Raw genomic sequence first — 57,671 nt, 5'->3', positions numbered from 1 at the left:
CGACGAGCGCGTTGACTTCCGACAACTCATTAAAGATCTCGCAAGTGCTTTCCATGTGCGCATTGAAATGAAACAAATCGGTGCACGACAAGAGGCTGGACGCATTGGCGGTACAGGCCCGTGTGGACGTGAACTCTGCTGTGCCACATGGATGAAGAACTTTGTTAGTGTCAGCACGAATGCTGCTCGATTCCAAGATATATCGCTAAACCCTCAGAAACTTGCAGGCATGTGCGCCAAACTTAAATGCTGTTTGAACTATGAAGTAGATGATTATGTTGAAGCAGGGAAACGCATTCCGCCTCATGATATCGTTCTACAGACACAGGACAGTGACTATTATCAGTTCAAAACTGATATCCTTGCTGGTCTCATTACCTATTCAACGGACAAACATCTTGCCGCAAATTTAGAGACTATTTCGGCACAACGCGCACAGCAAATCATTGCGATGAACCGACGTGGAGAAAAGCCCCTTTCACTGCTTGAAGATGATAAAAGCAAGACGCCTAACAAGCCAAAAGACCTCCTTGAGGATGATATTAACCGCTTTGACAAGGCTAAACATAAGAAGAAAAAACGCCCTACTGGACGTAATAACAAAGAAACAGACACTCCAAACAATGCTACTCCTGGGGCAGAGAACGAGCGTCGACCTCGTCAGGCCAATGACAACGAGGCACCACGCGATAACAATCAGCCACGCAACAATAATAATGTGCGTCGCAACAATCGTGGAAACAGAAACGAACAACGCCAACAAAATGGCGAAAAACGCAATGATAGTCAGCGTCAACCACGTCAAAATGAGGCGCAACCAAAAGACAATCCAGAGGCAAAAGCATGAAGATAAAAGGGGTATTCATCGTCATTCTGACAGCAATGCTGTTGACTTCGTGTAACAAACAAAAGGTATACGACAGCTATCAGCATACTCCTGTGGCAGGATGGGAACGCAATGATACGCTTAAATTCGATGATATTGAGCGTTTCAAAGCGGCAGGTGACTACGCAACCTACTTGGGATTGCGCATCAATGGCTATTATCCTTTTATGGGCTTGACCCTGATTATCGACAAGACTACATTGCCTTCACACACCGTTGATAGTGATACGATTAACTGCAAGCTATTGGATCGTCACGGAAACAGCCAGGGAATAGGCGGAATCAGTTATTATCAATACAATATGAAGCTTAAGAATATCCGCGTAGCAAAGGGAGATAGCATCGTGGTTAGTGTCAGACATAACATGAAACGCGAGATACTTCCTGGCATAAGTGATATTGGTTTTATGTTGGTTAAAGTGAAATAAGGCCTTTGGTAGGCTGGACTATGCCTTCAAAACGCCTCAGAATGGTATTTATTAACAAGCAAAACAAATCTTCAATAGCTGTGAAAAGGAAGATGTGTTAATACTTATCAAAAGGCTTTACAAAAGAGATTACTATACGCGCGTATTCTAAACGAGACACCTTCTTGTTCTGAATACGCGCTATTTTTTGTCCTTTCGCATCACAGTGACTATCAAAAGGTTAAAGCGTTAACCTCGAAATATTATTGAAAATGATGATAAAAAAATCACAATTTGCGGCATTTAACACCATAAAAGCTATGCTTTCACAGGATAAAACAAGGCAAATAGTTCTATGAAATGAGGCAAACGGCGACTTGATTGCAATGAAAACAAGGCTCAAATCTTCTAAAAAGGAGAAATAATGGCTGATTTTCCAAATGCTATTTTCTATTTACTCACCCTATGAAATGTTAAAAAATGGCCAATAAGCTTTACAAAGTCACATTACAAATCATGCACAAATGCAACGCAATATAAGCCATTCTCGCTCCCCAATCGACTAATCCATGCGCACAAGATTACGGCCGGCATCAATTCGAAGGAAGATAAACAGCAGCAGTGTAAAGCCCCATAACGACGAACCTCCATAGCTAAAGAAAGGTAACGGGATTCCAATTACCGGCGTAAGTCCAAGTACCATGCCAACATTGATAAACACATGGAATAGGAAGATGCTTAAAACACAATAGCCATAAATGCGTCCAAACGCGAAGGGTTGCCGCTCGGCAAGATGAATTAAGCGTAAAATTAACAGCAGAAACAATAGGAGTACGCCTGCAGAACCCAAGAAACCTTCTTCCTCTCCAACAGTACAGAAAATGAAATCTGTGTCTTGTTCGGGGACAAACTTTAGCTTAGTTTGCGTTCCATTGAGGAAACCTTTTCCCTGAAGTCCGCCAGATCCAATTGCAATCTCACTCTGATGCACATTATATCCCGCTCCACTGAGGTCGTCATCTAAGCCTAAAAGCACGTTGATACGCACACGCTGGTGAGGTTCAAGCACATTGTTGAGCACATAATCAGCCGAATAGAAGAAGGCAATTGAACCGATAGTAAAGGCCAAAATGAAGAAATAGTTGGAAAAACGCGTGCGTAACCATTCCACCAAAAGATAGACAATAATCACCGCAGTGATGATAAGTTGCACCCAAACAATGTTGAACGGGAGTACATAAAGCGAGAAAAGAAGCGCTAAAAGCGTTCCACCAAAGCTGCCTCCCAACATGTAATACATCAGTTTTTTGTTGCGACAATAGACGTTAACCATTACAGATGAGAATGTCTGGATAAGCAAAATAACAATGAAAACACCGAGAGATGTTGGCGTATGTAATAATGAAACACTTTCAAATTTGATGCCCACGACGAAATAAACAATCATGGCTACTCCTGTGAACAGAATGCTTCCCGGCATTCCTTCACGATAGAACATCAAGAAGAAAGACAGGTATACCAAGGCCGATCCCGTTTCTTTCTGAGCCACAATGAATAACATTGGCAGCAAAACAACTCCACATGCAGCGGCGAAGTCTTTCCAACGATGGATGTTAAAGCCGTAAGAGCCCATCAATTTGGCTATAGCAAGGGCAGTAGCGAACTTTGCAAACTCGGCAGGTTGTAGGCGAAGAGGACCCAATACGAGCCAAGAACGCGAACCTTTAATCTCATGTGGATTGAAGATTGTTAGGAAAAGCAGGAGCAAAAGGATGCCATAAATGACATAAGAGAACGTGTCATAGAAGCGATCATCAAGCAAAAGCAACACTAATCCGAGAAACAATGAAGTGCCAATCCACACAATTTGCATTCCCGAACGTGTAGAAAGACTGAAAATATCGGTATCCCCATAGGTGTAACTTGCCCCACAAACGCTCACCCATCCAAAGATAAGGAGTGCTATGTAGATGGCAACCGTCCACCAATCAAGCGAACGAAGCACACTGGGTTGTTTATCTGTTATGCGAACCATAAGCTATTCTGCGATTCTGTAAGGCCTCGGCCATGCGCTCAGCCGACGGCGAAAGTTTCCCTGTTAAATATTGTTCGAAGAGCACTCCAGCAATAGGCACGGCAAAATCTGCACCGAATCCACCATTTTCTACATAGACTGCAATGGCTATTTTAGGGTTATTCATCGGCGCAAATCCCATAAACACCGAGTGGTCTTGACCTCGGTTTTGCGCTGTTCCCGTCTTACCGCAGACTGTAAATGGCAGATGTCCGAGTGCCTTACACGTGCCTTTGAGTGCTGACGAGCGCATACCTGCAACGACAGCACTGTATGCTCGTTCGCTGGCCATCGTGCGATGACGATGCGTAAAAGCAGTATCAAGTGGTAGCCCCTGTACTTTTCTCACAACATGAGGCGTATAATAGTAACCTCGATTGGCTATCGTTGCTCCAAGATTAGCAATCTGCAACGGCGTGAGGTTAACCTCTCCCTGACCTATAGAGATACTAATGACGGTCAAACCATTCCAAGATTTATGGTAAGCGCGGTCATAGAACGATGCGTTTGGAATGAGTCCACGCTTCTCTCCAGGTAAGTCTATCCCAAGTTTATAGCCAAATCCCATACTCACCATATAGTCGCGCCATCGATTCATGGCCTCCTGCACGTCATGATATTTGCGTCGGTTGCCCATCATATAATAGAGTCCCCAACAGAAATAGGCATTACAAGACGTACTAATGGCTTCGATGAGGTTCAAAGGTGACATATGTCCGTGACAGCCTACATGCAAACCACGATATGAGAACCCATGATGGCAGGTGAACATCGTATTGGGTGTGATAATTCCTTCAGTTAGATAGGTCAGTGCCTGCGTTGTTTTGAACGTCGAACCCGGTGGATATTGTCCCATGATAGAACGATTGAGCAGTGGCTTCCACACATTCTTTGATAGGGCAACATGCACCTTGCTGCGTTGTCTTCCAACAAGCGCTCGTGGGTCGTATGTAGGAGATGAAGCCATGGCAAGCACCTCTCCCGTGGCAGGTTCAATGGCAACGACACTTCCAATCTTGCCTTGAAGCATGCGTTCGGCAAGCGCTTGGAGTTTCACATCAAGGCTCAACGTGAGATCACGACCTGCAACAGGGCGTCTGTCAAACTTTCCATGACGATAACTTCCCTGTATTCTTCCGTGGGCATCACGTAGCATTATCTGCACACCTTTTTCCCCTCGGAGTTCTTTTTCATAATATTTCTCAACACCAAGTTTACCGATATAGTCACCAGGTTGATAGTAATCATCCTCTTCTATATTAGCCGGAGAGACCTCACCAATATCTCCAAGCACATGTGCTGCATAAGGATAGGTGTATTGACGGATGCTTCTTTTCTGGACATAAAAGCCTGGAAAGCGAAACATTTTCTCGCGAAAGACACTGAATTCTTTATCAGAAAGCTGCGTCATAAAGAGCTGTTCTGTGAACCGACTATAACCAGGATTCTTCGTACGATCCTTGATATCATCCATTCGTTTGATGAAAAACTCCTTACTGATTCCTAAGGCTTTGCACAACTCGAGCGTGTCAATATGGTCTTTTGCCTCGTTCATGACCACCATAATATCATAAGATGGTTGGTTATATACCATCAGTTTGCCATTCCGATCATAAATAGCGCCACGAGAAGGATAATCGATTTTCTTGAGGAAAGCATTACTATCGGCATTCTTTTTGAAGTCATCGCTAAGCAATTGAATCGTGAAGAGCCGAATGATATAGACCAACACTATCGCCAAAGCTACACCACCTATAACATAACGCCTATTTTCAAGAGTATAATCTTTCACTTAATGAAACCAATATTTATAACTGATTGAATGACAATATCACGTTCCTTACAGCTAACGTGAACGGAAATTCGCAAGTGTTAGGATAAGGATTATTGTAATGATTGAACTTCCTACGATGCTTTCTAACCACTGAATCCAATTGAAAAAGTTAAAAGTTTCGAGAGTAAAGAACAGCAGGCAATAAACAAACACCATCAAAATGGTGTAATAAACGAAACGCCCTATACCCAAAGTACGCATTGATGGTTTCATGTCATCAGCGCTATCGTGCTGCAGGAAGAGTTTCAACACGAGCGGTTGGATAAGTCCGAGAAATGTCAATGAAGCCATAGAGACTCCTGGAGTATTGGAAAATATGTCGACAAGTAAGCCCATAACAAAGCATGATATCAATGCACCCCATCGGGGAGTATTGCGAGGAAACAACAACGCGACATAGATATAAAGCAATGGTGTAGCACAATTGAACAGATGGATATGGTTGAACACCAGCACCTGTACAAGCAACAGCACAACAAAAATCAATGCTTCTCTTAATGATTCTATATTCATGTATCGTGTCTCCTTATATCATTCTTAGTTAGCTTTGCCTGATTCTTTCGTACGAATTGAATCTTGTGCAGCACGAAGAATATCGATTTGTTCAGACAAAGCAGAGTTATCAACAACACAAACGTCACGCAATTTGCCAAAATCGGTAGACAGTTTGACCCGCAAACGATAAGACATTTGGTCGGCGGAATTATAGACATGTAAAATCTTTCCAACGATAATGCCTGCAGGAAAGACAGAAGAATAACCACTGGTAACCACATTATCATAGAGACGGAAATGCGCATGACGAGGTACATCGTCTACATACGCTTGAGAAACATCCCCACCTGTCCAATGTAAATAACCGAAATAGCCTCGTCCTTGGATAACACAGCTGATGTTAGACTGCGAGTTTAAGATTGGAATTACAATGGAATAATGTTTTGAAGTGAGGTAAACAATACCCACAACTCCCGTTCCACAGACCACTCCCATGTCTTTTTTTATGCCGTCAACTTCGCCCTTATTAATCGTAATGAGATTGTCAAGACGACCCACTGTCATACTAATGACCTTGGCAGGGATTAGTCGATAGGGCTGCAAACTCTTCACTAACAGACTCTTTTCCATCGTTGAATCTGCAGCAGAGTCACCTATTTGTTTCTCTAATTTGTGGAGTCTTTGTTCTAAATAGAGGTTGCGTTGGGTCAGTTCTGAATTGATTTTAGATAATTGGAAATAAGATTCTATCTCAGAACTTGTCTCATAAAGTTTTCCTGTTACAGCGTTGGCAGACGAAAACCACACGCTCCCTTGATAACTGTTGAATTGAAACAGCAATACGAAACTGACTGCTTCCAAAAATAAAAACAGGAACCAATAATTATATTTAACAAGAAAATCTAAGAGATTACGCATAACCAGACCTTATCATGAAATATTAAGTGTTAGCAAAGAACTTTTTACTTGCCAACACTTAACATTTGTTTTATCGCATCAAGAATGAGAAACGATCTATATTCTTGAGAGCAATTCCTGCACCCTTTGCCACACTATGCAATGGATCTTCAGCAATGTGGAAAGGTATATTAATCTTATCTGTCAGTCGTTTATCAAGACCACGCAGCAAAGCTCCACCTCCACTGAGATATATTCCGTTTCGAACGATATCAGCATAAAGTTCAGGCGGTGTATTTTCTAATGCTGAAAGAACAGCATTTTCAATCTTTGCCACAGTCTTATCTAAGCAATGTGCTATCTCTTGATAGCACACAGGAACTTCCATTGGCAAGGCCGTTATGCGGTTAGGTCCATGGACAATGAAATCTTCAGGAGCCTCATCACCAAGATCAGACAATGCAGAACCTACATGAATCTTAATTCGTTCAGCCATACGTTCACTCACTTTGACGTTGTGTTGACGGCTCATATACTCTTGAATATCTGCAGTTAAGTCATCACCTGCTGTGCGAATAGAGTTGTTACTAACGATACCACCGAGTGAGATGACTGCAATCTCAGTGCTTCCACCACCGATATCAACAATCATGTTACCCTCTGGAGCTTCCACATCAATTCCAATTCCGATAGCAGCAGCCATCGGTTCGAAAATCAAATAAACGTCACGACCATCTGCATGCTCAGCACTGTCACGCACAGCACGTAGTTCTACCTCGGTAGAACCAGATGGAACACCAATTACCATGCGTAAAGATGGAGACCAAAGACGTCTGCCTGAATGCACCATCTTTATCAATCCACGCATCATCTGCTCACAAGCGGTGAAGTCAGCAATAACTCCATCGTGCAAAGGTCGAATGGTTTTGATGTTTTCGTGAGTCTTTTCGTACATCATTTTTGCCTTGGCTCCCACTGCAATCATCTTGTCAGTGCGTCGGTCAAGGGCTACAACAGAAGGTTCATCGACTACAATCTTATCATCACTGATAATGATTGTGTTCGCTGTACCAAGGTCCATTGCTATCTCTTGAATAAAAGAAAAAAATCCCATATTTAATTAATTATTTTACAAACCAATTATGAATAGCTGTATCGTAATGGCTACTTACACCGAATGCACGTTCTGCAAACAACTTACGATCTTCGATTTCAGTTTGTGCACCATTGCGCTTCAGCAAATCAAGCAACACACTATATTCCGCTTTACTTGGCACAATAACTACATCTTTGAAGTTTTTTGCACTGGCACGGATAAGTGAAATACCACCTATATCAATCTTTTCTATAATGTCTGCTTCGTCAGCTCCGCTTGCAACTGTTTGCTCAAAAGGATAAAGATCAACAATAACGAGATCAATAGATGGAATTTCATATTCTTCTATTTGAGCCAAATCATCTTTATTTTCACGTCGAGCCAAGATACCACCAAATACTTTCGGATGCAACGTCTTTACGCGACCACCGAGAATAGAGGGATAAGTTGTAACACTTTCTACTGTTTGACATTCGTATCCCAAAGACTCTATAAACTTATGAGTACCACCTGTTGATAGGAGCTTTACCCCCTCTTCATGTAGTTTTGCGAGTAATTCCTCTAAACCATCTTTGTGAAAGACCGAAATCAACGCGGTCTTAATTTTTTTTGTTTCAGCCATTATAATTTCGAAATATATAATATATTTGGGAGCAAAGTTACTAAAAACTGCTGATAGAATCCACTAAAACAACAAAAAATTGTATTTTATTTGTCCACTGAATGCTGTTCTTCAACTTTTTTAGCAGCTTCAAGTAACTTAATCGCATCTACATATTGTGCGATACCTTGTGCCACATCTTTAGCCGCTTTCATAGCCAAAACAACTGTCTGAGGACGATGAACTACATCACCTCCTGCAAACACTCCACGACGTGTTGTCATGCCAAAAGGGAAGTCAACTACTTTCACATAGCCTTTCTCATCAACTTCAATCCCCTCTGTAGTACTTACAATTCTGTTAGCTGGACGACTACCAATAGCGAGATATATGCGGTCAAAAGGTTCTATAGTTTCGCCTTTAGGGGTATTCAAACGGCATGCTGATAAACGACCGTTTTCACCTGCAATAAACTCTGTTACAGAGGTATTCCATCTGAATTCTACACCTTCATTAACAGCTTGTTCATATTCCGCCTTGATAGCAGGCATATCTTCTTGGGTGCGACGATAAAGCACTGTAACATCCGCTCCAAGGCGAATAGCAGTGCGAGCTGCATCCATTGCGACATTACCTCCACCGATAATACCTACTTTTTCACCATCTTTCAAAGGCACCATATCACGTCCTATAGCGCCCTCATTGTAACTATTTACATTATGAAGGAAGTAAGTACTCTGACTAACACCACGTAATTGTGCACCAGGAGTACTATTCATATCTTGAGGTATTGCAGTTCCTGTACCCATAAAAATAGCATCGAATCCTTGACGAAACAAGCTATCAACTGTTACACCATCCTCCCCAACAAGCACATTACATATAAAGTTTACGCCTAAAGCTTCTATTTTTTCAATCTCTGCTCGCACCACTTTTTTGGGCAATCGGTATTCGGGAATACCATACATCAGTACACCTCCTGGCTCACTTTGCCCTTCATATATAGTTACACTGAAACCTTTACGGGCAAGATCACCAGCAACTGTCAAACCAGCGGGCCCCGAACCAATAACAGCTATCTTACCTCTATCCTTCTGAGGAAGCTTTTCACGCGTCAGCTTCATCTTGGTATCAAAGTCTGCAATAAACTGTTCTATCTTCCCAATCTGTATTGGTTGTCCTTTCTTATTCATCACACAATGCCCTTGACACTGCTTTTCATGCGGACAAACTCGGCCGCAAATAGCAGGAAGATTACTCTTTTCATTGATAATGCGCATAGCATCTCCCATATTACCCATACTCAATGCATGGATAAAATTAGGAATTTCGTTCTCTATCGGGCAGCCTTTCCGACACTGTGGGACCTTGCATTGCAAACATTTTTGAGCCTCAGCAATAGCCTCGCGCATGCTAAATCCTTCGTCAACTGCTTGAAATGAATTGATTTCTTCAACACTCATACTATCTTTCTTACTCGCTAACATATCAATTTTGTAATGTTGAGTTTGCAAAACTAAGCATTTAATTACAAATTAAGGACAAAAGAACAAGGCTTAGAAAACATATTAACATTAATTAAATATAAAGCAAACTGAATCAAACCTGATATGCTTTTATTTCTCCATTCAAATGTACATACAACAGCGTTAAAACATTCTTGACTGATATTCTAATCCAATTGCTTAACAAATAAAAAAGAGAGACCGAAGCCTCTCTTATTATCTTTTCATCTAAAGCCGATGTTTTAACCCAAATATTTCATCAAAATCTTTGCATAACCACTATCACGAAGTTTTGCAATACTCTTTTCACGAATCTGTCGAACGCGTTCACGAGTTAGACCAAGTTGGTCTCCAATCTCTTCAAGTCCTTTCTCATGACAACCTATTCCAAAGCATTCGCGTATGATAGTAATCTCGCGTTCCTTCAAAACTTTACGCAAAACAGACTCCAACTCAAGTGCCATTGATTCGTGATCTACCTGTTTATCCGTGCGACTATCGTCACCTCCAGCCATCACATCCACCATACTATTGTCTTCACCCTCTTGAAAAGGTGCATCAATACTCACATGATGACTGTCAGCCATTAAGCTTTGATCAATTTTTTCCTCTTCAATCTTCGTAGCATGTGACAACTCTGACAACGAAGGTTTACGCTGATATTCTTGTTCAAACTTATTAATCTCGCGGTTAATCTTATTCAATGAGCCAACCTGATTAAGCGGAAGACGCACTATACGACTCTGTTCGGCTATTGCTTGAAGTATACTTTGCCGAATCCACCATACAGCATATGAGATAAACTTAAAGCCACGGGTCTCATCAAACTTCTCCGCTGCTTTGACAAGTCCTATATTTCCCTCGTCAATTAAGTCGGTCAGAGAGAGTCCCTGGTGCTGATATTGCTTGGCAACTGATACAACAAATCGAAGATTGGCAGTGACTAATTTTTCCTTTGCACGCTCACCATCACGACCACCCTTTTTGATCTTTTGCGCCAACTCAATTTCTTCGTCAATTGAAATCAATGGAGCACGACCAATTTCTACAAGGTACTTGTCCAAGGCTTCACTCGAACGGTTCGTAATACTCTTCTGAATTTTTAGCTGTCTCATCCTTCTTACCTTATTCTTTCTTTATAACCTGATAACCAACTCTATACGCATTACCTCATTATAAAAGGCTTGCAAAGGTACACATTATTAAAATACAAAACAAGTAATACTTTGAATTATTATTGTTTTTTATGAAATTCACAAAGCTATTTTGTGTTATTTAAGATTTCACTCATACTGAAACTTAACTCAAAAACAATGAGAAAACTTTCTGCACAAGATGAAATCATTTAGAATTGGAAATAGATAAATGGTTGAATCGTTGAGCTCTTTACCTGAATAACAATGTAAATCACGGCCGTAATCAGTACAGCATAAACCACAACATTACTTCGTTTTAGAGCTCCAACGATAGCCTCTTGCCAACGATCAGGCAAGAAATGCGTCACAAAACCAAACACCATAAAGGCCAATACATATTTATATCCATTGACAAATTGCAGTAACAATTCGGGATGGAAATTCATAAATATTTGTCTAATCATAGTCCATCCTGCAGCAAATGTATTCTGTCGGAAGAAAATCCAGGTGAAACAAACGAAATGGAACGTGAGCACGACAGCCAAAACCTTCTTGATTCCACGCGACACATAATTACGATCATGATGCATAATATGTTGACTAAAGAACTTATGAACAGCTAAAGCCAAGCCGTGCATACCTCCCCAAGCCACAAAATTGAGGCTCGCACCATGCCAAAGACCTCCCAACAGCATCGTGATAATCAGGTTTATATACTGCCGAACCTTTCCTTTTCTGTTGCCACCCAACGAGATATAGATGTAATCGCGTATCCAAGTGGACAGAGAAATGTGCCAACGCCTCCAAAAATCTGTTATACTTATCGACCTATATGGTGCGTTAAAGTTCTGTGGAAAGTGGAATCCGAGCAACAAAGCAATACCGATTGCCATATCACTATAACCGCTAAAGTCACAATATATCTGTAGCGCGTAGCCATAAATCCCAACTAAATTCTCCAAACCGCTATAGAGCATAGGGTTATCAAAGATTCGATCGACAAAGTTAAGACTAATATAATCGCTGATAACAGCTTTCTTAAATAAACCTATAATGATAAAATACACCCCACGAGCAAACATATCATTCGTGATAACAATAGGTTTACTGATTTGCGGAGCGAAATCCGATGCACGCACAATTGGGCCTGCTACCAACTGCGGGAAGAACGAAACATAAAATGCATAGTCAAGAAGATGTGGCAGAGGCTTAAGACTTCGGCGATAGACATCAATCGTATAACTCATGCTTTGAAAGGTAAAGAAGCTGATACCCACTGGCAAGAAGATATCCCATGGTTGGAAATTATGCCCTATCATTTGGCATATCATCCCAGCAAAGAAGTTGGTATACTTGAAATATCCAAGCAAACCTAAGTCTATTATAAGGCTTAACACAACAAGAGCCTTACGTTTTCGATCTATTGTTTTACGTGCTTCATCATTCTGACAACTATCATCTAATTGCTGAATACGCTTAGCAATAAAGAAATCACTGACCGTAACAACAGCTAAAAGAAAGAAGAATAATCCACTACTCTTATAGTAAAAGTAATAAGAAAAGAGTGTCACAAAGACGAGACGTGGCTGCAAACGATGACGAAGCAGCATGTATATAAACGAGAATCCAAGGAAAAGTATCAAGAAAAGTCCGCTTGAAAAGATGAGCGGTTCCTTTGGATTGTAACTGAGTAGACTGATAAGACGTTCTATCATTGTTGTTCTAATGCCTTACGGCGCTTATAATTATCAAATCCTGCAATAAAAGATGAGTACATTTTCTTGGCTACTAACTTCCCACCTCCAAAGCTTAAATGCGTATAATCCTTATTCGCGAGGTTGCCATCAACAAGTTTTTTCATGCTGCCTTGACCGCCCATAGCCTGATAAAAGTTATAAAACCCCACATGACAATCGGCAGCCAACTGCGCTTGCAGACTCACAAGGTCTTTCACTTCTTGAAGTGTGGTGATACCATCTGCTGTTCGTTGGTCACGATCGGGCACACTAACTACGAGAATACTGGCTTCAGGGAAAGCCAAACGAAGGGCTTCTATAGCCTTCTTCATCCTTTTCATATAGCCCTTTAACAAAGGAATGGTGTTGCCTTTAACAGCTTCATTCAATCCAAAATGAACGATAATAAGGTCGTAAGGACGTAAATGTGCAAAACCAGTCAATGTCTTTTGTGGAATTGCTTCAAGCTGAACACCAGACGCTCCGCGCATTGATAGGTTATCAAGGATTACTCCCCTATCCGATTCTAAAGCCATTCCGTAGAGTGTTGTATGGGGAGTTATCTCCGAGAAACGATAGCTAACACTGCTCATCTTCCCTTTAGTCTTGAGCATTTGAACATCATTTGACGCCGCGGTAAGATAATCAGAAGAAGGCAAACTGCCTGCTTGAACACTCACCCGCATGGCTTGTGGCGAACTGAAAAACAAGGTTGCATTGGTCCAATGGTCAACATGGGGCTGAGCTTTAGACCCATGTGCTGATGTTGTTGCATCCTCAGCACCCACAAAATAGCGTAGCGAAATCCCCTGTGTGCCTTGTCAAATGGCTTCTTTATAGCCGTATAAGCAGTGATTCCGTTTGATTTCTGACTGATAGTACGCCTTACTGTCGACGAAGGCATTGTGCAATCAATCCATCCAACGCCATCTCCTCCAAACCGATTCTGAAACATTGCACGCAAATCTCCAGTTAGAATATCACCTTCAATGAATGAATCTCCAAAATAAGCAATGCGAACAGGTCTGTCAAGTTGCTTCGAACGATCGAGCTGTGCATAAAAGAAAGCCATACCTCCAGGCTTCCCTTCTGAGTAATCTACTATTGGTTCTACGCCTTTCGGCCACTTTTCCTTAAACGAAATCACCTTGCCATGGTCGGTAACGGCAACCATTGCTTTCGGTGCTTTGGGTGCAGGCAATACATCACCTTCACTCTTTTGATTATTGGGAAATAGCTGACTGAGTATATTAACATGGCGAAGTTCGGTCCCATCTATGCTGATTGACGGCATAAGATGCATGAGAAGAAGAAAAAACACCACCAAACCTGCCAACGTAAAAGTTCTTACTGGCTGATCCATTACAAATATTTTTTACCTGAATTGAGTATGCGTTCTGTTGATAGTTGAAAACAATTTATCAGTAATCTTTTATACCTTACAAAGATAGCTGTGGCAGAAGGTTTTCTCAAATGCTTCACACATTTCAAAACAACCCTTTCTGACGGGCGACAAAGGTAAGCATAAAATCCGATAAACTATTGCTGTTTGCGAATAAATTTATCACGCAACTACACAAAAACAAATTCTTTATATAAACCAACTCTTATCAAGTTACATCGTAATTCGATGCAAATCATTGAGTGATTTGACGCTTATCATCGCATGTTTTGGCGCAGATTACAACACCAATTGATGCACTTTTGCACACCCTCCCTTTTGGTTCGCCTAACCACCTAATGCTCAACACATTACAGAACCAGAGAAGTAGAGAAATGAACGATTACTCCGCCCTATTGTTTCTAAGGCAATAAATAATACAAGCGATATTAGAAAGAGAAATGAGATTTATGGATATGCAAAACAATTTTATTGAGAAAACCTTTTCATTCGATAGATTTTAATCAACAAACACATTGATTCTAAATCAAAGCTAAAGTCAGGACAAAACATAAAAAGTAAAGAACAAGATGCCTATTTATTTGCAAATTGATAGCATTTTCACTCAAAAATAAAGCAAACATCACACAAAACTGCACAAATTAATAATCATTATAAGTTATATATCACCTGAAAACGTATTTTTTATTACCTTTGCATCATTACTTTTTAGGTTGTTCATACAAAGAGGTAGCAAGGATAACAGAAAACAACCTTCATTAAAATGGTTTGCTTATGAACATGAGACGCGTCGTTTTATTTATCATCATCCTCCTTCAAATCACCTTTTTCACTGAAGGTTATGGCATTTTCAGCCCCATTGATACAAACGAAATGAGTGACACGCTGCATGCTACTTTGTTAAGACAACGTGCTATCAAGACGATTCCTCCTGGCAATTATAGTGGCATTACCTATCTGGGTAATGACGATTATGCTGTTGTCAGCGACAAAGGTAGCCAGGAAGGATTCTTCACTTTCCATATTACACTGACAGAAAATGGTGAGATTAAACGAGTAGACAACAAGGTATTTACTCCACTTCCAGGTTCAAATCTTGACGAAGAGGCTGTGGCTTATAATCCTACAACGCATCATCTTTATATTGGAAATGAGGCTCCTTCTGAGATAATCGACTATGATATGGAGCGCAAAAAGATTGTTAATTCGACCGTTATAGATGATTATCGGCAACGGAGTAAAGTGAATCGTAGCATAGAAAGCCTCACTTATGACCATAAACGCAATCGACTCTTCACCATCAATGAGTCTTCTCTCACAGGAGATAATGGTTTATTGATGCGTTTGAAGCAACTCACGACAGACTTAAAAGAAGAGAAACAATTCTCTTATCTTATTGATGAGCCCTTAGAATCGACTGCAAAATGCGACAATCGACATGCTTATGGCGTATCAGATTTATTAGCATTAGACGACGGAACGCTGTTGGTGCTTGAGCGAGAACTTTATGTTCGTCCGCTGAAAATCAATAGCTGGGTAATGAATAAGGTTTTCCGTATTAAGCCAGGCAACCCACATAAGCAGTTTATTACAGGCTGGAGAACGTGGCTTCAGCTTGTAGATAATGACTTTGCAAACTATGAAGGCATGTGCGAAGGACCGAGATTGAGCGATGGTCGGCATGTTGTTGTGCTCTGTGCCGATAGTCAGGATCGTTATAAAGGTGTGTTAAAAGACTATTTTCGCACAATAGTCTTCTAACGATGTGCAAGAAAACAACTTACGATTTAACGCTTTTGTTTGAAGAAATCCTGAATCATTTGCCTACATTCTGCTTCTAACACCCCTCGCGTTACTACAGCTTTAGGGTGCAAGGCACGTGGCGCATAAAGCTGATAGCCACGCTTCTCATCGCTTGCTCCATAGACAATGCGTCCTATTTGTGCCCATCCAATGGCACCAGCACACATGACACAAGGTTCTACTGTCACGTAAAGTGTGCAGTCGGAAAGATACTTTCCACCAAGTAAATCGGCTGCCGCGGTGATGGCTTGCATCTCAGCATGTGCGGTAACATCATGCAGTTTCTCGGTCAGATTGTGTGCCCTGCTGATAATTCTATCATTACATACGATAACAACCCCTATGGGAATCTCTCCTTCGTCGGCTGCCTTTTGAGCCTCATAGAGAGCTTTTCGCATGAACTGTTCGTCTTTATCGTCTGTTTCTTTCATGCTTATTTTAACTTACAATGCCCCTTAACACCTCTCAAGTGAATATCCACAGGCTCATGGCCCAGTGGTTGAACCTCAATGCTTTTATAACAGGAATACTGAAGAGTCATATCCACTGTTGTCTTCAACAACAGGTGATCTATCGTCGTTCCCTCTTCTTCACTGATACTTGTCTCACTATAAGTATCATGAGCCTTCTTTCCATAGAAGGTGAGATTACCTATATGGGTGTGACTTAAATTTAATGTTTGCGAACCAACCGATATGGTTGCTTGCTTAAAGTTACAATGGTTAAGCGATAAATAGAGGTCACGCTGAAAATCGAATGTGTCAAGGCTAAGGTTATCTAATTGCAAAACCCCACCATTTAGATTTAGACTCCTCGCATCAGCAAGCAGCTTGAGCAACATAGCCCGTGGCAGTTTAATCCGCACAATCACATTATTAGTATAAGTATCTGATGTTGCTTCCTCTTCCGCCTCCGTTTGTTTAGCCCTATTTTCCACGATTTCATAGTCTTTGTTCTCAGCCTTAAACTTCGCCAACTCGTGCCCTATTAGAATGTCTAAGATGCTGCCTTTCATCTTCACATCAAGGACTTCTGAAGGATAATCAATAGTAACTTCGTTCGTTTTATCATCAGGAATTAATTCCACGACATAGCCCTGACTGTCATCCGAATATTGAAGTAGGGAAACAAAAGCCTGAACTGCCGTTATGTTTTGCGTTTTCAGTATACCTCTTGTGCTCGTTTGGAAATACTTTGTTGGCGCTTTTAGTGAAGTGGTTGATACTATCAAAATAATCATATAGGTTGCTGCTATGAGCCCGATAATTATCTTTGTTGTTGTTTTCATTGCCGTTCCTCCTTCCTTTACATACGATCTATTACTTCCAACTCACACAAACGGCGATAAGAAAGCCAAAGATTCATCACACCAAGAATACCTATCCATGCCGAAACAAAATAGAAAGAGTACTCGCCTGGCATAGCAAAAAACAATGACAAAAGACCTCCAATAAGAACTAAGATAAAGGCCGATATCGTTGTTCCCAATAGAGGTTTGCGCGGAAAGACTAAGCTTCCGAGCATAAAAAACGAAATAGCAAAGACGGTCCATGCCATAGTTATCAATATATTTATTCGTATATCACTCGCCCGTACTATCCAAATAATGGGGCTTGCTATTTCGATATCCACTTTAGGTAGGGCCGGAGCGAATAGTAAAAAACGCACTATTTCGAGTCCATAAAAAATGAGATGAAACACAACCAAATAGCTTACAACGAATAACAAGGTGCGAGCAAGCCAATTTTCAAACATACTTACGGGCAGTGTCAGTACGTGAATGCGTCCTGCTTTCTGTTGACCATCGGTGAAAAATCGTGTGGCAGAAATGCAACTTCCTGCGTAGAGCAATAACGTTCCCCATATAGAAATCGCATTCTTAACGCTATCTGAGGCTTTACTTCCATCATCAGGATAATAAACAGAACTATAATATGTAACGCAAGACCATAACTCTATTACGAAAAGTATGCCTAAAAGTATGGCTGCAGAAATAAGAAGCGTACGCCGTTGTTCGGTCCATAGCTTACTTAAATAACAGAAAAATCGTTTAGAATCAAAGAAATCATTAGTCATGGTGTACCTCCTTTCCTTGCATGGCAGCCTCAAAATATGCTTCAAGGTCAGTGCCTGCTTTTAATTCTTCATTTCGAACAATTTCACTTCTATCAATGAGTAATACATGATTCAGCACGCTTTCAATGTCTTTCACCTGATGCGTTGAGATTACAAATATGCGTTCTGAACTGATACCTTGCTGGATAAAATCTCGGAATTGGCGTTTTCCCGGAATATCAAGTCCGTTGGTCGGCTCGTCCATCAGCAATAATTTCGTGTGTGTTGCCATGGCAAAACTCATGAAAATCTTTTTGCGTTGACCAAGCGAAAGTGCCCCTAACTGCACGTCAAGTGTCATGCCAAAAGTTTGTAAATAGATGTTCATATCGTCCTTAGAAAAGCGAGGATAGAAGACACTATTTGTCTTAATATATTGTTGAAGCGTTACATTTGGCAGTTCAAACTCATCAGGTACGAGAAAAATCTCACGCATTATAGAAGGTCGACGCTTACGAACATCTACACCATCAAGGATTACTTGTCCCCTATCGGGTGTCAGCAGACCAGCCATCATATATAATAAGGTGGACTTTCCTGCGCCATTCGGGCCCAGAAGACCATAGATTCGGCCAGACTGAAGCTGTAGATTGAAATCACTAAACACAGAATCTGAATGCTTAGGATAACAGAAACTTAGGTTTTTAATCTCCATAATTGTTACTTAAAATCACATCGAATAGCTCACACTACATTCGACATTGCAAATATAAATAACATTTTATAAATCATCAAACAATTTTAGAAATAAAATCTTCCCATTGAAAAAGGGAGCCATATACAAGCTATTTAGCCAAGTAATTTCATGATGAAAAACTTCAAACTCTAACAGAAATTTGGTCATCATTGGTAAAATCTATATCTTTGTGCAGTAATATAGTTTATTTATTCATACCACATGACAAACACAAGTGTTTCAAACAAACTTCTACTTACTGCGCTTCGGCAGAAAAATGAAGAGGCTTTCAATCTTCTCTTTAAGCAGTTCTACCCAAAGATGAAGTGCTTTGCAAGTCGTTTATGTGGCTGCGAAGACGATGCAGAGAATATTGTTCAGGATGTCTTTATGCAACTTTGGATGAATAGTGAAAAGCTCATGGGCATTGAAAATCTTGATGGTTATATCTTCACCATACTGAAAAATACAACGCTTAACTTTCTAAGAGATGCATTTCGCCATTCAACCATAAGCCTAAACAGCTCATTGATAGTAGAGGAACAAAGTGCTGCATGTGACCTTTTATACTATGATGAAATAAAGACTATGATTGATCGAGAGATTAATAAGCTTGCACCACAAAGACGAAATGTGTTTCTTTTAAGTCGAAGAGAAGGATTATCGAATGCCGAAATCGCTGAAAAATTGAATATTAGTAAGCGTACTGTAGAAACACACCTCATGCTTGCACTTCGTGATTTAAGAAAAGTGCTGGTGTTAATGTCCTTACTTGAACTAATCACTTTAATTAAATAAAACGATAATTCGCGTTTTAATTTATATTAACAATCATTGATTACGTGTATCATCGTTATTTAGTGTCTTATAGATATAAACCTCAATATAAGCATGAAACGAGAGAATCTAAACCATATAATCAACGATTTCTTCGATGGTATCACGCCTAAGAAATATTCAAATTACATTAGATATTGGCTAATGAAGGATATTCAAGTCGAAGAGAAAGATGAAGCCATGCTGCAAATATGGAATAATCTTCATGAAGAGGACATGAATGTTCAAGATGCTTTGCAACGATTTCAAGCAAATCGAAATGAATATGAGAACAAGATTCGGCAAAGAAATAAGCGCAAGAAGATACTACGCTGGGCAGCAATACTAATTCTACCAATCATAAGTGCAGTGCTTCCATGGCTATATGCGGAGAAATTCTTTGAACAGAAACAATTGGTTGAGTTCTATGTTCCAGAAGGAAAGATTGATTCTTTAATTCTTTCTGATGGCACAAAGGTTATTCTTAACTCAAATTCGAATATTCTTTATCCATCTTCTTTCAATGCACATAGTGGGAATCGTGATGTATATCTATTAGGAGAAGCCTATTTCTCGGTAGCTAAAGACACGAAACATCCCTTTATTGTACATTCAGGAAAGTTGAATATTCAAGTACTTGGCACAGAGTTTAGCGTCAAAGCGTATCCAAACGAGGAACAGATTACAACTACCTTAGTAAAAGGAAGCGTAAAGTTATATGATAAAAGCCATAACGAAATGATGAGCCCTAATGAACAAATCGTCTATAATAGGGCCAATGGACAATTGTCGAAACAATCTGTTCTTGCATCAGAATGCAATTATTGGATGCTTCATAATCTATCTTTTAATAACCAACCTCTTGGTAAAATACTCCAGGCAATAGAAAAACAATATAAAGTTAAGTTTGACATTGGTCGTTCTGTAGAAACAAATCAAAGATTTACCATGAACTTCACCAATAGAGAAACGATTGATGATGTAATGAAAGTAATCACCAAATTGAAAAACAACTTAGAATATTATAAAGATGGTCAAACAATAAAGCTTATCCAAAGCAGAAAGGAGGACACACATTAAGAAGACAGAAAGAACCTTAGCAATCAAATCTAAACAAATACATTTACAATCCGTTTTACTTTCATAATGGAATAAAACGATAAAAATATTATTAACCTTAAAGCAATAAAAGTGAAAAGAACAACCTTTCTTTTAGGTTTGTTTCTTTCAATGACTACTATAGGCATGAAGGGACAACATCAAGTAGTAAGACTCGACAAGACCACTACTACAGTCCAACAGCTTATTAGCACTATTGAGAAGCAAACCAATTTGTCTATCGACTATGGACAAAATGCCTTAGACCTGACCAAACAAGTTAAGGTAAATTCTAAAACTGAGAAATTAAGTGCATTGCTTGATGCAATGATGAAGGAGACAGGATTAGAATATTCGATATCAGGTCGCCATGTAATCCTAACCAAACCTACACCCCAAAAGCCAAAGAAAACGGGCCAAAAGCAAACCATCAAGGGGCAAGTGCAGGACGTAAATGGTAATCCCTTGATTGGTGTTACAGTGAAAGTAAGAGGAACAAACAATGCAGTGGTTACCGATCTTGATGGCAACTACACTATCAGTGCCAATCGTGGTGATATATTAGAATGCTCATACGTAGGCTTCACTACAAAGGATGCTCGTGTAAATAGCAATCAGTTAAATCTTACACTGCATGAAAACTCTAAGGAATTGAATGAAGTTGTTGTTACAGCCCTTGGCATAAAACGTGAACAAAAGGCACTCTCCTACAATGTACAGCAGGTTGCTGGCGACGCAGTATCTGTAAATAAGGATGCCAACTTTATCAATTCATTAAATGGAAAAGTTGCAGGTGTCAACATTAATGCTTCTTCATCAGGAGCTGGCGGAGCCTCTAAAGTTGTCATGCGTGGAGTTCGATCCATCATGCAATCAAGTAATGTTTTATATGTTATTGATGGTATTCCCATGCTAAATACAGGGAAAGAAGGTTCAACAGAATTTGCATCATCAGGTACATCCGAAGGTATAGCTGACTTAAATTCAGAAGATATTGAATCAATGTCTGTCCTTACAGGTGCTGCTGCAGCAGCCTTATATGGCGAGAAAGCATCAAATGGAGCCATAGTTATCACAACGAAGAAGGGCAACGTGGGGCACACTTTATTTACAATTACCCAAAATACAGAGCTATCAACAGCCTTCCACACTCCAAAATTCCAGAATAAATATGGTACAGGCTCTAGCATACGGGAAAGTGGTTCCGAATCATATAGTTGGGGACGACTGTTAAATGAAAGTAATTTCATGGGATATAATCCTATTGAGGACTACTTCAAAACAGGAGTAATGACAACAGAAGCCTTCACCATGTCAACAGGAACAGAGAAGAATCAAACCTTTCTATCTGCCAGTGCATTGAGGTCTGCAGGTATTGTTCCAAATAATAAGTATAATCGTTACAATTTTACTGTACGCAATACAACAAGTTTATTGAAAGATAGGATGATACTGGATGTTGGTACGAGCTACATAATTCAAAACGATCGAAATATGATTAATCAGGGAGTTTATAATAACCCTCTTGTTACAGCCTATCTCTTTCCACGTGGTAATGATTATCAAGACATGGCAATGTATGAACATTATGATACCACACGTAAAATATATGTACAGAATTGGGATGGTTTGATCAGTGAATTAGTAGGCCAAAATCCTTATTGGATTAACTATCGAACACCACGAACAAATAAGAAATACCGCTATATGATGAATGCTGGTTTAACTTATAAGTTTACTGATTGGTTAAGTTTAGTTGCTCGTATACGTATTGATAACTCTATAAATACTTATGAAGAAAAGTTTTATGCCTCAACAAACATGACACTAACGGGAAGTTCTAATGGAATGTACAACATACAGAAATCTGATGGGAAGCAAACCTATGGAGATGTTATAGCAAATATCAATAAACGCTTCTTTGAAGATAAATTATCTTTTGTTGCTAACGTTGGTGCTTCATTATCCGATCTTAAATGGAATCAACTTGGTAACAGAGGACCTATTGACGAGAATTTAATTCCGAATGTTTTCACAGTGACACAGATTAATCGTGCCAGGCTCATTCCCGAACAGTCAGGTTACCATGATCAAACCAAATCACTTTTTGCCAGTGTTGAGTTAGGTTGGAGAAGTCAACTTTATCTTACAATGACAGGAAGAAACGATTGGCCATCAATGTTAGCAGGACCTCACTCTAACAAATCGTCCTTTTTCTATCCATCAATTGGCAGTTCTTGGATTATTTCTGAATCGTTTAATCTTCCCCAACAGATTGATTACCTAAAGGTACGTGCATCATTTGCTTCTGTGGGACTATCATTTCCACGATGGTATGCAAATCCCAAATACACATGGGATGAAAACAAAAAGCAATGGAGCAGTCAGACAACATATCCAATGTATAACTTAAAACCAGAGCGCACTGATTCTTGGGAATTTGGTTTACAGACACGGCTGTTTAAACATTTTAATATAGACCTGACCTACTATTTAACCAAGACATACAATCAGACCTTTGACCCAAAGATATCAGCTTCTTCTGGCTATAGTAAGATGTATATTCAAACAGGAAATGTTAGAAATCAAGGATTAGAGTTAGCATTAGGATATAATAATACATGGGGAGATTTTTCATGGAGAAGCAATTATACATTCAGTATGAATCGAAACAAAATTAAAGAACTTGTAACAGCCTATGTACATCCTCAAACAAAAGCACTAATCACGGTTGATAAACTCGACGAAGGAGGTCTTGGTGCTGCACACTTTATCCTCAAAAAAGGTGGAACATTAGGAGATTTATATTCTCTTTCCGACATTCAACGTGATAGCAATGGGAAAGTGTACGTTGATGAAGATGGCAAAGTTTATAAAAATACAAATGTGGAAGACATAAAGCTGGGTTCAATATTTCCCAAAAGTAATATGGCTTGGCGTAATGAATTCTCATGGAAAGGGTTGAGCATAGGAGTGATGATAGCTGCTCGATTTGGAGGAATTGTTTACTCAGCAACACAGGCAAACTTAGATTACTATGGTGTATCCAAGACCACAGCTAACATTCGCGATAAAGGCGGAGTCCCTATTAACGATGGAGAGAACATTATTAATCCTGAAACTTGGTTTACAACTATTGGAGCCAGCGATGGTATTCCTATATTCTATACTTATAGTGCAACTAATGTTCGCCTTCAAGAAGCCAGCATAGGTTACACGCTTAAAAAGAACGTACTCTTTGGCTTTGGAGAACTTACATTCTCACTCGTTGGTCGTAATCTGCTGATGCTTTATTGTAAAGCTCCATTTGACCCTGAAACAACAGCTACAACAGGTAACTATTATCAGGGCATAGACAAGTTCATGACACCAAGTTCAAGAAACCTTGGTTTCAACATTAAACTTAAATTCTAATGTATCAAGACATGAAACATATAAATATTACCTTAGGAGTTGGCTTATGTGCTCTGCTTTTGACAACAACAATAAGTTGTACGAACAGCTACGAAGATTATAATCAAGATCCGTATGCAGTATCAAAAGAGGAGATGCAACGTAATGCTTACAGTTTAAGTTCAGCTCTTATAAACCTTGAAAGTTGGGTTATACCAACCGATGTAAATGCTAACCAATTTACAGAATGCTTATGTGGAGGTTCATATGGTGGCTACATCTCTGACTCTAACCCCGGTTTTGCAGGAAAGAACTTTGCACAATATAGTCCTGAGAATGGTTGGGATAGAGTATTATTCGTTGATTTTATTCCAAAGCTCTTTATCTATAGTAATCAGGTATATAATGTAACAGAAGATATTGTGCCTCGATCTGTAGCACAAATCATCAAAGTTGCCGGCATTCATCGCATTACCGATGCATATGGACCAATACCTTATTCTAAGGTAGGTGCAGATGGTAAAATCACCGCTCCATACGATTCGCAGGAAAATGTGTATAATCTCATGTTTTCACAGCTTGATAGTGCTATCACGAATCTGACTGCTAATCGCACAAATGACTTCAGCCCTAAGGCGGACCACGTGTATGGCGGTAAAGTAGAGAAGTGGATTAAGTTTGCCAATTCATTAAAACTCCGCTTAGCTATCCACATAGCAAAGGCTTCACCTGACAAAGCTAAACAAATGGCGGAAGAAGCCGTGAATCATACAATTGGTGTGTTTACAGACAACGCTGACAATGCAGAACTTACCATTTCAAGCACAAATCCATTCTATGTGGTCATGCATGAGTATAATGGAGTTGAGAATAATCACGGTGACTCTCGTGTAGGGGCTGATATTATAAGCTATATGAATGGCTACAACGACCCTCGTCGTGCTGCAATATTTACACAGTCAACCTTTACTAATGCTTCTAATGGATTCCATGGTTTACGCTCGGGCATTAGTATTCCAAGCCAAGCTGTTTCAAATATGTATTCGAACTATAAGGTTGCAACTGACTCTAAATTACTTTGGATGAATGCTGCTGAGGTAGCTTTCCTACGTGCAGAAGGTGCACTTCGTGGTTGGAATATGGGAGGAACAGCTCAAAACTTTTATGAGCAAGGCATTCGTTTGTCATTTGGGCAATGGGGAGTAACAGGTATAGACTCTTATCTTTCAGATAATTCCAGTACTCCAGAGCCTTATAATGACCCTGTAGGTCTTAATTCTTATAGTGGTTCTGTTTCTACAGCAACAATTGCTTGGAGCAACAGTGCATCTGAAGAAGAGAAACTTGAAAAGATAATTACCCAAAAATGGCTCGCTAATTTTCCATTAGGTCAAGAAGCCTGGACTGAATATCGCCGTACAGGATTCCCTAAGCTAATGCCTGTAGTTGTAAATAATAGTGGTGGAATCGTTAATTCAGAACGAGGAGCACGCCGTCTGTACTATCCACAGGAAGAACGTCTCAATAATAAAGAAAATAATGATGCAGCTCTTCAATTACTTGGAGGCCCTAACAATATGGCTACAGATGTATGGATTGCAAAATAGAACTATGCTAAATTTTAATGTAAAATTGATAATGAGAAAATTATGAAATATTATATTCAACATATCATTTTCGGAATTAGCACACTGCTCATGGCTTTCTCCATGGAGAGTTGTGACACAGATTACGAGCCCGTTAAAGTCAAAACACCAGGTATTTCGAATCAAAATCCCGAGTTATATGCACGATATCTCTCAGCCTTACGCACATATAAAAGTGGGAAACACAAGATTGTACTTGGATGGTTTGACAATAGTGAGAAGACCCCTGCTTCACAAGGTCAGAATATTATAGCAGTCCCCGACAGTTTAGACTATTTGGTTCTTACCTTACCTGAGAATCTCAATGATAGAGAACTTTCTGAAATGAAAGAGATAAAAGAAAAGAAAGGCATCCATACACTCTTTGAAATAAACTTCATAAGAATCAAAGAGGATTATGATGCAGAAAAAGAAGCTTTCGAAGATAATCCAGATAATGCTGGAAAGATTTTTAATTTGGATTTCAGAACCTATTTAGTCGATAAAGTTCAGAAGCGCTTAAAATTGTGTAGTACATTTAATTATGATGGGGTTGTTATGACTTTCTATGCTAAGACAAAGCTCTATATGACAGAAAAAGAGAAGACTGCTCAACGCACATTAGAGAATATCTTCCTCGGTATAGCAAAAGACTGGAAACAACGCCATCCAGAAAAGGTCTTAGCTCTTGCTGGGAAGCCCCAAAATGTTGACGACAAAAGTGTATTCGACCTATGTGAATATATTATAATCCCTTGCCAAGCATCTACGAGCGCAAGTGACATTGTGTATTCTATCAATAAAGCTGTTGTAGAAGGTGTACCAAACAATAAGATAATTCCGTTAGTATCCATGTATTCAAAAGACAAAACAGATACGAAGACTGGCTATTGGGGTAAATCTCTTTCAGTTTTAGGTACAGCAAAACTCGCTGCTCAACAACACACAGATTATCAGATTATAGGGTTAGCCATTGACAATGCCAATAATGATTACTATCATGTAAGGTTTGCATATCCTACGATAAGAGAAGCTATCTCTATAATGAACCCAATCGTTAAAATATAAAAATGATGAAAAATATATTTAAGTTTATCCCTCTATGGGCTACAATTCTTATTTTGACTGTGGCCTGTCAGAACAATGATGAAGATAATTTCTCCAACAAGGCTTTTATAGATGCCAAGGGAATGACTTCAGAAACCATTGTAAAAGGAAGCATCGGGACGCTTGTAAAGACAATTTCTATCAAAACTGCACGCCCGACAGAGAAAGATATTCATGCAGCCATTACTTATGACGGCACATTGTTAGAACTATATAACAAGAAGTATTATACATCAGCAGAACTACTTCCCGACAGCTGTTATAAAATATCAGAATCACAGATGACTATCAATAAAGGCTCGGTAAAAAGTAGTGAGGCAGCTATTCAGTTCCAAAATCTTGGAGGATTAGATCGTTCTAAAGTCTATGTTCTACCAATCAGTGTCCGCACTACTGACATAGACCTGTTATCCTCAGCCAAAGAATACTACTATGTGTTCAAGGCGGGTGCCTTAATCAATGTTGTTGGCGACATAGAGGGAAACTATTTGGAAATTTATCCATGGAAAACTTCAGGTCGTATTGATCACATGAATAAACTAACCATGGAAGCTCTTGTCTATCCTCGGGAATTAGACAAACTTATCTCTACGATTATGGGAATAGAAGGCAAATTCCTTATGCGTATAGGTGATGCAGGCCTGCCCCCTAATCAAATTCAGATTGCAACTTCTTATTCCAACTTTACAGACAGCAAACTACAACTCCAAACAAACACATGGCAACATGTGGCATTAACGTATGATGGAGATGATCAGACTCTAAAAGTATATATCAATGGTAAATTGATGTATGAAGAAGACAGAAGTATCAATATTAACTTAGAAGGTAATGGCTATGATCGTAATTTCCTTATAGGAAAATCTTATGACGATACCCGTGATTTGAAGGGCTGTATATCCGAAGTTAGAGTATGGGACGTGGTAAGAACCCAGGAAGAAATTGCCTCTCATATATATAATGTAGACCCAACAACAACGGGATTGGTTGCTTATTGGAAATTTGATGATAATTCATCACTCGTCATAAAAGATTATTCTGGCAATGGAAATGATTTGAAAGCAAATCATACGCTCTCATGGAAGAATGTTTCATTACCAGCAGCTAAATAACTTTTAATACTGATTATAATGAAAAATAAATATCTATCTGTCATCAAAGCAACTTTTATTTGTGTTGCGATTGCTGGCTTATCAATAGCATGTTCTAATACCATTGATGTGAATGGTGTTGACGAATCAGGCTACAATAATCCTGAAAAACCATTAGCTTTCCTTACAGATAAGTATGGAGTTAGCTTGCGTGATTCCTTATTATTTAATGTTGAAGGGGCTACAAAGTTTTATGTAAACCTAACAGCTCCCTCGAAAGATAAACAAGAGTATTCTGTTTCATATGACGCTTCTGTCCTTGAAAGCTACAATACAAAACACAAAACACGATATCAAGCCTTACCAAACAACCTGGTTACAATTGAAGAAAAGGCCATTATTGAAGCGGGGAACAACACATCTGAACCTATCAATGTGAAGTACACTACTGCTGCAGAATTAGAAAAAAATGGAATCTATGCTATTCCATTACGCCTAAAAGGAACACATGACAATGTGTCGAAAGAGAAAGGTGAGTTTATTTTATTCGTACAAGACATTACAAAAATGCCTAATTGTCATAAAGATAATGGGCTACAAGTAATCAGCTGTATGGAAATCAACGACACTAACCCACTCTATAACCTCTGTTTCACATTAGAACAATCTGGCAAATATCTCTTTGATCAAGTTATCTTGTTTTCTGGAAATATCAACTATAACTTAGAAACACAAGAAGTTTATAATTACAACAATGAAAATATATCTCATGTGCTGCAATACAAAGAGAAGTATTTAGAACCTTTACAACAGAAAGGCATGAAAGTTATTTTGGGCATATTGGGTAACCACGATCGTGCGGCAATAACAAATCTTTCTGATGAAGGTTGCAAGCATTTCGCACAAGAACTCAAAGCAAAGGTTGAAGCCTACAACCTTGATGGCGTATTCTTTGATGATGAGTATTCAAGCAGAGGAAATTATCCTGGATTTGTTTCTGGTAATAATGCTTCAAGACTGTGTTATGAGGTGAAAAAAGCTATGCCCAATAAACTTGTCGAGGTTTATGTATATAGTGGAACAGGTTCTCTCTATAGTGTCGATGGCCATCAACCAGGAGAATTTGTTGACTATGGGATCCATGATTATGGTGGGACTTCCGACCTGAGCAGTAATTATCCGGGTATGCCTAAAAGTGGCATGATCTTAGGCTCCATTGAATGTGCCCGTGGATATGCTTCATCTTCAAGTGTATACATGAGAATTAAAGCTAATGGCTATGGTGGAACAATGGTGTTTGGCTTAGACCCGAAACGTACTCCAAATTATGTTCTCAATCGAGTTGCGCAAGCATTCTATGGGGAAAACGTTTTGCAAACAGGTGTATATAGAAAAGATTGGTAGACATTTAAAGAATAAACAAAGATGAAAACACGATTAATATATTCATCATTAATTTCATTGTTACTTGCAAGCGGATTCTCCGCTTGCAGTAACACCCCTGAAGTTAATCCGAAGGATATTACAACAAAAGAAACAGAACTGAAATTAGAATCTGACACGCTGATGGTTCCTGTAGGTGAAGAAACCTCAACCAAAATCATTAATGGTGGTGGAAACTATAAGGTTATCAATGAAGCTCCAGAAATAGCTGTTGCAACCATCAATAAAGATAATATCAATATCAAAAGCTTTAAACAAGGTTTTACAGCATTTATCCTATCTGATGATGCAGATAACTATAAACGTATAGTTGTAAAATCCATGTACACTTCAATCGTTCTTGATACGAATGAGATTAATATCAAGAAACTTCTCGGTCATGACTTAAGTGATAAGACTATCATCATAAAAAAAGGTAATGGAGATTACGAAGTTGAAAGCGGAGATGAAAATGTGGTAAAGTTTGTAACAATACAACAAGACTCTATCGTACATATCCGTGGCATTCATACAGGTGAAACCACTATCAAGATTACAGATGCAGCAGGGCTTACAGCTCAGGTAAAAGTAACAGTAAACGAAACAGACATCCCATTCACAGACGAAGAAAAACAAGAAATCATGAATAGTGATGTCAAACGCGTTTTCTGGGATGAAGACTTACAGCAATGGACACCTGAGCGTTATAATTATCTCACAGCATTCAATCACAAAGTAGGAACAGAAAACCGAGTTGGTTATGAGTATTCTGATTATAGATTTATTCGCATTTTCTTCGATGGAGATGAGTCTGTTGGCGTATATGAGAATGCAAGAGTAGACGCCTGCCCACAATGGTATGGAGAAATAACCCACTATGCCCCCGCAAAAGTTGAGATCATTAAAAATGATGGCACCAACGTGTGGGGAATTGTCTCCGTCATAAAAAATAAACGACTTTATCGTGGCTATTTCTGTCTACCTAAACAATAAAAGTATAAACAACAAAATATCTAAAAAGGCTTATTCCCCATTATATGTTAGGGAATAAGTCTTTTTTCTTGAATGAAATCAAAGTATGAGATTATGCCTTGTAAGAAAGACTCCTCACATGGTTAACACAATTAAAATCGTATCATAAGATGAGGGAAGTATAAAAGATTAGACCCTTGACATAGTTGAAATTACACTATTCAATGATTTATTCCACATAGCCATCATATAATCTGTTAGCTACTGGCACTCTTCTTTTGTCTTAGCTATCTTTGATACTTCATTGAGTAGAGGATTAAACAGAAGTGTTGCAAAAGCCTTTACTTCTGCTTCATTCACGCTTGAAAACTTCGTCAAGTGTTTGGCCTTTACGGCTCAGGATATGGCTCACGTTCCATATCTACCACACTTGGTATTTCCCGTACAACCATCATGAAGTATCTTCGTATTTTTAATGAATCTTACGCGCCTATATGGCTTCCCGCAACTCACTTTTTAAAGATTTTGTTGCTTGCGAGCTTCCCGCAAATCACTTTTTAAAGGTTTTGAAGCTTGCGGGCCTCCCGCAAATCACTTTTTAAAGGATTTGATACTTGCGGGCCTCCCACAAATCACTTTTTAAAGGTTTTGGGGCTTGCGGGCCTCCCGCAAATCACTTTTTAAAGGTTTTGACGTTTGCGGGCCTCCCGCAAATCGCTTTTTAAAGGATTTGATGCTTGCGGGCCTCCCGCAAATCACTTTTTAAAGGTTTTGGTGCTTGCGGGCCTCCCGCAAATCACTTTTTAAAAGATTTGGTGCTTGCGGGCCTCCCGCAAATCATTCCGCAAAAAGTTTAGAGTTTCCGCGCTTGGCGAAAGTCGTTTCCCAAATGGTTTGGAGTTTCCGCGGCCGGCGAAAATCATTTCCCAAATGGTTTGGAGTTTCCGCGGCTGGCGAAAATCATTTCCCGAAAGGTTTGACGTTTCCGCGCATGGCGAAAGTCGTTTCCCGAATGGTTTGACGTTTCCGCGCATGGCGAAAGTCGTTTCCCGAATGGTTTGGAGTTTCCGCGCATGGCGAAAGTGTGTATAACTATCTATCAATAGCCAATATTCTTACCAAAAGACTTGACTGGATAGAATTGGTGGAAGAAAGAGAGTTAGAACCAACTCCTCAACATGAGAACATAAGAGGGAAAGAGGAAAAGCCATATTAGTTATAATCTATTTAAGAATTCCTTAGAAGCGATTTTCTTACTGCTGTCGAGTTTCAACTTACCAAAATTGTAACTCAATTTCACTATCAGGCGTTGGGTATCACCGCTGGTATTCATCGTTGTCCGTATATTATTGTATTTCATTGTCCAGTTGTTCGACCTGTCGGTATGGAATATGTCATTAGCTGCAACTGTGACGTTCAGCCTATCCTTCATCAGGCGAAGTATGTAGGCAAGATTCATAGTCCACGAACTCTTATGATCGAACAACGTGCTTGTACCTCCACTGTCGAAAGAAGCATTAAATACAACTAACGAATGGTTATTCAATGCCCACTGCGCATTCGCATCAACATACCAGGATGCCTTGTTCCACGAATGTTCTTCTCCTAGATAGTTTGCCTTGACAAAAGGTTGGGTAAACGAACCTGTTACGTCACCTCGAACAGGACCGAGCGAATAGTTATAAATAACAGTAGCCACAATATTCTCTGCCTTATTGAAGTTCACAGGCATCCACTTTATATTCTTATTGTCAACTGATGTCTCTGTCCATAAAGGGAGTTCCACTATTTTATCATGATTTCTATTATAAGCTATCGAGGTGGACAAATCGCCATAGTTGTAGCTTAGTTTCACGTTAGTGGTAACATTTGGCTTCAACTGCGGATTGCCTACCTTATATGAGATGGCATCATAATAATAAAGCCCAGGATTCAAATTGGCAAACGACGGGCGCCCAATGGTCTGCCCCACAGATAGACCCACCGATGACTTAGCAGTCAGTCTCCTCGTAACTACCAAATTAGGGAACAGTCTCCATTCTGTAGAGTCTGCAAACGCTCCTGATACGTCGGTCTCCAGCTTTCGATGGTCAGCTTCCATTCTCAAGCCACCTTGCAGATGAAAGTTCTTAATTTGTCTCGATAGTGACAAGTATGCACCATATAGGCTCTCGTGAGCATCGTACGCCTCTGCATCTGTATTGTAGGCATAGTTACCCTTGTTGCTCATGGCCGAGAAGAAAAGTCCCATCGACACATCGGCCCACTTGCGGTGGCTATTGTATGATAGGCGTGCACCACCGATATGATATTTTCCTTCACTTTCTGTAGCAACAGCAGGAACAGTGGCAGCCAATCCTTTCTCATCGGAGCGGCGTAGCGCATAATCGGCAATGAATGATAGAGTACGTGTGGAGTCTATTTCGTTCCTGTAGTTCACGCTGACACTGTGCAGAAAGTCGGTTCCTCGTTTCTTTTGACCGAAAGCCATGTCGTTTCCATCCATCGTCTGCCTAGTAGGTTCGTTGAGATGGGTGTTACCTACATTACCTGTATATTGGAAGCTGAACAACTGCTGTCGGCTGATATCCCAGTTCATAGAATAGAACCAGTCGAACTGCCGGGCATTCCCATGCGTATGTCTTTCTTTTGCACTCTCTATAGTCTTTTGTGGCAGGAACACAGTCTCGGTAGTATTGTCTATCTGCGTTGTGTTCACATACGAGAACCCTGCCGTAAGAATATTGCTCACCTTCTTATATTTCTCGTTGATGGTCACATTCGCTATATTCATATAGTCTCTAGCAAAGACAGACGTATTGCTTATTTCCGAAGAGAGTGTGTTCCCCAATGCCGATTTGGTGGTGATATACACAACTCCATTATTGCTGGCACTATATTCTGCATTTGGGTTGGAGTCTACCACTATCTTATTTATTTCCGATGCAGGAATAACTTTCAGTTCCGCCATGTCTACAGGTCTTCCGTTCAGTACAAACGTGGGCGTCCCACCCTCCAACAACTGCAAGTCGGAGGTCAAACCAGGAATCCTTCCCAGTACGTCGATCACCTTGCCCATATATTGCAAATATGAATGTGCCACATCCACCGTTATCTTGTTCAATCCTACTTTTATTGTAGTTCTTTTCCCTTTCACTATAACACCGCTCAACTCCGTGGCATCCATCTTCATGCGTATGGTACCCATCTCTCGCTCGTTGCAATCTCTATAAACTGTCTGATAGCCAATAAACGAAAACTTCACGATACCTCCACTGCCAGAGGGCTCTATCGTGAAGGTGCCATCCTCACGTGTCATCGTTCCTTTCACCAGCGAGGAATCTTGCCTTGAAAGCAGCACCACATTTACAAATGCAAGTGGTTCACCCTTCTCGTCAACCACCCTTCCGTTTATCTCTTGTGCTGACAATCTTACAGATAATAGCAACAACATCAAAATAGTTAATAATTTTCCCATATTACACAATTTTATAAAAGCGAATGTTTCAAAAAAGACCTCATTCCATCTTCATATTGACAACATTGCTTTACTTTGTACATTAAAGTCTATTCAATAATCATGTCTATTCATTATCTTTTTGACGCTGCAAATATACAAATTTATATTGTTTAAAACAAAAAAATAGTTTTATTCTTGCTATTTTTTTTGCTATCCGACAGAACTTAAATAGTAGTATCTAAAATTATATTATTATTAATTCTATTTATAAATTTCATATACTATTTATATTTACCTATATACTTTTTATTGGAGAATATTGAGATGACCCCGGATGGAAAGTTATCAAGCGAGACTTTCCTCCAAAAGCTACATTAATCAGATAGATAGGTTCGGCTGTAAGAGTTATTGTAGCATAGCAAGGATGGAGGTTTTAGTCAAGATGCAAAAAGAAGATTAAGAAAATGAGACCTCTGCATATATTTCCGACGAGTATTAGGAATGAAGATCCTAAATAATATAAATCCCACTGAAATATAGCGCGAGGATAAATGCAACTCAAGCTAACAGGATGATAATAGAAAAATGTATAAAATAGCACGTGAATTACAAAAAAGATGTATCTTTGTAAGCGGTATCACATATCCTGCGGTAAGAACCAAAGAAGCACGGCTTAGAGTTAGAGTATTGGCTTCTCACGAGATAGAACAATTAGAGCAATTAGTGACTGCTCTTTTGGAAATCAGAAAATCAATTCCTTTTTAGATGGCAGAAGAAGAAAATAAACCCAAAAGATACAGAAGGACAAACGTCGATATACAGGCAGACATTATCAAGGCAGCAGAAAGTCTGATCAAGAAAAAAGGCTTTGCATCAATGTTGGTGACAGAACTCATTAAAAAAGCCAGAATAGAGCCGCTTGTTTTCTATAACAGATATGATAATCTTAGCGAATTTTATGATGAATTCGTTAAGAGATACGACTATTGGTTTAAGGATATCTTAACTGGTGTTCAATTTCCTACAGATTCAGAATTGGGCTATATCAGTATTTTCAAGGATGTACAGAAAGCACTTCAAGATAAATCAGCGATGTTGGAACTGTTACGCTGGGAGATTGCTGAAGGAAATGAGATCACAGTCCGTACGGCCATGCTCAGGGAAATGCACACTTTATCTCTTGTCAATATCTATGAGGAGAAATTCAAGGACACTGGTATTGATATATCCGCCATATCATCCCTGATAATCGGTGGCATTTATTATCTCAACCTTCACAGAGAGCGTTCCAAATTCTCAGACATTGACTTGAATACGGAACAAGGCAGAAAGCGTATAGAAAATGCCTTAGAGGAACTTGGACACATGATATTCCACTACCATGAAGTAAATAATTATAAAAAAGTAGTTGCTGAAAGAATGAAAGAAAATGGCATCAGCGATGAAATCATAAAAAAGTGTTTGGATTAAACGATACAGTTCAAAGAGATTCCCCACTTATCCAGCGTGATAATTGGGAATTTTCTTATTATAGAAACTATATTGGAAATACTCATCTAAAGTGCTCCCCCCCTTTGGCTCATTTAAGCTGGCCCTGTTGTAATCATGCAAAGTGGCCCTATAGAAAAATATGATTTCGGTACAAGTGCTTAAAGGACAAGGCTCTGTAATAAAATGCAGGTCGTATAGGTAACGATTTAGAAATGAGTGAAGTACACTGATACACAATATTTTGAATAACCAAAGAACGCTCACTATTTTACTTGCAAAGGTATTAATTTACGAGGAAAAGTAAGCGTTCTTGTGTGACTTTCTTCTTAAAATTTTGTCGAGAAGAAATCTAACAATGAAAAGAAGGCTTTACGGTTTTACAGTCGTCGCAAGCGTTTACGATTGATGAGCTATTTCCATTTCCGTTAGCACCAGTCGGAAATGAGAAGTCCGTTGATAGTCAGGTATGGTCATTTCTTCTCATCCTTGATTATGTGAATTTCACAAACCTCTTCCGTAAAACGTCTCTTGTATAGTATAGTCTCAAATAGACTTTTTCCGTACTTCGTTAGGGAATTTCCGTGCGATACATTTCCTCTAATTCTATCCTCCGAAAAGTTTATCTTGTGGACATGAGGCGGAGAATCAGAAGTTAATAGAAGCCCACTGAAAAAGTTTTTTATCCAACTCCTCTCTTCCTTTTACCGTGTTCTGCAAGAGAACGACTTTCTTTTGAATTTTATTCACTTCTATAACCATGTAACATATTTTTATTGTGAACTAAGCAGTTTTAATCTCATTAGTTTAATTGTTTGCTGTTACTATTTTCTGAACCAGATAGCCTATTAATAATAATAAAGAAAATATTATTGTCGCAGCAACCAGATACATCAGAAATAGCATAAGCACTTTAAATATTCTATTGACAGGCCTTATATCTGTGTATTTGTAATAAAATTCATTTTCTTGCCTAATCTTAGAAACTAACGCCTCAAGTTCATTTTCAATCCTTTTAATTGTTTTTAATGTCAGTTCCTCATTAGTCGTTTCATCAATTGCGATTCTTGTTGTATTGTCAAATATTTCCTTGCTTATATAGGCAGATTTAAGTCCATCAAGTAATATCTTTTGCAGATTTTCTTTGAATTCTGTATTTAGGGGGAAGTAGGCTATGAAATGAAGATTAGCATTAAGTTCAGAAAGAATCTGAACCCTTTTTTCAAAGTATTTTACAAATGTGTTTCTAGAATTTTCTATAGGCTTTTCTATAAGCGTTTTTATAAGCCATGTTATAAATACAATAATGGAAGAAAATACTAGAGTAGTTAATTCCGGACTTGATTCTTGTATTTTAGTAACTATATCCATTCTCTTGTCCCTTTTTTCTGCAGATTAAACATACTAGAGAATATTTTCTTGATTTCATAAATAAATCCTCCATCTTTAGAGTAATCATTCATTGGATTTTCATTTCTTAGAACTGCAAATGTAAGTTCCGTGTTACCAAAAACAGCGAATCTTTCAGTATTATTATTGGTAGTTCCTGTCTTTAAAAATACGTTATTAATATCTATATTCAGTTTGTCTCTAAAGACATTATTAAGAATTTTGAGGCAGTCAGATTTAATACCGTCGTTTATATCTTGAGAAAAAAAGGTAGAGTATACAAAGCAGAGTTCATATAAAGAGATCCCATTTTCTGTAGCTCCTAATAAACTTGACAATGTAAATGAAGAAAGAGGTTTATCCAAGAGCTCTGATAGATATTTAAGTACCTTTTCTACACCAACTTTCCCCGAAGCATTAATAAATACATTGTTATTAGAGAAATATAAGGCATCATCTATTGAGAGACAACCTTTAAAGGAAGAAGCTTCTCTAACGTCCCAATTCAGATTATTATATGTAGTTGGAAATACTTCATACTTATTAATGCCCTGTTCTCTCAAGAAACAATATATAAATGGCTTTAACGTGGAGCCTACATTTGTTTTGTTTGTAAAAGCATAATCAGTTCCATAAGAACTTGAGAATGCTACAACTTTTTTATCTCTAATAGCAATGATCGATATTGGGTATTTTGATTCCCTTACATTTTTTACAACAAGAGCTTGAATTTCTGTATTTATGCTGGAAAATAACGTTTTGGCTTTATCGTCTACCCTTTCCACAATAAAAGGAAGTGATGCTGGTCTAACAATAACTAACTGATTACAGAATATTTGGGGATAATTTTTGATCAATTTGTCAAACTTGCCGTTTGAAATAACATTCAAGGTCGTCAATTTTTTACTTATAAACAAATATCTCCTTTTTGTTTGTTCGAGATTCTGAGAATAAAAATTTGGTCCTCTTAAGATGGTAATTAAGAAAAGAAGTTGAGCGTGTGATAGTTGATTGACTTCTTTCTGAAAATAATAAAGCCCAGCAGATCTTATACCGCGAAGATTCTTTCCAAAGTAAATATGATTAAAATACAGATTTAAAATCTCTTCTTTCGAATACTTTCTTTCTAACTTAAGAGCTAAAGTAGACTCTTTGAGTTTTCTAAAGATGGTTTTACTGTTATCTTTAAGTAAATTTCTTGCAAGTTGTTGTGTAATAGTACTACCACCTTGAACAATACGCCCAACGATTATATTAACAATTAAAGCTCTTAAAATTGCTTTGATATCAATACCTCTATGTTTAAAAAAGCGAACATCCTCAATCTCTATAAGAGCTTCTTTTATTGAGGATGGAATATAATTTGATATAGCATGGCATTCGCTATTGCTAGAAGTAACTCCAAAAGGAATGAAACTCCCATCTTTTTTTGAGTAAATCACAAAACCGTCAAAATCATCCATCTTCTAATTATAAATAAATCCTAAAAATTTAAGGGATAAGCTTTCTGTTATTAAAGAACGCTCACTGTTTCAGTTGCAAAGGTAATATTTTGGGTGGAAAAGTGAGCATTCTTTCGCGTTTTTCTTCTTTGTCGATGAAAGAAAGAGCGATTACAGCCGTTGTGAGCGATTGCGGTGAATGAGTTGTTGCCACTTCTGCTCACACCAGTCGGGGACGGACAGACCATTGATGATAAGGGTTGGTTGACGCTTCTCATTGGTCGTGATACGGAGTTCGGCATTCTCCTCGGTGAAAGTACGCTTGTACATTCCCGAATACACATCAGCTGTACTACGTACCGCAACTTGCTTTTGGTGCATTCTGACAAAGGTGTCGTCATCGATGTCCATCTTGCGGAGCAGTAGACGAATATTAAGCAAGAGGTAGAAGCTGTGGAAGAAACGCTTGATAAAACTCCGTTCCTCCTCATACGTCTTGATTTCCTTTTGCTGTTCAGCTATGGTCTTGTCTTTAGCTGCAACGGTATCCTGCAGGAGAATAACCTCCTTGCGGATTTCAGCTTTTTCCTTTTCTGAAAGGAACTTCTGATTCTCCATATCCTTTTCCAACTCTCCGATACGCTTCTCCGCCTTGTCAAGTTCCGTATTGCCAAAGAGCGAGTAGAGCGTACCCTTTACCCGAAGTTTACCTGCCTGATTTTCCAATTCCCTTATCTTTTCGATAAGTTCGGCTTCTTCGACTTGTTTCTGTTTAGTCTCTTTGAGTAGTTCCTTGTAATACTCCATATTGGAGCGATGCTTGGCTTCAGAGCCGTACAACCCTCTCTCCAGCCCGAAAGACTTCATCTGCTCTGCGTATGTGGTTTGGTACTCTTCCAATTTCTTCGGGGTAAGCATGTCATCGGCACAGAGCCGTACCTTGTCTTTCTTTGTCTTGTACTTCCGTTTGCCATTCTCGGCTTCCGTCTTGGCTTTCCGTCTTTCTCCTTGTACGATGGGTACTACCGTTGCATGGATATGCGGTGTTTCTTCGTCTGCGTGTAGTGTGGCTGCCACCACATTTTCCTTTCCAAAGGTGGAGTAAAGCCACTGCATTGTGCTGTCGCACCACTCACCCAAACGCCCTTCGCTTTCAAGTCGGAGCATATCCTCGTGCGAGCCTGAAAGAATAAATCGCAAAGCCTTGACTTGATTGTCTGCCACCTTCCGATAAATGTTTGCCGTGGCAATGCGGTGTTCTATGGCTTCCGTGCGGTTGGTGACATTTGTAGGGAATTGCACCAGCTCACGGTTGAGGTGCGTGCGGGTGGCATCGACGTTGTTCGGCACGAATGTACGCTCGATGTGGGCGGTCATTGCTGAGTCGTTGCCACGAGCCTTGTCTATGTGTAATACAGCGTAGCCCATAAGTTGAAAGTTGCTTTTAGGGGTATCCAAAGGGGCGGAGTCCCTTGGCTCAGGAGGGCTTTTTCAGCGGTAACGGAGTGGAGCGTGAAGAAAATGCCCTAATGAGCTATGGCATTTCTGCTAAATGCCGCTCCGCCCTGCCCGAAGCTCGCCTTTGTGGTGCTTGCATTCTCTGAATGCGCAGTGGCTTTGTTTCTAAGTTTCTTTTGGAGAAACTTACAGTTGGGAAAACTGCCATCACTCTCGAAACAAAGCCATCTGTCCGTTTTTGTTCTCTAAGGATATCCGATTAATATTTGGTTTTGATTGCACTCTTTTGCCTTATCTGCGAAATCCTTGTTTGACAATCGATTGAGGTTTCTTCTGTTTCTGTTCCATCACTTTCTGGCGAGAAACGTGGTACTCGTTAAGGTCTTTATATCCGCCATAATGTCGGCTCATATCCTCTACGTTCATTCTTACCGAATGAAGAATTTGCATGGCTTGCCATCCTGCTTCATCGTTGTCAAGAAAAGCACGGACGTAGGCAATACGATGTTCACGGAGATATGCAACGGCTCTATGGATATTGCTTACGGAGTTCAGCACAAGGCAAGGGGCTATTTCTTTTCCTTTCATAGTGAGATAGGAAAGGAAGTCCATAAAGCCCTCAAAGATACAGTGAGAGGTGTTGTTCGTTCCTCCTGCAATCACAGAAATATCCTTTGGTGCGATAGTTCCCTTAAATGTCTTGTCGTCCCGAAGTTCATACCCTCCTGCACGGTTGGCAAATCCTATGGCGGTGTAAGTTTTTCCTCCTACCTCGTAGCATACGGAACGCAGGTAGGGTTTGGCAAGTGAGAGGTCAATCTTGCGTTCCTCCTGCAAATAGTGTTGCAAGTGTGGAGGCAATTCCTCACTGATACCGAGAATGCGCCTTGCACTCGGGGACTGTGCTGTAGCTTTTCCCTTTGGAGGAGTTGCCGGGTGAAAGGGAAGGGCGTTCCCAGCCAAATGGGTCATTGCTTCGTGAGCATCGCACCCTTGTAACAACATCACAAGGTCTATGATACTACCGCCTTTGCCCAAACCGAAATCGTACCAGAGGTTGCGTGCAAAATCCACTTTCATACTGGCATTATGGTCTTCCCGATAAGGTGCGTTGTAAAGGGCATAACTGCCGTATTTCTTGACGGGCTGCATGCCATAGGCATGAAGATAATCCGCTATGGGTATATTCTTGATGTTTTGTAAGTTGTAATATTCGTTGTTCATAGTTGCTATCGTTGAATTTTGATTGTTCGATATTTTATTGTTCGCTCTGTTTTCTATTTTTGGAATTTCCCCTTTTTATCTTACTACCTTTCGACACTCGGATAAGTAATTGACAATGAAAGAGAAAAGTGTAACACTTCTTTCGGTTTTATCTTTCTACACCTTTTCTTATTTATTCTCTCTCGTAGAAACGTAGAAAGATGGTAGTAAGCTGTGTCGCAAGATGAATACCCTTTGCAATCCTTTTTCTTTCACTGTATTATCCTTGTTTGTAGTAATGTAGTAAGGAGAATAGGAAAGAAAAGAGAGGGGAGTATAACAAAGGGAGATAGGTAACAACTGAATGCTATGGTGGCTGATCGGGGAAAATCTTGCGGACGGCATACACATATACGGGATTGCCATTTACCCTGCGGCATTCTCTCGCATATCCTACCTTTCGCAGGGCTTCACCCATCCGTTTGGGTGAGAGTTGCTGTCTGGTATAGACAGAGAGATAACCCACTATTTCCGAATTGGTCATATAGAAACGCTTGGTGGCTTTCTCCGCTTCTGTGGGAAAGGTGAAATGGCGGAGCAACAGTTCCATTTCTGCCGTATAGACTTGGAAAGCCTCGCTGTTTCGGTGCAGTTCGGCAATTTCCTCATCATTGAACCAATAGCGAAATCCGTCTTTCAGCAATGCTTTGGCTTCGCCATACACGGCATCCATTGGGATTGTCTTGGCTCGGTCTATATCTATTGCAAGCACCTCAAAGGGGAGGAAGCGTCTGCTCCCTGTCGGGTCGGTGAGGAAGTCGTTGCCATTGACCGATGCTACGAAACTTGCCAAGTGCGGTCGTTCTTCGATGTGTTTCTCATAAGGCATACGGTACTTCACCTGTGGACAGGTAATCAGGTTCTTCAGTTCATTCTCGTCTCGTTTGTTTAGGGCTTTGAGCTGGTCATCGATATTGATGATGAGGTTCTGCCCGATGAGGCTCAATACGTCCTTTTCCTGTGGATATATCTTTCCTGTATATTGATAGTCTGACAGTGCAGGTGGGCAGAGCAGGTCAAGAAATGTGGTTTTGAATTTCCCTTGCTCACCTGTCAGTACAAGGCAGGTGTGGTTACGGCACTGCCTGTCATCCATCGCATTGGCGAACACTGCTACTAGCCACTTGGTAAGGTATTCCTTCCATTTCTCAGGATTGGCTACGCTCACGCAGTCTGCAAGTGCGGTAATCGCTCCTTTCTTGGCTTCTTCCATTATCGGTAAGCTGTGGAAATAATCCTGTACAGGATTGATGCGTGGGGAGAAATCGCTTTCGATGATGCTGTACAGGTTCTCGGGCGAAGTCTGCACGCCGGCTTCCTTGTCCAATGCCCGTCTGAGCGTGTTGATGCGGTAGCGGTCTATGGCTGTGTAATCGCCCGTTCCTCGTGGACGATACTCCGCTCGGTTTAGCACGGTGTTGTACCGAAAATCGTACCGAGCCGAAAGGAATTCTTCTATTTGGGTATTCCTTGAAGTGTTATCTTTGTTTTCTCTTTTCATTGTGCGGATTGCTTTCTGTTACTTGTTTTTGATATTTGGCACGTTTTCGAATGCCAAAGCCAAGTTAGGTAGCCTTTTTCGCAGAGCCAAATGTGGCGGTGTTCTTGCATCAGAGTACATCACTTTTCTCTGCTACTGCACTATGGGAAAGCCTCTTTTATCACAAAAACAAAGAGAAACAGGTAAAAGAAGTATGCGGATTGCACGAAAGAAAACTGTGCGGTCTGCAACCTTTCGCAAGGTTTCGCACTATCCGAAAGGGACAAATGTCTTTTCGGGCGATGCAGGAGAATTTGAAAAGGGAAAAACATGGATGTATGGTGTGCGGACTTCCTGCCGTTTCCCACTTCTTCCCTGCTTTTCCCTACCTCTTCGGGAATCGAAATCCACTGCTTACTTTTGCGTCAGAAATCAATAATAACGCAAATAAAACAACAACGAAAAATGAGATTTACAGCTATTGACACCTCCGCTTGGGAGGAACTGAAAGAGAGCATCGTGGAGCTGACCGACTGCTTTAACGAGCATTTCGCCCCACCTGCCGAACTGCCCGACCTCCTGCACAATGGGGATGTTTGCCGAATATTGAATATCAGTAAGCGAACACTCCAGCACTATCGGGATACCTCCGTGCTGCCCTTCATTCAAATCGGGCATAAATGCTATTACAAACGTGAGGATGTTGAGAAACTCCTCGCCAAGTCTGACCCTCATAAATAAAACGAACTATGGAATATGAAACCATCAGCAAAGAAACGCCCGAAATGAAGCAGCTCATCTCGGGCATCAGAAACCTCACAAAGCGTGTGCGGGCAACAGCACAGACACACCGCCCCCTATTCGAGGGAGAACTCTATCTCACAGGAAGAGAGGTCTGCGAAAGGTTGTTCCTCTCTCCCCGTACCTTACAGGACTATCGGGACAAAGGTATTTTCCCATATACGCAGATTGCTGGAAAGATTCTTTACCGATTGTCAGACCTGCAACGAATTTTGCAAGAGAATTATCGGAGATAAATATTTGTAAGAGGTGTTTTCTTGCCGCTTGGCAGCCATACAGAAAGAGCTTGCCGAATGATCGCCCAAAAGATACCGAGCAATATTGCACTCGCTCGGTATTTTTTTGCTGATTACTCGGCATTTTCGCAATAGATTGAGTATATTTGCGTTATTAAACTTATAGCAACAAAATGGACGACACAATGATCAGAGTCAAGTAAGAGAATGGTTTAAAATAGCGAAGTAGTGTCAGAAAATAATGGAAATAAGTAATATACTTAATCGAATTCTGCAAATTGAACATGGCTTTCAGCACATCCTTGATGGGACTGATGAAATCCTTTCGACATACTCAAAGGAACAGTGTTTTGAATTTGCTATTGAATTGTTTAAGCACGAAGCCTATCAAGCACGAATGTTGGCAACAACAGTCTTGGGTAAATTGGCAATAGAAGATGATGATGCACTTCATTTTCTGAAAGAACAAGTAAGCACTGATGAAAATTGGCGTGTACAGGAAATGCTTGCAAAGGCTTTTGATGAAGTTTGCAAATCCAGAGGATATGAAGCGTCCTTACCTATCATTGAAGAGTGGCTGAATGATAACAATCCCAATGTTATCCGCGCCGTAACGGAGGGGTTGAGGATTTGGACAAGTCGCTCGTTCTTCAAAGAAAATCCATCGGTGGCTATTGCTCTAATCGCAAAACATAAGTCACACGAAAGCGAATATCTAAGGAAATCCGTAGGAAACGTTTTAAGGGATATAAGTAAGAAGCACACAGAATTGATACGGCAAGAAGTGGAGCGATGGGATTTATCTAATCCTCGGATTATGTTTACCTACAAACTTGCAGCGAAGTTATTAAAGTAAAAAAGATACATCAATGAAACAGAAAGTATTATTTATCCTATTGAATGAATATACCGATTGGGAGGGAGCTTTTCTCTCTACAGCTCTTCATGTGGGTGTTATACCGGACAGTGAAGTGAAGTACGAAGTGCATACCGTTGCCCCGACATCGGAATCCGTCTGTTCCATCGGAGGTTTCAGGACTTTACCCGATTATTCTTTCGAGAATATGCCGAAAGATTATGCCGCTTTGGTGCTTATCGGTGGTAACCGTTGGGATTCCCCCGAAGCGGAACTTGTCGTCCCACTGGTGCAAGAGGCTTGGGATAATGGTAAATTTATTGGGGCAATATGCAATGGTGCTTCATTCCTATGTTCGCACGGCTTCCTGAACAACGTAAAACATACAGGCAACGGTCTTGACCAACTCAAAAAATGGGGCGGTACTGGTTACACTAACGCAGAAAACTATGTGGAAGCGCAAGCTGTCAGTGATAAGAATATCGTTACGGCAAACGGTGTAGGACATTTAGAATTCACTCGTGAGATGCTTCTGTTGCTGAAAGCCAACAGTCCCGAACAGATTAACCTGTGGTATGATTTCTACAAAAAAGGGTTCGTGAGATAGTTGTATTTTCCAGAAACACTAAACTTTATGATCGTAATATCAAACATAAAAGCCACGTTCCCGTGCAATTTACAGAGCGTTTGGCAAGTTGTAACATCGCTAACAGACTATTCGTGGAGAAGTGATGTTGAAAAGATAGAGGTCATATCAGACACGCAATTTGTAGAAATAACGAAGAATGGATATAAGACAACTTTCACGGTAACAGGACAAGAACATTTTTGTCTTTGGGAGTTTGACATGGAGAATGACAATATGAAAGGACATTGGGTCGGTGTTTTCTGTGGCAATGAAGAGAATGCTACGATTGACTTTACAGAACACATTGAGCCTAAGAAATGGTTTATGATTCCGTTTGTGAAGATTTATTTGAAATATCAGCAAGCCAAGTATGTCAGAGATTTAAGGAGGAAATTAAAATGCGTGTAATACCAGTATTTTATACCAAAATAGAAAAGCTATGCCACAAATATCTAAAGGAGGAAAGTTTATCTTCGGTATCTCTCATATTCGGGAAGATTTGACAATTCAGATACCGAAGCAAGCTATCCATGAATATGCTCTTGCTGATGTTGAAAACATCATTCTGATTACAGGAAGCAAAGCGACGGGAGGCTTCTGTATAATGACCTATCCACTTCTTTCTTCTTCAAAACTGTGTCATATATTGACAGATTGCCCCCAACTAAGGGAACAGACACTACCAATGGGCAAACTGATAACCTATAAAGGGAGAGGTTATACTTGGTTACCAATAGGAAAAGAAGGAGTTATCAGCCTCCCCCCTGATCTGATGAGAGAATTAAGTTTACAAGTTCATTCTAAATTATTGGCTATCCGAAGTAGCAATATCGCATTCACAATGGGAGCAAAAGGACCATTGTGGGAAAAAGTACACGCCTTCAATGGTGACATCACACAATATTAGTTATAGTAAGAACTTACTCCACAAAACGGAGCAAGTCCTTTTTGTTTAGCCTTATCCTCTCTTTTGTTGTATCAGCCTGTCCATATCCCTTGAAATCTTACTATCGGTGATTTGAGCGTAGATTTGTGTACTCGCAATGGAGGCATGCCCCATCATCTTGGCAATACTCTCAATCGGTATGCCTGCCTCCAATGTCAGCGCACCGAAAGAATGGCGGGCTACATGAAAGGAAAGAGACTGTCGAATACCACAAGACAGACCAATAGCCTTGAGGTGCATACCTATCTGTATTCTACTCATCGAGGTTGCAAAGATGGGGGTATCCTCTTTCTTGTCTTTCAGTGGGTAAAGCGAAAGTATCTGCTCGGCAATCGGGTGCAGGGGCGTGATGCTCTCTACACCTGTCTTTTTTCTGTACTGACGGATATAGCGTATTCCGGCATTGTTCGTCTGAATATCACAGTACCGCAACTTGCTAACATCAGCAAAAGCCAGACCTGTGAATACGGAGAAAAGAAATATCCTCCGCACAAATTCCGCCTGTTCATTTTGCAAGGGCATAGCCAACAGACGGGCTATATCCGTCTTACTCAAACAGCGAATCTTTCGCTCCACTCGCTCATACTTGGCATCCGCAAAAGGATTATAACGAATGGTATGCTGGCTCACAGCCCTATACATTAATCGACTTAGCCAAAAAAGGTTTTGTTTCGTTGAGGATAAGGCATAGCCTTTTCGCTTGAAATGGATGCGATAATCATTGAAAAACTCCATTGTGAGAGTTGATAGAGGAATATCCTCTACGCCTTTACTTTCCACAAAGCTTTCCAACTGCCTGTGATAGCTACGGCAACTTTGGTAAGTACCTGAAGCTCTTGTGGATTGAACGATTGACAGTTCCTCTCGACTAAGAGCAAGCAATGTGGTTGGATTTGCCCCGACACCTTGTAGATGGTTTTTAAGCAACTCGGCACTCACTGCGCCGAATTGCAGGAGCAACGTATTATATCCCTGCTCAATCTTCTCACGAAACGAATGCAAGCGTTGGTTCTGCTGCTTGTTGTTGGTTTCTTGTCGCTTTACACTCCAATCGCCGGGCGATGTGTTTTCTCCTGTGGACATCACGACTTTTGAGCCGTCTATCGTAATGCGGCAAAGGATTGCTGTTGTACCATCTGCTTTCAGTTTACTGCGATTGATGTAGAATAAAATGTTGAATGTACTGCGCATAATCTCAAAGGCTAAGGATTAAATCTTCTGTGAAAGAGAGAAAGCGATTAAATTCCTCAAATACTTTTTTCGGTGTTACATGGGCATAACACTCGGTGGTCTCAATTTTGCTATGACCAAGCATTTTACTCACCGTTTCAATCGGCACTCCATTCTCTAAGGTTATCAATGTAGCAAAGGTATGCCGTCCTACATGCGCGGTCAAGGGAATGGCAATCCCTGCTCTTAGTTGCAGAGCTTTCAGGAAGAAACGATAGGTCTCGTAACTGATAGTCGGTAAAAGCGTGTCCCGTTCATCCGAATGGTATGTATCAAGCAGAGTAACGGCTTGGGGCAGAAGTTTTACCCGACAAAGGGTATTAGTCTTTTGTCTTCTGAATTTAAGCCACATAGCCCCTGCATCATCCTGCACAAGATGTTCCTTGCGCAGATTCATCATGTCGCAAAAGGCTGTGCCTGCGTAGCAGGTGAACAGGAAAAGGTTACGGGCAAGTGTCAGTTCTGTTTCCTCCTCTTCTAATCGGACTTGCCTTATCTTGTCCAAAGAAGCCCTGGCCAAAGCTCTGGGCAATTTACTCTCTCCTCTGTCTATCTTGACAAGGTCAAAGAGAGGACGGTCTATGATACCCTCGCGAAAAGCCAAACGGCATACTTTCTTGACCGCCAAAGCCATCTTGCGGTAATAACTCTGTGAATGACCGTGTTTTCCCACGCTGTATTGATGCAAGCCGTCCAAGAAATCCTCGGTTAGTTGCCCAAAGGTGATGTCAGCGGTATGGTATCGCTCTAAAATAAAGACTTGCAGATGCTTTCGGAACATGTAATAGACCGAGTGCCAACGTGCCGTAATCTCCACACCAACTAATTGCTTTTTGTCTTCCACCATTTGGTCGTAGCGTTGTAAGAACGTAGTACGGTTCTGCATTGAGCCTTGAAATTGCTCCTTGATATCTTTTGCCGAGAACTCTATACCTCGCTCGCAAAGCGTTTGGTATGCTCGTTGTACAGAGAGGAGCAACTGTTCCAACTTCGCATTAGTTGCCACTGCTTCACGACTCTTTCCGTTCAGTCTACTCTCACGCACATTCCACAACTTGGGATTACACGATAGCTTACTGCTGAACTGAGCCATTGTGCGGTTATATGTTATTCTTCCCATTATCGGAGCTTGCCCCGACTTATCCATACCGCTCTTTTTGAGGTAGAGCAACACCTTCATTTTCCCTTTTTGCATACGCTTCTGTTTTTGTGGGCAAAGTTACCCGTTTTTGAAGCGTTTTCAGCTATGCAAAACATTGTGATTCAGTGTATAAACACCATATCAGTAGAAATCCTTACTATTGTGCTAACTGCTTCCTGTTACCTGTCTACGTCCTTTCACATTTGATTAACGATTTGGTAACGTATCTTTTGCACAAATCCGCATTTTCTGCACTTTCATCCTCAAAGCAATTCACGGCATAAATCCGTGTTTCTCACACATTCTCAATCACTTACCATCAATCTACATAATTCAACCTTTTTCTTGCATTTGCCCTATAGAATCATTTAAAGTGGTCCTGTTTTATTTTGTTTTTGAGTTTATCTTTTTGGTGTAAGAATATCCACAAGGGTATTTCTATTGCAGTTTCAATCGTTTCTTGCGCGCCTATATGGCCTCCCACAAATAACTTTCTAAAGGTTTTGTTGCTTGCGGGCCTCCCGCAAATCACTTTTTAAAGGTTTTGATGCTTGCGGGGCTCCCGCAAATCACTTTTTAAAAATTTTGATGCTTACGGGCCTCCCGCAAATCACTTTTTAAAGGTTTTGATGCTTGCGGGCCTCCCGCAAATCACTTTTTAAAAGATTTTGCGCTTGCGGGCCTCCCGCAAATCACTTTTAAAAGGTTTGGAGTTTCCGCGCATGGCGAAAGTCGTTTCCCGAAAGGTTTGGCATTTCCGCGCTCGGCGAAAATCATTTCCCGAAAGGTTTGGCATTTCCGCGCTCGGCGAAAGTCATTTCCCGAATGGTTTGGCATTTCCGCGGCTGGCGAAAGTCGTTTCCCGAATGGTTTGGCATTTCCGCGCTTGGCGAAAGTCATTTCCCGAAAGGTTTGGCATTTCCGCGCTCGGCGAAAGTCATTTCCCAAATGGTTTGGTGTTTCCGCGCATGGCGAAAGTCATTTCCCAAATGGTTTGGGTTTAGTTGTTGCAAAGATATGGAATAAGAATTTATCAGGGTTTTGGATTTACAACTATCAAGGAGCATCCATAGGGATAGTTTCAACGATTTTTTCCACATATTTTGTTCTACACACAAAAAATCGTTTGATAGAATAAAATTAGAAAGTAAATCCAAAACCTACCCTTTTATAAAAATAAAAAGCGAGCAGGAAATACATTCCTGCCCACTTATAAATATATTAATATAACTCTACTTCTTATTGCTGTGGAGCTGCTTCTGTTGAATCAAGACCTAATGCTGCACGTGCATTCTTATCATTGGGATCAAGTTTAATCAACTGCTCATAATATGGTTTTGCAGATTCAAGATCGCTTTTCGTTACCCAATAATAATAACCAAGATTAGCAAGGGCTGATTTCAATGTAGAAGTTTCATCATCTTGACGATCCGTTTTGTTAGCCAATAAATCTACAGCCTTCTGGAAAAATTCAGCTCCCTTTTCGTCCTGACCAGCCTTAGAGGATTGCATACCAGCCATATTGTATACCCATGCTGCAATAGTTGGCCATTTCTCTGCCATTTGAGTATAGATACCATATGCTTTATCGAGGTTTGCTTGCTTCTTTGCACCACCCTTTTCAGCCATCTGTACATAGATGTTGGCAAGTTTAGCATAATCTGATGGAGTAGCATTTTGGTTATGAGACATATAAATCTCGTTACACTCTAATGCTTTATCTTCCTGTCCCATTTCAGCATAGGTATCAGCCATATATTGATAAGGCTTATAATCATCTTTCTTTAATTCAAAAGCCTTTTGATATTGCTCAATAGCTTCAGTATACTGCTTATTACCCTTCAGTGCAAGACCATAATAGATATAATCGCGTGCACTCTTTTCTACAGAATCTGTAGATATAATAATCTTTGCATAATTGATTGCCTCATCAAACTTTTGAAGATCTGTTGCGCTCCAAAGTGCCACACGCTCGAAAGTGATGTCTTTCGGGAACTTCTGGATTCCAAATTTAGAAATATCAAGACTCTCATCTTTTTTATTTGCCATATAAGAAGAAACGGCATAGCCTACGAGATAATATTCATCAAGTTTTTCTTTATTAGACTTTGAAAAATATTCGTATGCCTTAGCATAGTTTCCTGCCATATAGAAATTATTACCTGCTTCTGCTTCGATGGGGAAGTCAGGACAATTCTGCTTCAACAGGTTAAGTGCACGCTCACTTTCTTCAGGGCTACGCTTTCTGTAGATGTTAGAATAACGCATGTAACCTTGAGGATTTTTAGGGTCCATAGACATACTCTGTTCATACCACATAGCAGCATTTCCACCATCATCTTTCATTGCAGCAATATCACCTAAAAGGATATATGCATTACCGCAATCTTTGTATTTGGAAATAACATTATTAGCAATATTAGTAGCCTCGTCATACTGCTTATTCATCAAAAGTGTCTCTCCTAAGGCGACAAGTGCTTTTGGATCCTTCTTAAAGTCTTTCTGGTAGTCTTTAATCAGGTTCTTTAATGCCTTTGCATCCATATTAAGAGTTGCTTTGAGTGATTGTGCTATTGGCTTCAGCATCTCATTATAGTTGGCATTTTGCGCCATAGCGGGAACAGACAAGCCCAACATCAGCAATCCTGCTACTACATATTTCATCTTTTTCATATTCTTCTTATTTAGTTAAAATAATATCGCAGTTAAAGGCGAACCTAAAGAAAAACTTCGCCAATGATTTATTTTTTTACATGCACAGTGCGAATCGTAATATCTGCTCGATAGGGAAGCAAACCTGTCTTGAAAAGAATTAATTGTCCCTTGGGCCCAGCAACATAATTTGCAAATGTCAGAGGTAAAGCCCTGTACGGATCTACAACTATCGCATATAAAGTACGTGCAAATGGATAACGTCCATCAAGTAAATAAGCCTGATAGGGTTTCCAACTATTCATAGGAGTCGCCTTATCCTTTATGGATACAGACATGACATGAACATTCTTCTTAAATGTAGTATTCGTTGAATCACGCTTGTCATTCAGCCAATTTGAACCAATAATACCAATAGCATTAATATTGTTACTCACATAATCTATTACAGCCTTACTATTCTTAGCTGCAACAATATTTTTAGTAGTAAGATTCTTACCACCCATAATTGAGTCTATAACATAATGCAGTGTTGCAGAAGCAGGATTATCGAAAACAACTTCAATGCCTCCACGTTTAGAACCTGGATATATTTCATTCCAGCGATTTACCTTCCCACTTAATATTCTCTTAATATCTTTGACCGTTATGCAAGTATCGTTGTTATTCTTATTAACGATGAAAGCCAAACCATCATAACCAATAGGGAATGTTTCAGGAATTAAGTTTTTTGATTTGAAATAAGCAACTTCGCTTGGTTTCAAATCACGAGATGTAAAGAAGAGACAAGTCTTCAAATCTTGCAGTTTTTTGAATCCCGTTATATCATCAGCATAAATAGCCTTCAAATGTGCTTTAGGGTATTCATATTCGAACTGTTGTCTTTCTTCCTCTATAAAAGGGCTGAAACTCTCATCAGAGACGAATTCAATCGTCCCTGATGAAGGAGTATCTGTTCTACTGCCTTTGGTTTTCTTCCCACAAGAGGAAAATAAAACCAAAGACAGGGATAGTCCAATAAATATATAAGATAAATTCTTATTCATTTATTTCAATTATTGTAACTTGAATTGTACTGGCACATTGAACTTCACACGCACAGCAGAACCATTCTGCTTACCTGGTGTCCAACGCGGCATACTACTTACAACACGTGCTGCTTCACGATCAAGCGATGGGTCTACAGACTTTGCTACACGAACATCAGTGATAGAACCATCACGTTCAACAACGAAAGAGATTGTTACACGGCCTTGAATTCCATTCTCTTGAGCCACAACAGGATATTTAACGTGTGAACTGAGATACTGCAACAATGCTGCAGGACCACCAGGGAATGATGGCATAACCTCAACAACGTCAAATACTTTTTGTGTAACTTCTTCCTTTGGAGCTGGAGGAGGAGTAGCCACTGCAATATCATTACGTACAGCCTCAACAGTACGATCCTTCGTACCTTCATGAGTTTCTGTACCTACAGCAACCTTATCATCCAACTGGTCCATCTGTTTCAACGTGTTAGACTCTTTAACAAGTTCATCTTTCTTAATTACAGGAGCAACGAACTTCTGTGTCTCACGCGCTACAGGAATCTCCTTCTTAGGCTGAACCTTAGGCTGAATGGTCTCTTTCTTTTCTTGTTTCTTAGCCTCTTGCTGAAGTTTTGCAAGCTGCATAGCTTCCATGTAAGCTTGTTGTGCTTCTGCATTCTTTTGAGAAATTACTTTCCATGCAAGAAAACCACCCACGAGTAAAGCAGCAATAAGTAAGATAACAATCGACTTGATGTTACGTCCAGAAGTTCCCTTACGAAGTCTATAGGCTCCGTAAGCTTGATTCTTTCCGGCGAACACCATATCGACCCATTTAGGATCGTATAAATCTATTTTTGCCATTTGTTTCCTTTTTAAATTGTTTCGTTACTTCACCGATTATAGTTTAACTCCTCTAAGCTTCAACAAATGAAGGTCATCAGCGTTAAGCTTATCAATGACGTAAGTACCAATACTTAGAATCTGCATTTCATCGAGGGCATCAACCATGTTCTTATAAGAAGCATTGTCTGAAGGTTTAATGATAACAGTCAGCGTTGGAATCTTACCATCTTTGAGTTCACCAGCCTTAAGCTTGCTAAGTTTCTTCTGATAAATGCTGTCTGGGTACATCTTCGGATTCTTAGCTTTTTCTGCATTAAGTTCTTTAACAGCAAGCTCTATACGAATTACAGGTTTTGTACCATTTGCTGTAGCGTGATCTCTTAGAAGCTTACGGATACCATTATTTCCCCAAGTTGTTTCCTTCAACCAAGCAGGATTATTGTACTGGGGTTCACCTTCACCACAATAAATCTTATTGTCAGCAGTCACATATATGGTAATTGCTTCTGAGGCCTTAGCCTCTGTCTTCTGATCCTTTGTAACATTTTCATCATTACTCGGCATCGTCAGCTCCATTGTCTGTGGCTTACTAAGTGATGTACACAACATGAAGAACGTGATCAGCAACATGAGCATATCCACCATAGGCGTAAAGTCTACGCGAACAGTCATTTTCTTTTGTTTGCTTTCTTTCTTTGCCATTGATTAGTCCTCCTGTTTTTTAAGCTGTGTAATCATATAGTAATGGCTTTCGTCCATATCTTGGAGTTCACTCATCACTTTCTTAACAGTCTTATAAGGTGTCTTTGAGTCAGCTTTCAATGCTATCTTAATATTGTCATTGACCGTACGAGCTGCATCAACCCATTGCTGGAATTCACTCATACCTCCATGAATACTATCCATTGGGATTCCCTTTGTAGGTAGAATCTTATGGCGCATCGTAGGAGAAGAAGCCAAATAACCACTAAGATCTTTCATTGGAACACCAAATGTAGACTCAGTCTTAAAGACCTTGCTCTGTGCAGCACTCAATTTTATACCAAACTTATTGGCCATATTATCAAGTACCTGTCCCAATTGGTCTGTATTGTCCAAACTCATAAACACCTGACCTTCACCTGTTGGCCTACCGGCCGCATCCTTTTCAGGATTGACCAGAATGGTCAGGACGCCGTTCTCTGGCACCTTTATTTCAGACACTGAACCTGGAGTGTTTACTTTCACTGGCTCATTCTTAACGAATGTAGAGGTCAGCATGAAGAAAGTAAGCAACAGGGTCATAACGTCTGACATAGGCGTCATATCGATCCAAACGTCACTTTTCTTAATTTTTACTTTACCCATAGCGATAAATATTTAAAGGGTTAGCAAAAATTAAGCCTCTTCTGTGTGGTTAGCTTCGTATGTCTGAGCAATTGAGTAACCTACTTCGTCGAGTGCGTATGTTAGCTTATCAACCTTATTTGTGAAATAGTTGTAAGATACTACAGCACACCATGATGTCAAAATACCAAATGCAGTATTGATCAAGGCCTCAGAAATACCTGCTGAAAGAGCAGCAGAGTCAGCACCACCACCTGCAGACAAAGCAGAGAAAGACTTGATCATACCGGTTACAGTACCAAGAAGACCAGTCAAAGTACCTAACGTAACGATAGTTGCAATGATAGGAAGGTTCATTGTCAATGTAGGCATTTCAAGTTGTGTTGCCTCTTCATGAGCCTGCTGAATCTTAGCAATTTTCTGTGCTTTCTTCAACGAAGCGTTTGCACCGGTCTCCATGTCTTTGTAAGCATTCAAAGATGCAGATACTACATTTGCAACAGAACCTCTCTGCTGATCGCAAAGTTGTTGAGCCTTAGCAAAATCGTTAGCATTCAATGCAGCCTTAATGTTAAGCACGAACTTTGGAAGAGAACCCTTACCGAAAGCAGTCTTCATAGCGAGTACACGCTCAATAGACATTGCTAAAACAGTTAACAACAGTGTATGGATTACAGGCACAATCATACCACCTTTGAAGATAGTACCCCAAACATCTGCAGGTGAACCATTAGAATCTCCACCCTGGAAGTGACTAGCATCACCAAACCATGTGTAGAACAATGCAAAAGCGATAGCAGCGCAAACGACGATAATCCAGAATGCACCTCTTACTCCTTGAAAGCCCTGAGATTTCTTAGGGCTGGCTGTTTTTTGTGTAGTTGCCATAATTTAAAATTTTAATTTTTTAGTTATTATAATATTAATGTATTATCAAATAAATTCAGTAATTCAGTAATTACAAACAATTTGTCCACCTTTTTGTTTGGCAAAGATAGCAATTTATGAATAACTAAGCACTTAATTAAGAAGTTTTAACGATGAATTCTTATAGAAAGTGCCATATCAACTCACATTATTTTATTTATTCTTTGATTGTCATTTCAATTTTAACAATGCGTCTTTAATTCTCTTCATTGCCTCATTGATGTTATCATCACTCGTGGCATAACTCATTCGGAAGCACTCAGGAGCACCGAAAGCATCACCACATACAGTAGCAACATGTGCCTTTTCTAACAGGTAAAGAGAGAAATCGGTCGAGTCTTTTATCGTTATTTGTCCATCAGATTTGCCAAAGAAACTACTACATTTTGGGAACAAATAGAACGCACCCTCAGGCTTATTTACCTCTAAACCCGGTATATTCTTAGCAAGTTCTACTATTAAATCCCGTCTACGTTCAAAAGCCTGACGCATCTCTTCCACACAATGCTGATCTAAAGTATAGGCAGCTTCAGCAGTCTTCTGACTAACAGAGCAAGGTCCACTCGTATATTGTCCCTGCAACTTATTACAACCTTTAACAATCCATTCGGGTGCAGCTATAAAACCAATACGCCACCCTGTCATTGCATACGCTTTTGAAACACCATTCACAACAACAGAACGCTCTTTCATACCAGCAACCTTTGCAATGCTCGCATGACTGCCAATATAATTAATGTGCTCATAAATTTCATCTGCAATCACAATTACACGCTCGTGTTTTTTGATTACTTCAGCCAATGCATCCAACTCTTCCTGGCTATAAACACTACCTGTCGGATTACTCGGAGAACACAAAATCAATAACCTTGTCTTTGGCGTTATGGCATCTTCCAACTGTTTGGGAGTCATCTTAAAGTTCTGTTCAAACCCAGCATCGACAATAACAGGATTACCACCTGCTAATTTTACCATCTGTGGATAACTCACCCAATATGGTGCCGGAATAATTACCTCATCGCCATCATTAACCAATGCCATAATGGTATTACACACACTCTGCTTCGCCCCATTGCTAACGAGTATCTCGTTAATGGTATAATCCAAACTATTTTCACGTTTCAACTTCTCAACAATAGCTTTCCGCAGACTTGCATATCCAGGCACAGGAGAGTATTTTGAATAGTTTTCATCAACGGCTTTCTTAGCAGCCTCCTTGATAGCTTCAGGCGTATTGAAGTCGGGTTCACCCACACTCATATTGATAACATCAATACCTTGTGCCTTCATTTCATTACTCTTTTGCGACATTGCAAGTGTTGCCGATGGCGCAAGACGATTCAAACGATTAGATAGTTGTTCCATAACACTAAATTTCAGGTTAATTAATCAACTACAAAAATAATCATTTTATTCTTTAATATGAATAATCTCAGCGATTTTTTTTGATTTTTATTCTCCGAATACTATCGGAGAATAAATTAATCTAAAGTTTATTTCAAATGAAGTGTATGCCCCATACGATCTCGTTTGGTTTCAAGATACTTCTTATCATATTTATTCGGCATAATCTCTATGGGTACATTCTCCACTATCTCAAGTCCATACGCCTCCAAGCCAACACGTTTTGTAGGGTTATTTGTCATGAGTTTCATCTTCTGAATTCCAAGGTGTCGCAACATCTGTGCACCGCAACCATAGTCTCGTTCATCTGGTTTGAAGCCCAAATGTACATTGGCATCAACGGTATCATAGCCTTCTTCTTGCAGTTTATAGGCTGCAATCTTATTCATCAAACCAATGCCGCGACCTTCTTGTTGCATATAGATAACAACACCTTTTCCCTCTTTCTCAATCATTTCCATTGAACGATGGAGTTGTTCTCCACAATCACAACGGCGACTTCCCAATATATCTCCAGTGGCACATGAAGAGTGAACACGTACAAGAATAGGTTCACCATCTTCCCAATGTCCTTTGATTAAAGCCATGTGTTCAAGTCCGTTGCTGGCCTGACGGAAAGGAATTAGTCTGAAATGCCCATAAGTTGTTGGTAAATCTACTTCGTCTCCAACTTCTATAGTGGTCTCTTTCTTCAGACGATATGCTATCAAATCCTTAATCGTTATAATCTTCATTCCCCACTCTTTCGCACGTTCTACCAACTGAGGCATACGTGCCATGGTGCCATCTTCATTCATAATTTCCATCAAAGCACCAGCGGGATAGAGTCCCGAAAGCTTGCATAAGTCGACCGCAGCCTCTGTATGTCCGCTGCGACGGAGCACCCCATTATCTTGTGCATACAAAGGGTTAATGTGCCCAGGACGACCAAAAGTTTGTGGCACTGAAGCCGGATCAGCCAAAGCTTTGATAGTTTCCGCACGATCATGTGTTGAAACTCCTGTTGTACAACCCTCAAGTTTATCAACCGTAACCGTAAATGGTGTACCAAGCATTGACGTATTATCTGACACCTGATGTGGCAGATTCAACTCTTCTGCACGTGACATTGTGATAGGAACACACAGCACACCTCGTGCATTTTTCAACATAAAGTTTACTGCTTCGGGTGTAATCTTCTCGGCAGCCATTATCAAATCGCCTTCATTTTCGCGGTCTTCATCGTCCACAACAATAACAAACTTACCCTCCTTAAAGTCTTTAAGGGCTTCTTCAATCGTATTTAATTTGAAATCTCCCATATCTTTTCTTCGTTTAGATTCTTTGTTTTGATACTCTTAATTTATATATATAATAAGGTGAAATTAATCATTTATCCTAACTCTTCCTTTTTAATACGTCTGGCAATGTTTTGATTTGTTTGGCACACCATCTTCAAATCTCGGAGTAACCGCACACGGAAACGCCACATTCTACAATA

General features: G+C 40.0%; 50 protein-coding genes and 2 pseudogenes (2 of these 52 running past the window's edge). 21 read left to right on the top strand and 31 right to left on the bottom strand.

Annotation, left to right across the window (positions count from 1 at the left end):
* Both HMPREF9145_RS02095 and HMPREF9145_RS02090 read left to right on the top strand, forming a co-directional pair.
* Positions 1 to 847: the 3' portion of a PSP1 domain-containing protein gene (locus HMPREF9145_RS02095; RefSeq protein ID WP_021824802.1), read on the top strand. The gene continues 509 nt to the left of window position 1, outside the view; the window shows 847 of its 1,356 coding nt (coding positions 510-1,356); its start codon lies off the left edge, out of view; the stop codon is at positions 845 to 847.
* Positions 844 to 1,314, top strand: a complete 471-nt coding sequence (locus HMPREF9145_RS02090) for a gliding motility lipoprotein GldH (protein ID WP_021824774.1) — start codon at positions 844 to 846, stop codon at positions 1,312 to 1,314. The genes HMPREF9145_RS02095 and HMPREF9145_RS02090 overlap by 4 nt, the downstream gene beginning before the upstream one ends.
* Before the next feature lie 541 nt (positions 1,315 to 1,855).
* On the opposite strand, the gene rodA is transcribed toward HMPREF9145_RS02090, so the two are convergent.
* The 10 genes and pseudogenes from rodA to HMPREF9145_RS02040 form a co-directional block, all read right to left on the bottom strand.
* A complete protein-coding gene (gene rodA / locus HMPREF9145_RS02085; protein WP_007134381.1) occupies positions 1,856 to 3,328 on the bottom strand; it encodes a rod shape-determining protein RodA in 1,473 nt (490 codons plus the stop codon).
* A complete protein-coding gene (mrdA, locus tag HMPREF9145_RS02080; protein ID WP_021824688.1) occupies positions 3,309 to 5,159 on the bottom strand; it encodes a penicillin-binding protein 2 in 1,851 nt (616 codons plus the stop codon). Before mrdA ends, rodA begins: the two co-directional genes overlap by 20 nt.
* A gap of 54 nt (positions 5,160 to 5,213) precedes the next feature.
* Positions 5,214 to 5,714, bottom strand: coding sequence for a rod shape-determining protein MreD (mreD, locus tag HMPREF9145_RS02075; protein WP_021824771.1), 501 nt, complete (start codon positions 5,712 to 5,714; stop codon positions 5,214 to 5,216).
* 24 nt (positions 5,715 to 5,738) lie between these two features.
* Positions 5,739 to 6,614: a rod shape-determining protein MreC gene (gene mreC, locus HMPREF9145_RS02070; RefSeq protein WP_021824560.1), complete on the bottom strand. Its 876-nt coding sequence runs from the start codon at positions 6,612 to 6,614 to the stop codon at positions 5,739 to 5,741.
* A gap of 70 nt (positions 6,615 to 6,684) precedes the next feature.
* Positions 6,685 to 7,707, bottom strand: a complete 1,023-nt coding sequence (locus tag HMPREF9145_RS02065) for a rod shape-determining protein (protein ID WP_021824602.1) — start codon at positions 7,705 to 7,707, stop codon at positions 6,685 to 6,687.
* A gap of 10 nt (positions 7,708 to 7,717) precedes the next feature.
* Entirely contained in the window at positions 7,718 to 8,311 is a 594-nt protein-coding gene (locus tag HMPREF9145_RS02060) for an MGS-like domain protein (protein WP_021824748.1), read from the bottom strand.
* Positions 8,312 to 8,397: 86 nt separating this feature from the next.
* On the bottom strand, positions 8,398 to 9,777 hold the full coding sequence (locus tag HMPREF9145_RS02055; protein ID WP_021824778.1) for an NAD(P)-dependent oxidoreductase: 1,380 nt from the start codon (positions 9,775 to 9,777) through the stop codon (positions 8,398 to 8,400).
* Between the two features lie 260 nt (positions 9,778 to 10,037).
* Positions 10,038 to 10,910, bottom strand: a complete 873-nt coding sequence (locus HMPREF9145_RS02050) for a sigma-70 family RNA polymerase sigma factor (RefSeq protein ID WP_007134388.1) — start codon at positions 10,908 to 10,910, stop codon at positions 10,038 to 10,040.
* 230 nt (positions 10,911 to 11,140) lie between these two features.
* Complete coding sequence (locus HMPREF9145_RS02045) at positions 11,141 to 12,646, bottom strand: MBOAT family O-acyltransferase (protein WP_021824676.1); 1,506 nt, start codon at positions 12,644 to 12,646, stop codon at positions 11,141 to 11,143.
* Positions 12,643 to 14,030 (bottom strand): annotated as a pseudogene (locus HMPREF9145_RS02040) (SGNH/GDSL hydrolase family protein). Before HMPREF9145_RS02040 ends, HMPREF9145_RS02045 begins: the two are co-directional and overlap by 4 nt.
* A gap of 813 nt (positions 14,031 to 14,843) precedes the next feature.
* On the opposite strand from HMPREF9145_RS02040, the gene HMPREF9145_RS02035 reads away from it, so the two are divergent.
* A complete protein-coding gene (locus HMPREF9145_RS02035; RefSeq protein ID WP_021824487.1) occupies positions 14,844 to 15,830 on the top strand; it encodes an esterase-like activity of phytase family protein in 987 nt (328 codons plus the stop codon).
* Between the two features lie 26 nt (positions 15,831 to 15,856).
* Here the strand turns inward: HMPREF9145_RS02035 and HMPREF9145_RS02030 are convergent, their stop codons facing one another.
* Genes HMPREF9145_RS02030 through HMPREF9145_RS02015 form a run of 4 tightly spaced genes read right to left on the bottom strand, consistent with a single transcriptional unit; the run spans position 15,857 to position 18,642 of the window.
* Positions 15,857 to 16,303, bottom strand: coding sequence for a nucleoside deaminase (locus HMPREF9145_RS02030; RefSeq protein ID WP_021824567.1), 447 nt, complete (start codon positions 16,301 to 16,303; stop codon positions 15,857 to 15,859).
* Between the two features lie 2 nt (positions 16,304 to 16,305).
* Complete coding sequence (locus HMPREF9145_RS02025) at positions 16,306 to 17,160, bottom strand: hypothetical protein (protein ID WP_036906220.1); 855 nt, start codon at positions 17,158 to 17,160, stop codon at positions 16,306 to 16,308.
* 17 nt (positions 17,161 to 17,177) lie between these two features.
* Positions 17,178 to 17,948 carry a hypothetical protein gene (locus HMPREF9145_RS02020; protein ID WP_021824533.1) on the bottom strand — a complete coding sequence of 257 codons (771 nt, stop codon included), beginning with the start codon at positions 17,946 to 17,948 and terminating at the stop codon, positions 17,178 to 17,180.
* Positions 17,941 to 18,642, bottom strand: a complete 702-nt coding sequence (locus HMPREF9145_RS02015; protein ID WP_021824755.1) for an ABC transporter ATP-binding protein — start codon at positions 18,640 to 18,642, stop codon at positions 17,941 to 17,943. Before HMPREF9145_RS02015 ends, HMPREF9145_RS02020 begins: the two co-directional genes overlap by 8 nt.
* A gap of 243 nt (positions 18,643 to 18,885) precedes the next feature.
* Between HMPREF9145_RS02015 and HMPREF9145_RS02010 the strand changes: the two genes are divergently transcribed.
* The 9 genes from HMPREF9145_RS02010 (at position 18,886) to HMPREF9145_RS13360 (ending at position 31,279) form a co-directional block, all read left to right on the top strand.
* Positions 18,886 to 19,461 carry an RNA polymerase sigma-70 factor gene (locus HMPREF9145_RS02010; protein WP_021824665.1) on the top strand — a complete coding sequence of 192 codons (576 nt, stop codon included), beginning with the start codon at positions 18,886 to 18,888 and terminating at the stop codon, positions 19,459 to 19,461.
* Between the two features lie 93 nt (positions 19,462 to 19,554).
* Positions 19,555 to 20,559, top strand: a complete 1,005-nt coding sequence (locus HMPREF9145_RS02005) for a FecR family protein (protein ID WP_021824629.1) — start codon at positions 19,555 to 19,557, stop codon at positions 20,557 to 20,559.
* Positions 20,560 to 20,709: 150 nt separating this feature from the next.
* On the top strand, positions 20,710 to 23,991 hold the full coding sequence (locus tag HMPREF9145_RS02000; protein ID WP_231369738.1) for a SusC/RagA family TonB-linked outer membrane protein: 3,282 nt from the start codon (positions 20,710 to 20,712) through the stop codon (positions 23,989 to 23,991).
* A gap of 11 nt (positions 23,992 to 24,002) precedes the next feature.
* Positions 24,003 to 25,577, top strand: coding sequence for a RagB/SusD family nutrient uptake outer membrane protein (locus tag HMPREF9145_RS01995; protein ID WP_036906295.1), 1,575 nt, complete (start codon positions 24,003 to 24,005; stop codon positions 25,575 to 25,577).
* A 42-nt stretch (positions 25,578 to 25,619) separates the two neighbouring features.
* Positions 25,620 to 26,663, top strand: a complete 1,044-nt coding sequence (locus HMPREF9145_RS01990; protein ID WP_021824704.1) for a glycoside hydrolase family 18 — start codon at positions 25,620 to 25,622, stop codon at positions 26,661 to 26,663.
* 5 nt (positions 26,664 to 26,668) lie between these two features.
* Complete coding sequence (locus tag HMPREF9145_RS01985) at positions 26,669 to 27,814, top strand: DUF1735 and LamG domain-containing protein (RefSeq protein WP_021824604.1); 1,146 nt, start codon at positions 26,669 to 26,671, stop codon at positions 27,812 to 27,814.
* Positions 27,815 to 27,832: 18 nt separating this feature from the next.
* On the top strand, positions 27,833 to 29,197 hold the full coding sequence (locus tag HMPREF9145_RS01980) for a BT_3987 domain-containing protein (protein WP_021824549.1): 1,365 nt from the start codon (positions 27,833 to 27,835) through the stop codon (positions 29,195 to 29,197).
* A 21-nt stretch (positions 29,198 to 29,218) separates the two neighbouring features.
* Entirely contained in the window at positions 29,219 to 30,208 is a 990-nt protein-coding gene (locus HMPREF9145_RS01975) for a hypothetical protein (protein WP_021824789.1), read from the top strand.
* 798 nt (positions 30,209 to 31,006) lie between these two features.
* Complete coding sequence (locus HMPREF9145_RS13360) at positions 31,007 to 31,279, top strand: hypothetical protein (protein WP_155945254.1); 273 nt, start codon at positions 31,007 to 31,009, stop codon at positions 31,277 to 31,279.
* Between the two features lie 124 nt (positions 31,280 to 31,403).
* On the opposite strand, the gene HMPREF9145_RS01970 is transcribed toward HMPREF9145_RS13360, so the two are convergent.
* On the bottom strand, positions 31,404 to 33,665 hold the full coding sequence (locus HMPREF9145_RS01970; protein ID WP_021824641.1) for an outer membrane beta-barrel family protein: 2,262 nt from the start codon (positions 33,663 to 33,665) through the stop codon (positions 31,404 to 31,406).
* A gap of 555 nt (positions 33,666 to 34,220) precedes the next feature.
* On the opposite strand from HMPREF9145_RS01970, the pseudogene HMPREF9145_RS13895 reads away from it, so the two are divergent.
* Positions 34,221 to 34,412 (top strand): annotated as a pseudogene (locus tag HMPREF9145_RS13895) (aminotransferase class I/II-fold pyridoxal phosphate-dependent enzyme); the annotation flags it as partial.
* The gene (locus tag HMPREF9145_RS01965; protein WP_021824652.1) at positions 34,413 to 35,117 is read left to right on the top strand and encodes a TetR/AcrR family transcriptional regulator; all 705 of its coding nucleotides are present in this window, start codon (positions 34,413 to 34,415) and stop codon (positions 35,115 to 35,117) included. It abuts the pseudogene before it with no gap.
* A gap of 825 nt (positions 35,118 to 35,942) precedes the next feature.
* Here HMPREF9145_RS01965 and HMPREF9145_RS01960 read toward each other — a convergent pair.
* From HMPREF9145_RS01960 to HMPREF9145_RS01940, 5 genes are all read right to left on the bottom strand, one after another.
* Positions 35,943 to 36,506 carry a hypothetical protein gene (locus HMPREF9145_RS01960; protein ID WP_021824716.1) on the bottom strand — a complete coding sequence of 188 codons (564 nt, stop codon included), beginning with the start codon at positions 36,504 to 36,506 and terminating at the stop codon, positions 35,943 to 35,945.
* Positions 36,497 to 37,987 carry a transglycosylase domain-containing protein gene (locus HMPREF9145_RS01955; protein WP_021824783.1) on the bottom strand — a complete coding sequence of 497 codons (1,491 nt, stop codon included), beginning with the start codon at positions 37,985 to 37,987 and terminating at the stop codon, positions 36,497 to 36,499. Before HMPREF9145_RS01955 ends, HMPREF9145_RS01960 begins: the two co-directional genes overlap by 10 nt.
* Positions 37,988 to 38,137: 150 nt before the next feature.
* The gene (gene mobV, locus HMPREF9145_RS01950) at positions 38,138 to 39,394 is read right to left on the bottom strand and encodes a MobV family relaxase (protein ID WP_021824548.1); all 1,257 of its coding nucleotides are present in this window, start codon (positions 39,392 to 39,394) and stop codon (positions 38,138 to 38,140) included.
* 321 nt (positions 39,395 to 39,715) lie between these two features.
* Positions 39,716 to 40,648, bottom strand: coding sequence for a toprim domain-containing protein (locus HMPREF9145_RS01945; RefSeq protein WP_021824777.1), 933 nt, complete (start codon positions 40,646 to 40,648; stop codon positions 39,716 to 39,718).
* 346 nt (positions 40,649 to 40,994) lie between these two features.
* Positions 40,995 to 42,188 carry a VapE domain-containing protein gene (locus tag HMPREF9145_RS01940; RefSeq protein ID WP_021824727.1) on the bottom strand — a complete coding sequence of 398 codons (1,194 nt, stop codon included), beginning with the start codon at positions 42,186 to 42,188 and terminating at the stop codon, positions 40,995 to 40,997.
* A 444-nt stretch (positions 42,189 to 42,632) separates the two neighbouring features.
* On the opposite strand from HMPREF9145_RS01940, the gene HMPREF9145_RS12625 reads away from it, so the two are divergent.
* The 6 genes from HMPREF9145_RS12625 to HMPREF9145_RS01910 all read left to right on the top strand — a co-directional run bounded on the left by HMPREF9145_RS12625 (position 42,633) and on the right by HMPREF9145_RS01910 (position 45,595).
* Positions 42,633 to 42,908, top strand: a complete 276-nt coding sequence (locus HMPREF9145_RS12625) for a helix-turn-helix domain-containing protein (protein WP_021824785.1) — start codon at positions 42,633 to 42,635, stop codon at positions 42,906 to 42,908.
* Between the two features lie 8 nt (positions 42,909 to 42,916).
* The gene (locus HMPREF9145_RS01930; protein WP_021824720.1) at positions 42,917 to 43,204 is read left to right on the top strand and encodes a helix-turn-helix domain-containing protein; all 288 of its coding nucleotides are present in this window, start codon (positions 42,917 to 42,919) and stop codon (positions 43,202 to 43,204) included.
* Between the two features lie 241 nt (positions 43,205 to 43,445).
* Positions 43,446 to 44,060, top strand: a complete 615-nt coding sequence (locus HMPREF9145_RS01925; protein ID WP_021824765.1) for a DNA alkylation repair protein — start codon at positions 43,446 to 43,448, stop codon at positions 44,058 to 44,060.
* 13 nt (positions 44,061 to 44,073) lie between these two features.
* Positions 44,074 to 44,667 (top strand): type 1 glutamine amidotransferase family protein, encoded by a 594-nt coding sequence (locus tag HMPREF9145_RS01920; RefSeq protein WP_021824517.1) that lies wholly within the window; start codon positions 44,074 to 44,076, stop codon positions 44,665 to 44,667.
* Between the two features lie 27 nt (positions 44,668 to 44,694).
* Entirely contained in the window at positions 44,695 to 45,096 is a 402-nt protein-coding gene (locus HMPREF9145_RS01915; protein ID WP_021824569.1) for a polyketide cyclase / dehydrase and lipid transport, read from the top strand.
* Between the two features lie 31 nt (positions 45,097 to 45,127).
* The gene (locus tag HMPREF9145_RS01910) at positions 45,128 to 45,595 is read left to right on the top strand and encodes a hypothetical protein (protein WP_021824672.1); all 468 of its coding nucleotides are present in this window, start codon (positions 45,128 to 45,130) and stop codon (positions 45,593 to 45,595) included.
* A 51-nt stretch (positions 45,596 to 45,646) separates the two neighbouring features.
* On the opposite strand, the gene HMPREF9145_RS01905 is transcribed toward HMPREF9145_RS01910, so the two are convergent.
* Together HMPREF9145_RS01905 and HMPREF9145_RS01900 are read right to left on the bottom strand one after the other, a co-directional pair.
* Complete coding sequence (locus tag HMPREF9145_RS01905; protein ID WP_021824573.1) at positions 45,647 to 46,825, bottom strand: site-specific integrase; 1,179 nt, start codon at positions 46,823 to 46,825, stop codon at positions 45,647 to 45,649.
* A gap of 4 nt (positions 46,826 to 46,829) precedes the next feature.
* Entirely contained in the window at positions 46,830 to 48,059 is a 1,230-nt protein-coding gene (locus HMPREF9145_RS01900; RefSeq protein WP_021824556.1) for a site-specific integrase, read from the bottom strand.
* A gap of 620 nt (positions 48,060 to 48,679) precedes the next feature.
* Here HMPREF9145_RS01900 and HMPREF9145_RS13355 point away from each other — a divergent pair.
* Complete coding sequence (locus HMPREF9145_RS13355) at positions 48,680 to 49,009, top strand: hypothetical protein (protein ID WP_155945253.1); 330 nt, start codon at positions 48,680 to 48,682, stop codon at positions 49,007 to 49,009.
* A 235-nt stretch (positions 49,010 to 49,244) separates the two neighbouring features.
* Here the strand turns inward: HMPREF9145_RS13355 and HMPREF9145_RS01885 are convergent, their stop codons facing one another.
* The 9 genes from HMPREF9145_RS01885 to HMPREF9145_RS01845 all read right to left on the bottom strand — a co-directional run.
* Positions 49,245 to 50,678, bottom strand: a complete 1,434-nt coding sequence (locus HMPREF9145_RS01885; protein WP_021824557.1) for a tetratricopeptide repeat protein — start codon at positions 50,676 to 50,678, stop codon at positions 49,245 to 49,247.
* A 68-nt stretch (positions 50,679 to 50,746) separates the two neighbouring features.
* A complete protein-coding gene (locus HMPREF9145_RS01880) occupies positions 50,747 to 51,703 on the bottom strand; it encodes a PstS family phosphate ABC transporter substrate-binding protein (RefSeq protein ID WP_021824798.1) in 957 nt (318 codons plus the stop codon).
* 9 nt (positions 51,704 to 51,712) lie between these two features.
* The gene (locus tag HMPREF9145_RS01875; RefSeq protein ID WP_021824595.1) at positions 51,713 to 52,552 is read right to left on the bottom strand and encodes an energy transducer TonB; all 840 of its coding nucleotides are present in this window, start codon (positions 52,550 to 52,552) and stop codon (positions 51,713 to 51,715) included.
* A 36-nt stretch (positions 52,553 to 52,588) separates the two neighbouring features.
* A complete protein-coding gene (locus HMPREF9145_RS01870) occupies positions 52,589 to 53,236 on the bottom strand; it encodes an ExbD/TolR family protein (protein WP_021824495.1) in 648 nt (215 codons plus the stop codon).
* Between the two features lie 3 nt (positions 53,237 to 53,239).
* Positions 53,240 to 53,881 (bottom strand): ExbD/TolR family protein, encoded by a 642-nt coding sequence (locus tag HMPREF9145_RS01865; RefSeq protein ID WP_007134417.1) that lies wholly within the window; start codon positions 53,879 to 53,881, stop codon positions 53,240 to 53,242.
* Between the two features lie 30 nt (positions 53,882 to 53,911).
* Positions 53,912 to 54,748 (bottom strand): MotA/TolQ/ExbB proton channel family protein, encoded by an 837-nt coding sequence (locus HMPREF9145_RS01860; protein WP_007134418.1) that lies wholly within the window; start codon positions 54,746 to 54,748, stop codon positions 53,912 to 53,914.
* Positions 54,749 to 54,958: 210 nt separating this feature from the next.
* Entirely contained in the window at positions 54,959 to 56,152 is a 1,194-nt protein-coding gene (locus HMPREF9145_RS01855; RefSeq protein WP_021824695.1) for a pyridoxal phosphate-dependent aminotransferase, read from the bottom strand.
* Between the two features lie 128 nt (positions 56,153 to 56,280).
* On the bottom strand, positions 56,281 to 57,492 hold the full coding sequence (locus HMPREF9145_RS01850) for a bifunctional 3,4-dihydroxy-2-butanone-4-phosphate synthase/GTP cyclohydrolase II (protein ID WP_021824762.1): 1,212 nt from the start codon (positions 57,490 to 57,492) through the stop codon (positions 56,281 to 56,283).
* 71 nt (positions 57,493 to 57,563) lie between these two features.
* On the bottom strand, positions 57,564 to 57,671 hold the final stretch of the coding sequence (locus HMPREF9145_RS01845; protein WP_021824507.1) for an LptF/LptG family permease. The gene runs 1,791 nt beyond the window's last position; 108 of the gene's 1,899 nt are visible here — the last part of the coding sequence; its start codon lies off the right edge, out of view — the gene reads right to left on this strand; its stop codon occupies positions 57,564 to 57,566.

Origin of the sequence: Segatella salivae F0493, from assembly GCF_000477535.1 — a bacterium.
Taxonomy (GTDB): Bacteria; Bacteroidota; Bacteroidia; order Bacteroidales; family Bacteroidaceae; genus Prevotella; species Prevotella salivae.
Note: the sequence above shows the minus strand (reverse complement) of the source record. Positions and strands in the feature narration are given on the sequence as shown.

Excerpts from the sequence above, each read along its gene's own strand:
- HMPREF9145_RS02090 (WP_021824774.1), top strand. The coding sequence starts at position 844 with ATGAAGATAAAAGGGGTATTCATCGTCATTCTGACAGCAATGCTGTTG.
- rodA (WP_007134381.1), bottom strand. The coding sequence starts at position 3,328 with ATGGTTCGCATAACAGATAAACAACCCAGTGTGCTTCGTTCGCTTGAT.
- mreD (WP_021824771.1), bottom strand. The coding sequence starts at position 5,714 with ATGAATATAGAATCATTAAGAGAAGCATTGATTTTTGTTGTGCTGTTG.
- mreC (WP_021824560.1), bottom strand. The coding sequence starts at position 6,614 with ATGCGTAATCTCTTAGATTTTCTTGTTAAATATAATTATTGGTTCCTG.
- HMPREF9145_RS02065 (WP_021824602.1), bottom strand. The coding sequence starts at position 7,707 with ATGGGATTTTTTTCTTTTATTCAAGAGATAGCAATGGACCTTGGTACA.
- HMPREF9145_RS02060 (WP_021824748.1), bottom strand. The coding sequence starts at position 8,311 with ATGGCTGAAACAAAAAAAATTAAGACCGCGTTGATTTCGGTCTTTCAC.
- HMPREF9145_RS02055 (WP_021824778.1), bottom strand. The coding sequence starts at position 9,777 with ATGTTAGCGAGTAAGAAAGATAGTATGAGTGTTGAAGAAATCAATTCA.
- HMPREF9145_RS02050 (WP_007134388.1), bottom strand. The coding sequence starts at position 10,910 with ATGAGACAGCTAAAAATTCAGAAGAGTATTACGAACCGTTCGAGTGAA.
- HMPREF9145_RS02045 (WP_021824676.1), bottom strand. The coding sequence starts at position 12,646 with ATGATAGAACGTCTTATCAGTCTACTCAGTTACAATCCAAAGGAACCG.
- HMPREF9145_RS02035 (WP_021824487.1), top strand. The coding sequence starts at position 14,844 with ATGAACATGAGACGCGTCGTTTTATTTATCATCATCCTCCTTCAAATC.
- HMPREF9145_RS02030 (WP_021824567.1), bottom strand. The coding sequence starts at position 16,303 with ATGAAAGAAACAGACGATAAAGACGAACAGTTCATGCGAAAAGCTCTC.
- HMPREF9145_RS02025 (WP_036906220.1), bottom strand. The coding sequence starts at position 17,160 with ATGAAAACAACAACAAAGATAATTATCGGGCTCATAGCAGCAACCTAT.
- HMPREF9145_RS02020 (WP_021824533.1), bottom strand. The coding sequence starts at position 17,948 with ATGACTAATGATTTCTTTGATTCTAAACGATTTTTCTGTTATTTAAGT.
- HMPREF9145_RS02015 (WP_021824755.1), bottom strand. The coding sequence starts at position 18,642 with ATGGAGATTAAAAACCTAAGTTTCTGTTATCCTAAGCATTCAGATTCT.
- HMPREF9145_RS02010 (WP_021824665.1), top strand. The coding sequence starts at position 18,886 with ATGACAAACACAAGTGTTTCAAACAAACTTCTACTTACTGCGCTTCGG.
- HMPREF9145_RS02005 (WP_021824629.1), top strand. The coding sequence starts at position 19,555 with ATGAAACGAGAGAATCTAAACCATATAATCAACGATTTCTTCGATGGT.
- HMPREF9145_RS02000 (WP_231369738.1), top strand. The coding sequence starts at position 20,710 with ATGACTACTATAGGCATGAAGGGACAACATCAAGTAGTAAGACTCGAC.
- HMPREF9145_RS01995 (WP_036906295.1), top strand. The coding sequence starts at position 24,003 with ATGAAACATATAAATATTACCTTAGGAGTTGGCTTATGTGCTCTGCTT.
- HMPREF9145_RS01990 (WP_021824704.1), top strand. The coding sequence starts at position 25,620 with ATGAAATATTATATTCAACATATCATTTTCGGAATTAGCACACTGCTC.
- HMPREF9145_RS01985 (WP_021824604.1), top strand. The coding sequence starts at position 26,669 with ATGAAAAATATATTTAAGTTTATCCCTCTATGGGCTACAATTCTTATT.
- HMPREF9145_RS01980 (WP_021824549.1), top strand. The coding sequence starts at position 27,833 with ATGAAAAATAAATATCTATCTGTCATCAAAGCAACTTTTATTTGTGTT.
- HMPREF9145_RS01975 (WP_021824789.1), top strand. The coding sequence starts at position 29,219 with ATGAAAACACGATTAATATATTCATCATTAATTTCATTGTTACTTGCA.
- HMPREF9145_RS01970 (WP_021824641.1), bottom strand. The coding sequence starts at position 33,665 with ATGGGAAAATTATTAACTATTTTGATGTTGTTGCTATTATCTGTAAGA.
- HMPREF9145_RS01965 (WP_021824652.1), top strand. The coding sequence starts at position 34,413 with ATGGCAGAAGAAGAAAATAAACCCAAAAGATACAGAAGGACAAACGTC.
- HMPREF9145_RS01960 (WP_021824716.1), bottom strand. The coding sequence starts at position 36,506 with ATGGATATAGTTACTAAAATACAAGAATCAAGTCCGGAATTAACTACT.
- HMPREF9145_RS01955 (WP_021824783.1), bottom strand. The coding sequence starts at position 37,987 with ATGGATGATTTTGACGGTTTTGTGATTTACTCAAAAAAAGATGGGAGT.
- mobV (WP_021824548.1), bottom strand. The coding sequence starts at position 39,394 with ATGGGCTACGCTGTATTACACATAGACAAGGCTCGTGGCAACGACTCA.
- HMPREF9145_RS01945 (WP_021824777.1), bottom strand. The coding sequence starts at position 40,648 with ATGAACAACGAATATTACAACTTACAAAACATCAAGAATATACCCATA.
- HMPREF9145_RS01940 (WP_021824727.1), bottom strand. The coding sequence starts at position 42,188 with ATGAAAAGAGAAAACAAAGATAACACTTCAAGGAATACCCAAATAGAA.
- HMPREF9145_RS12625 (WP_021824785.1), top strand. The coding sequence starts at position 42,633 with ATGAGATTTACAGCTATTGACACCTCCGCTTGGGAGGAACTGAAAGAG.
- HMPREF9145_RS01930 (WP_021824720.1), top strand. The coding sequence starts at position 42,917 with ATGGAATATGAAACCATCAGCAAAGAAACGCCCGAAATGAAGCAGCTC.
- HMPREF9145_RS01925 (WP_021824765.1), top strand. The coding sequence starts at position 43,446 with ATGGAAATAAGTAATATACTTAATCGAATTCTGCAAATTGAACATGGC.
- HMPREF9145_RS01920 (WP_021824517.1), top strand. The coding sequence starts at position 44,074 with ATGAAACAGAAAGTATTATTTATCCTATTGAATGAATATACCGATTGG.
- HMPREF9145_RS01915 (WP_021824569.1), top strand. The coding sequence starts at position 44,695 with ATGATCGTAATATCAAACATAAAAGCCACGTTCCCGTGCAATTTACAG.
- HMPREF9145_RS01910 (WP_021824672.1), top strand. The coding sequence starts at position 45,128 with ATGCCACAAATATCTAAAGGAGGAAAGTTTATCTTCGGTATCTCTCAT.
- HMPREF9145_RS01905 (WP_021824573.1), bottom strand. The coding sequence starts at position 46,825 with ATGCGCAGTACATTCAACATTTTATTCTACATCAATCGCAGTAAACTG.
- HMPREF9145_RS01900 (WP_021824556.1), bottom strand. The coding sequence starts at position 48,059 with ATGCAAAAAGGGAAAATGAAGGTGTTGCTCTACCTCAAAAAGAGCGGT.
- HMPREF9145_RS01885 (WP_021824557.1), bottom strand. The coding sequence starts at position 50,678 with ATGAAAAAGATGAAATATGTAGTAGCAGGATTGCTGATGTTGGGCTTG.
- HMPREF9145_RS01880 (WP_021824798.1), bottom strand. The coding sequence starts at position 51,703 with ATGAATAAGAATTTATCTTATATATTTATTGGACTATCCCTGTCTTTG.
- HMPREF9145_RS01875 (WP_021824595.1), bottom strand. The coding sequence starts at position 52,552 with ATGGCAAAAATAGATTTATACGATCCTAAATGGGTCGATATGGTGTTC.
- HMPREF9145_RS01870 (WP_021824495.1), bottom strand. The coding sequence starts at position 53,236 with ATGGCAAAGAAAGAAAGCAAACAAAAGAAAATGACTGTTCGCGTAGAC.
- HMPREF9145_RS01865 (WP_007134417.1), bottom strand. The coding sequence starts at position 53,881 with ATGGGTAAAGTAAAAATTAAGAAAAGTGACGTTTGGATCGATATGACG.
- HMPREF9145_RS01860 (WP_007134418.1), bottom strand. The coding sequence starts at position 54,748 with ATGGCAACTACACAAAAAACAGCCAGCCCTAAGAAATCTCAGGGCTTT.
- HMPREF9145_RS01855 (WP_021824695.1), bottom strand. The coding sequence starts at position 56,152 with ATGGAACAACTATCTAATCGTTTGAATCGTCTTGCGCCATCGGCAACA.
- HMPREF9145_RS01850 (WP_021824762.1), bottom strand. The coding sequence starts at position 57,492 with ATGGGAGATTTCAAATTAAATACGATTGAAGAAGCCCTTAAAGACTTT.